General features: G+C 39.6%; 52 protein-coding genes, 2 tRNA genes and 1 riboswitch (2 of these 55 cut by a window edge). Of the genes, 38 read left to right on the top strand and 16 right to left on the bottom strand.

The features are described from left to right. Positions 1-1,091, bottom strand: partial view of a PAS domain-containing sensor histidine kinase gene (locus DYU05_RS09505; RefSeq protein WP_117382706.1) — the 5' portion only. 394 nt of this gene lie to the left of the window's left edge; 1,091 of the gene's 1,485 nt are visible here — the first part of the coding sequence; the start codon lies at positions 1,089-1,091; its stop codon lies beyond the left edge, outside the window. Positions 1,092-1,532: 441 nt separating this feature from the next. Continuing rightward, a riboswitch (SAM riboswitch) is annotated at positions 1,533-1,647 on the top strand. Between the two features lie 160 nt (positions 1,648-1,807). Here DYU05_RS09505 and DYU05_RS09500 point away from each other — a divergent pair. Both DYU05_RS09500 and DYU05_RS21105 read left to right on the top strand, forming a co-directional pair. Then, positions 1,808-2,443: a peroxiredoxin gene (locus tag DYU05_RS09500; protein WP_117383006.1), complete on the top strand. Its 636-nt coding sequence runs from the start codon at positions 1,808-1,810 to the stop codon at positions 2,441-2,443. Positions 2,444-2,457: 14 nt separating this feature from the next. Continuing rightward, positions 2,458-2,528, top strand: a tRNA-Cys gene (locus tag DYU05_RS21105). Positions 2,529-2,589: 61 nt separating this feature from the next. On the opposite strand, the gene DYU05_RS09495 is transcribed toward DYU05_RS21105, so the two are convergent. Beyond that, the gene (locus DYU05_RS09495) at positions 2,590-3,201 is read right to left on the bottom strand and encodes a class I SAM-dependent methyltransferase (protein WP_117382705.1); all 612 of its coding nucleotides are present in this window, start codon (positions 3,199-3,201) and stop codon (positions 2,590-2,592) included. Between the two features lie 146 nt (positions 3,202-3,347). Here DYU05_RS09495 and DYU05_RS09490 point away from each other — a divergent pair, with 146 nt between their 5' ends. Then, positions 3,348-5,519, top strand: coding sequence for a carbohydrate binding family 9 domain-containing protein (locus DYU05_RS09490; RefSeq protein ID WP_205771824.1), 2,172 nt, complete (start codon positions 3,348-3,350; stop codon positions 5,517-5,519). Positions 5,520-5,637: 118 nt separating this feature from the next. Here the strand turns inward: DYU05_RS09490 and DYU05_RS09485 are convergent, their stop codons facing one another. Both DYU05_RS09485 and DYU05_RS09480 read right to left on the bottom strand, forming a co-directional pair. Beyond that, positions 5,638-5,838 carry a cupin domain-containing protein gene (locus DYU05_RS09485; protein WP_117382703.1) on the bottom strand — a complete coding sequence of 67 codons (201 nt, stop codon included), beginning with the start codon at positions 5,836-5,838 and terminating at the stop codon, positions 5,638-5,640. Positions 5,839-5,854: 16 nt separating this feature from the next. Beyond that, complete coding sequence (locus tag DYU05_RS09480) at positions 5,855-6,817, bottom strand: hypothetical protein (RefSeq protein ID WP_117382702.1); 963 nt, start codon at positions 6,815-6,817, stop codon at positions 5,855-5,857. 140 nt (positions 6,818-6,957) lie between these two features. Here DYU05_RS09480 and DYU05_RS09475 point away from each other — a divergent pair. Then, positions 6,958-7,028: transfer RNA gene (locus DYU05_RS09475), tRNA-Gln, on the top strand. 68 nt (positions 7,029-7,096) lie between these two features. Here DYU05_RS09475 and DYU05_RS09470 read toward each other — a convergent pair. Continuing rightward, the gene (locus tag DYU05_RS09470) at positions 7,097-8,074 is read right to left on the bottom strand and encodes a GlxA family transcriptional regulator (protein WP_117382701.1); all 978 of its coding nucleotides are present in this window, start codon (positions 8,072-8,074) and stop codon (positions 7,097-7,099) included. A 135-nt stretch (positions 8,075-8,209) separates the two neighbouring features. Here DYU05_RS09470 and DYU05_RS09465 point away from each other — a divergent pair, with 135 nt between their 5' ends. From DYU05_RS09465 to DYU05_RS09320, 30 genes are all read left to right on the top strand, one after another. After that, positions 8,210-8,629: an SRPBCC family protein gene (locus DYU05_RS09465; protein ID WP_117383005.1), complete on the top strand. Its 420-nt coding sequence runs from the start codon at positions 8,210-8,212 to the stop codon at positions 8,627-8,629. Positions 8,630-8,985: 356 nt separating this feature from the next. Continuing rightward, positions 8,986-9,999 (top strand): hypothetical protein, encoded by a 1,014-nt coding sequence (locus tag DYU05_RS09460; protein ID WP_117382700.1) that lies wholly within the window; start codon positions 8,986-8,988, stop codon positions 9,997-9,999. Between the two features lie 198 nt (positions 10,000-10,197). Further along, the gene (locus tag DYU05_RS09455) at positions 10,198-10,983 is read left to right on the top strand and encodes a polysaccharide biosynthesis/export family protein (RefSeq protein ID WP_117382699.1); all 786 of its coding nucleotides are present in this window, start codon (positions 10,198-10,200) and stop codon (positions 10,981-10,983) included. 18 nt (positions 10,984-11,001) lie between these two features. After that, positions 11,002-13,410, top strand: coding sequence for a GumC family protein (locus tag DYU05_RS09450; protein ID WP_117382698.1), 2,409 nt, complete (start codon positions 11,002-11,004; stop codon positions 13,408-13,410). 66 nt (positions 13,411-13,476) lie between these two features. Further along, positions 13,477-14,352, top strand: a complete 876-nt coding sequence (locus tag DYU05_RS09445) for an ABC transporter permease (protein WP_117382697.1) — start codon at positions 13,477-13,479, stop codon at positions 14,350-14,352. An 18-nt stretch (positions 14,353-14,370) separates the two neighbouring features. After that, on the top strand, positions 14,371-15,681 hold the full coding sequence (locus DYU05_RS09440) for an ABC transporter ATP-binding protein (RefSeq protein WP_117382696.1): 1,311 nt from the start codon (positions 14,371-14,373) through the stop codon (positions 15,679-15,681). Positions 15,682-15,718: 37 nt separating this feature from the next. Next, positions 15,719-16,654: a glycosyltransferase family 2 protein gene (locus tag DYU05_RS09435; protein ID WP_165852037.1), complete on the top strand. Its 936-nt coding sequence runs from the start codon at positions 15,719-15,721 to the stop codon at positions 16,652-16,654. After that, positions 16,638-17,252 carry an acyltransferase gene (locus tag DYU05_RS09430; protein ID WP_117382694.1) on the top strand — a complete coding sequence of 205 codons (615 nt, stop codon included), beginning with the start codon at positions 16,638-16,640 and terminating at the stop codon, positions 17,250-17,252. The genes DYU05_RS09435 and DYU05_RS09430 overlap by 17 nt, the downstream gene beginning before the upstream one ends. 21 nt (positions 17,253-17,273) lie before the next feature. Beyond that, on the top strand, positions 17,274-18,254 hold the full coding sequence (locus DYU05_RS09425; protein ID WP_117382693.1) for a glycosyl transferase: 981 nt from the start codon (positions 17,274-17,276) through the stop codon (positions 18,252-18,254). Between the two features lie 3 nt (positions 18,255-18,257). Next, a complete protein-coding gene (locus tag DYU05_RS09420; RefSeq protein WP_117382692.1) occupies positions 18,258-19,109 on the top strand; it encodes a DUF5672 family protein in 852 nt (283 codons plus the stop codon). Further along, positions 19,106-20,290 carry a glycosyltransferase family protein gene (locus DYU05_RS09415; protein WP_133300208.1) on the top strand — a complete coding sequence of 395 codons (1,185 nt, stop codon included), beginning with the start codon at positions 19,106-19,108 and terminating at the stop codon, positions 20,288-20,290. Before DYU05_RS09420 ends, DYU05_RS09415 begins: the two co-directional genes overlap by 4 nt. A 25-nt stretch (positions 20,291-20,315) precedes the next feature. After that, a complete protein-coding gene (locus tag DYU05_RS09410; protein ID WP_117382690.1) occupies positions 20,316-21,380 on the top strand; it encodes an NAD-dependent epimerase/dehydratase family protein in 1,065 nt (354 codons plus the stop codon). 9 nt (positions 21,381-21,389) lie between these two features. Beyond that, entirely contained in the window at positions 21,390-22,505 is a 1,116-nt protein-coding gene (locus DYU05_RS09405; RefSeq protein ID WP_133300207.1) for a glycosyltransferase family protein, read from the top strand. 103 nt (positions 22,506-22,608) lie between these two features. Beyond that, positions 22,609-23,043, top strand: a complete 435-nt coding sequence (locus DYU05_RS21325; RefSeq protein ID WP_235853979.1) for an acyltransferase — start codon at positions 22,609-22,611, stop codon at positions 23,041-23,043. Between the two features lie 346 nt (positions 23,044-23,389). After that, complete coding sequence (locus DYU05_RS09395) at positions 23,390-24,520, top strand: glycosyltransferase family protein (protein ID WP_117382687.1); 1,131 nt, start codon at positions 23,390-23,392, stop codon at positions 24,518-24,520. A gap of 3 nt (positions 24,521-24,523) precedes the next feature. Next, entirely contained in the window at positions 24,524-25,666 is a 1,143-nt protein-coding gene (locus DYU05_RS09390) for a glycosyltransferase family protein (protein WP_117382686.1), read from the top strand. Between the two features lie 78 nt (positions 25,667-25,744). Further along, positions 25,745-27,466, top strand: a complete 1,722-nt coding sequence (locus tag DYU05_RS09385; RefSeq protein WP_117382685.1) for an HAD-IIIC family phosphatase — start codon at positions 25,745-25,747, stop codon at positions 27,464-27,466. A 3-nt stretch (positions 27,467-27,469) separates the two neighbouring features. After that, entirely contained in the window at positions 27,470-27,712 is a 243-nt protein-coding gene (locus DYU05_RS09380; protein WP_117382684.1) for an acyl carrier protein, read from the top strand. After that, positions 27,705-28,106 carry a hotdog family protein gene (locus DYU05_RS09375; protein ID WP_117382683.1) on the top strand — a complete coding sequence of 134 codons (402 nt, stop codon included), beginning with the start codon at positions 27,705-27,707 and terminating at the stop codon, positions 28,104-28,106. The genes DYU05_RS09380 and DYU05_RS09375 overlap by 8 nt, the downstream gene beginning before the upstream one ends. Continuing rightward, on the top strand, positions 28,103-28,825 hold the full coding sequence (locus tag DYU05_RS09370; protein WP_117382682.1) for an SDR family NAD(P)-dependent oxidoreductase: 723 nt from the start codon (positions 28,103-28,105) through the stop codon (positions 28,823-28,825). Before DYU05_RS09375 ends, DYU05_RS09370 begins: the two co-directional genes overlap by 4 nt. Further along, the gene (locus DYU05_RS09365) at positions 28,822-29,904 is read left to right on the top strand and encodes an acyltransferase family protein (RefSeq protein ID WP_117382681.1); all 1,083 of its coding nucleotides are present in this window, start codon (positions 28,822-28,824) and stop codon (positions 29,902-29,904) included. Before DYU05_RS09370 ends, DYU05_RS09365 begins: the two co-directional genes overlap by 4 nt. Before the next feature lie 68 nt (positions 29,905-29,972). Continuing rightward, complete coding sequence (locus tag DYU05_RS09360) at positions 29,973-31,214, top strand: glycosyltransferase family 4 protein (protein ID WP_117382680.1); 1,242 nt, start codon at positions 29,973-29,975, stop codon at positions 31,212-31,214. 303 nt (positions 31,215-31,517) lie between these two features. After that, positions 31,518-32,618, top strand: a complete 1,101-nt coding sequence (locus tag DYU05_RS09355) for a hypothetical protein (RefSeq protein ID WP_205771823.1) — start codon at positions 31,518-31,520, stop codon at positions 32,616-32,618. Positions 32,619-32,620: 2 nt separating this feature from the next. Next, positions 32,621-33,718, top strand: coding sequence for a glycosyltransferase family 9 protein (locus DYU05_RS09350; protein WP_117382679.1), 1,098 nt, complete (start codon positions 32,621-32,623; stop codon positions 33,716-33,718). Then, on the top strand, positions 33,715-34,968 hold the full coding sequence (locus tag DYU05_RS09345; protein ID WP_117382678.1) for a glycosyltransferase: 1,254 nt from the start codon (positions 33,715-33,717) through the stop codon (positions 34,966-34,968). Before DYU05_RS09350 ends, DYU05_RS09345 begins: the two co-directional genes overlap by 4 nt. Before the next feature lie 32 nt (positions 34,969-35,000). Beyond that, entirely contained in the window at positions 35,001-35,582 is a 582-nt protein-coding gene (locus DYU05_RS09340; protein WP_117382677.1) for an LbetaH domain-containing protein, read from the top strand. Positions 35,583-35,626: 44 nt separating this feature from the next. After that, a complete protein-coding gene (locus DYU05_RS09335; RefSeq protein WP_235853978.1) occupies positions 35,627-37,237 on the top strand; it encodes a GMC oxidoreductase in 1,611 nt (536 codons plus the stop codon). Continuing rightward, entirely contained in the window at positions 37,234-38,073 is an 840-nt protein-coding gene (locus DYU05_RS09330; protein WP_117382675.1) for an aldo/keto reductase, read from the top strand. The genes DYU05_RS09335 and DYU05_RS09330 overlap by 4 nt, the downstream gene beginning before the upstream one ends. Positions 38,074-38,079: 6 nt before the next feature. After that, a complete protein-coding gene (locus tag DYU05_RS09325) occupies positions 38,080-38,904 on the top strand; it encodes a glycosyltransferase family 2 protein (RefSeq protein WP_117382674.1) in 825 nt (274 codons plus the stop codon). A 168-nt stretch (positions 38,905-39,072) separates the two neighbouring features. After that, on the top strand, positions 39,073-40,326 hold the full coding sequence (locus tag DYU05_RS09320) for a WcaI family glycosyltransferase (protein ID WP_117382673.1): 1,254 nt from the start codon (positions 39,073-39,075) through the stop codon (positions 40,324-40,326). Positions 40,327-40,329: 3 nt separating this feature from the next. Here the strand turns inward: DYU05_RS09320 and DYU05_RS09315 are convergent, their stop codons facing one another. Then, positions 40,330-41,436 (bottom strand): endonuclease/exonuclease/phosphatase family protein, encoded by a 1,107-nt coding sequence (locus tag DYU05_RS09315; RefSeq protein ID WP_117382672.1) that lies wholly within the window; start codon positions 41,434-41,436, stop codon positions 40,330-40,332. A gap of 141 nt (positions 41,437-41,577) precedes the next feature. On the opposite strand from DYU05_RS09315, the gene DYU05_RS09310 reads away from it, so the two are divergent. The 4 genes from DYU05_RS09310 (at position 41,578) to DYU05_RS09295 (ending at position 45,591) form a co-directional block, all read left to right on the top strand. Further along, positions 41,578-42,246: a CatB-related O-acetyltransferase gene (locus tag DYU05_RS09310; RefSeq protein ID WP_117382671.1), complete on the top strand. Its 669-nt coding sequence runs from the start codon at positions 41,578-41,580 to the stop codon at positions 42,244-42,246. Positions 42,247-42,693: 447 nt separating this feature from the next. Then, on the top strand, positions 42,694-43,551 hold the full coding sequence (locus DYU05_RS09305) for an O-antigen ligase family protein (RefSeq protein WP_133300206.1): 858 nt from the start codon (positions 42,694-42,696) through the stop codon (positions 43,549-43,551). Then, positions 43,538-44,407 (top strand): glycosyltransferase family 2 protein, encoded by an 870-nt coding sequence (locus DYU05_RS09300; protein ID WP_117383003.1) that lies wholly within the window; start codon positions 43,538-43,540, stop codon positions 44,405-44,407. The genes DYU05_RS09305 and DYU05_RS09300 overlap by 14 nt, the downstream gene beginning before the upstream one ends. Positions 44,408-44,463: 56 nt before the next feature. Next, on the top strand, positions 44,464-45,591 hold the full coding sequence (locus tag DYU05_RS09295) for a glycosyltransferase (protein ID WP_133300205.1): 1,128 nt from the start codon (positions 44,464-44,466) through the stop codon (positions 45,589-45,591). Here the strand turns inward: DYU05_RS09295 and DYU05_RS09290 are convergent, their stop codons facing one another. The 10 genes from DYU05_RS09290 to DYU05_RS09245 form a co-directional block, all read right to left on the bottom strand. Then, a complete protein-coding gene (locus tag DYU05_RS09290) occupies positions 45,592-46,992 on the bottom strand; it encodes an undecaprenyl-phosphate glucose phosphotransferase (protein ID WP_117382668.1) in 1,401 nt (466 codons plus the stop codon). Positions 46,993-47,296: 304 nt separating this feature from the next. After that, positions 47,297-48,709, bottom strand: a complete 1,413-nt coding sequence (locus tag DYU05_RS09285) for an undecaprenyl-phosphate glucose phosphotransferase (protein ID WP_117382667.1) — start codon at positions 48,707-48,709, stop codon at positions 47,297-47,299. Positions 48,710-48,903: 194 nt separating this feature from the next. Further along, positions 48,904-50,022: a GDP-mannose 4,6-dehydratase gene (gmd, locus tag DYU05_RS09280; protein ID WP_117382666.1), complete on the bottom strand. Its 1,119-nt coding sequence runs from the start codon at positions 50,020-50,022 to the stop codon at positions 48,904-48,906. Between the two features lie 76 nt (positions 50,023-50,098). Next, a complete protein-coding gene (locus tag DYU05_RS09275) occupies positions 50,099-51,166 on the bottom strand; it encodes an NAD-dependent epimerase/dehydratase family protein (protein WP_117382665.1) in 1,068 nt (355 codons plus the stop codon). 11 nt (positions 51,167-51,177) lie between these two features. Next, on the bottom strand, positions 51,178-51,927 hold the full coding sequence (locus DYU05_RS09270) for a WecB/TagA/CpsF family glycosyltransferase (protein ID WP_117382664.1): 750 nt from the start codon (positions 51,925-51,927) through the stop codon (positions 51,178-51,180). A 139-nt stretch (positions 51,928-52,066) separates the two neighbouring features. Then, positions 52,067-53,854 carry a right-handed parallel beta-helix repeat-containing protein gene (locus DYU05_RS09265; RefSeq protein ID WP_165852036.1) on the bottom strand — a complete coding sequence of 596 codons (1,788 nt, stop codon included), beginning with the start codon at positions 53,852-53,854 and terminating at the stop codon, positions 52,067-52,069. Positions 53,855-53,879: 25 nt separating this feature from the next. Continuing rightward, positions 53,880-55,052 (bottom strand): glycosyltransferase family 4 protein, encoded by a 1,173-nt coding sequence (locus DYU05_RS09260; protein ID WP_117382662.1) that lies wholly within the window; start codon positions 55,050-55,052, stop codon positions 53,880-53,882. A 58-nt stretch (positions 55,053-55,110) separates the two neighbouring features. Next, positions 55,111-56,352 (bottom strand): polysaccharide pyruvyl transferase family protein, encoded by a 1,242-nt coding sequence (locus tag DYU05_RS09255; protein ID WP_117382661.1) that lies wholly within the window; start codon positions 56,350-56,352, stop codon positions 55,111-55,113. Then, a complete protein-coding gene (locus tag DYU05_RS09250; RefSeq protein ID WP_117382660.1) occupies positions 56,352-57,536 on the bottom strand; it encodes a glycosyltransferase in 1,185 nt (394 codons plus the stop codon). Before DYU05_RS09250 ends, DYU05_RS09255 begins: the two co-directional genes overlap by 1 nt. 10 nt (positions 57,537-57,546) lie before the next feature. After that, positions 57,547-57,671, bottom strand: the final stretch of a protein-coding gene (locus tag DYU05_RS09245; RefSeq protein WP_117382659.1) for a hypothetical protein. The gene runs 1,009 nt beyond the window's last position; only the last 125 of its 1,134 coding nucleotides appear in the window; its start codon lies beyond the right edge, outside the window; the stop codon is at positions 57,547-57,549.

The following is a 57,671-nucleotide window of genomic DNA, read 5'->3' as shown; positions in this document are numbered from 1 at the left end:
TCCAGCGCAGCTACCACGTTATTAAAAATACTTTGAAAAGATAAGTTCTTACGCTCTTTGCCTATTTCTGATTGTATTTTCACAATCTCATCCAGATGACCCATAGTGGCCGTCAGGCTGTGGCTGATGGTTTTTATGTGAGAAAAAATCTCTTCCTTATCTGCTTCGGCTGTGCTTTCTTCAAAAAGGTTAACCATGAATTTGAGATTGCCTGCATGCGAACGAAGGTTGTGCGAAACAATGTAGGCGAAGTTTTGCAAACGTTTGTTTTGATCGTCCAGTAGGTTGATAGACGATTGCATACTTAAGCCTCGTCGTTTAATGATATCAATGTCCTGGAAAATGCCACGCACCTTGACGCATTTGCCGTCGTCGTCAATTATCGGCTCACCTTTAGCCCTAACCCAAATAACATTGTTTTTGGCCGTACGGAACAGCATCTCCTGGTCGTATGGTTTGCAGAGTTTTATAGCATCGTCAATCGCCTTGGTAATTACAGGCTGGTACTGTGGTTCAAAAAAGCTGATTGCCTCGTCAAAGGTCATATTAACATCGCCGTATAGCTGATATATCTCAAATATCTCAGGCGACATATACAGGCCCATTGTTGGTATATCTATTTCCCAGCCGCCAATTCTGGCAATGCGGCTGGTTTCAGCGTACAAGAACTCTGCTTTTTTGGCTTTTAGTTCGGTAAGTTTGTGATGATCAATATTGCTGAGTACTCCGTATATAAACCTGCCGTCGTCGCCATCGTACTTTAAAGCGGTACTTTCAAACCACTGGTAGCCTTTATGCCTGGTAAGCAAACGGACCTGTGCAACAGGCGCAGGCCCCGGCCCCGAATAATGGATAGCCTTTATAAAGGCAGCCTTGTCCCCGTGGTAAAGAAGGTTGTCGTAAAAGTTTTTGTAGGAGCACTCGATGTCGCCGGGCTTGTAGCCAAGTAAAGCGTAAAACCCGGCAGACCACTGCGCCTTTTGCGTAACCTGGTCATACTGCCAGATACCGGTATTTACGTTATTTATTAAACGGGCAAGTCGTGCAGCACTTTCTTCAGAAAAATTATCTGTTACCGAATTGCTCATCATTTAACCCGTTTCTTCTCTTTTAGTAAATACCTTATTAAACATACAGGTACAATTTTAGTACCCATACAACGCTATTGTTTAATAATTATCGATATCTGTAATTTATTTAACTTTTGGTAGATAATATTTCTTTGCTAATGTATAAATTATTTCGCAGCATTATTTCATATTTAACATTATACCGATAGTTATATTAAAAGTATTAAATTACTTACTGTTTTATACGTCGTAACATCTAAAAGGGTTGTGACATCAACAAACGGGGATGATATGGACCTCAACAAAACGAGTTAAATGTTATCCATTATTTCACCAAGTGTTGTAAAAATTATTTTTTATTTGTTTGTCAGTCACTTAGATTAAAAAAGTAAAAAAAATTATAAAGTCTATAGGAATTATAGATTTTATATCTACATTTGTGTCGTTATCGTTCTTTAAATATACTTATCCAGAAAGACAGAGGGAAAGGCCCTATGATGTCTTAGCAACCTGTACCGGCTTTAAGCCAGTGTAAGGTGCTAATTCCTGCTCCGCACTAAACGGGGACAGATAAGCTGATTTAACAGAAAACAGAACGTTTGTAAAAGCGTCCTTTTGGCTTGTATTTAGCGCCTTTCATCAACACTCTTCCTGGATGATTTTATTGGTTAAACGTTTGCAATTTGCATAGCTTTATTGCAGCAAACCGATACTTAAAACTTAATAAAATTAAAAACATGAGCTTACGCATTGGCGACGACGCCCCAAATTTTAAAGCAAAAACATCAAACGGAGAAATTGATTTCTACGAATACCTGGGCGACAGCTGGGGTGTGCTATTCTCGCACCCGGCGGATTATACACCTGTTTGCACTACCGAACTTGGTAAAACAGCATCGTTAAAAGATGAGTTTGACAAACGTAATGTAAAGGTGATTGCACTGAGTACTGACAATGTGGAATCGCACAAAGGATGGATAAACGATATCAACGAAACACAGGGCGTAGAGGTTACCTTTCCGATAATAGGAGACGAGAGCAGGGAAATATCCCAAGCGTATGATATGATACATCCTAACGCTTCTCTTACCGCAACAGTACGCTCGTTGTTTGTAATAGGGCCGGATAAAAAGATTAAACTGATCATCAGCTACCCGGCATCAACAGGACGTAACTTCCAGGAGATTTTAAGGGTGATAGATTCGTTGCAGTTAACTGCTTACCACAGTGTGGCAACTCCCGCAGATTGGAAGGACGGTGAAGATGTAGTAGTGCTGCCATCCATCAAAACAGAAGATATACCGGCTAAGTTCCCTAAGGGGCATAAGGTGATAAAACCTTACCTCAGGACAACTCCGCAGCCTAACAAATAAGGGCTGAAAGATAAAGTCGTGTGGCCGAGAGGATAGGTGAGGGTCTGCAAAACCTTATACGGTAGTTCGAATCTACCCACGACGTCTGATTTAAAGTGTTCTATAGTTTTCAGGAGCGACCGGCGGAAGAGCCGGTCGCTTTTTTATTAGAGTTTTTGCACGCACCAGGTAGTCATGCAGCGGAGATTTTGCACGTTGGTTGTTTTTATAGGCTCAAATAATTCACCGTTTAAGTCACGGGTATAGTTCAGCAATATCTGCTGGTTTACCAGGAACCGTTCTGAACCATCAGGAAGGAGGTAACGGTTGTTGCCCAAGGGCATAACTTTGCCCTCTATACCAATGTCTGATGCCAGTCGAGCAAAAAAGTAACCACCCGGTTTCAGCACCCGCCACATGGAGGTGACCATCGCATCAAAGTGTTCAATGGTTTCGGCAAAATGCAGTACCGCGCTGCTGATGACCAAGTCGAAAGATGCATCAGCAAAGGGCAGGTCTTCCGCAGGTGTCACTATAAAGTTTGTAGATGGCAGATTAGGTGCAAGCACCGCAGCCATATCGCGCACCTGTGCCACCGCATCGGGGTTAGGGTCCACTCCGAATACGTTATAACCATTCTGCAGGAAATAGATCAGATTACGGCCACCGCCGCAACCTGCATCTAATATGGTTTGGCAGTTGCTAAAGGTGCCTTTTAACAGCTGATCGAACAGGTAAATATCGATATTACCAAACTGTTGCTGTAGGGTGTCTTGCATGCGCTAAATATAGGAATAACAAGATTGCAGGTTGCACAATAGGCTTTAAACTTCGTGCTCATTTTTAAAAAGAAAGCTTATTTCCTTAAAATTATCGATATACTTGTTACCGAGTACCCCAATCATCCAAATACCAATAAGCCCCTGTGTCTACACTTAAATTTACGTTGCTGCTTGGCTGCTGCTGTCTGCTTGCATTGACCTCTTACGCACAGAAAAAAAATATCAATTATCGGTACCAGATACACCGCAGTGCATCTAAAATTAAGATAGATGGCCTGCTGGATGAAGCCGGCTGGCAAGCTGCTGATACGACCACCGACTTTGCTATGGTATTGCCAATGGATACCAGTCGGACTAATGTACGCACCACCGTGCGGATGACCTATGACGATGATAACCTTTATATATCTGCGGTTTGTTATCAGCCTACATCGGGGTATATGGTGGAGTCGCTGAAGCGTGACTTCAACTTTGGTAAAAACGATAATTTCATCTTTTTTCTTGACCCCTTTGACGCACGTACAGATGGTTTTAGCTTTGGCGCCAATGCAGCCGGTGCACAATGGGATGGTACCATGTATGAGGGCAGCAAGGTAGACCTGAGCTGGGACAACAAATGGTATTCTGTAGTGAAGAACTACCCGGACCGCTACGTTTTTGAAGCGGCTATTCCTTTTAAGACCATCAGATACAAAAAGGGCATTCGCGAGTGGGGGGTAAACTTCAGTCGTAACGATCTGAAGACAACCGAAAAGTCGGCATGGGCACCGGTGCCGAGGCAGTTCCCAACGGCTTCGCTGGCTTATACCGGCACTATTGTTTGGGACGAAGCGCCTCCGGTGGCCAATAGCAATATCTCGGTAATACCTTACGCACTTGCCGGTGTAACAAAAGATTACACCAACCACACCGGTACCGATTGGCGTAAAGATGTTGGCGGCGACGTGAAGATCGGACTTACCTCTTCGCTTAATCTCGACCTGACGGTTAACCCGGACTTCTCCCAGGTGGATGTAGACCAGCAGGTGATCAATCTTAACCGTTACGAGTTGTTCTTCCCGGAGAAGCGACAGTTCTTCCTGGAGAACGGCGACCTGTTTGCCAATTTTGGTTATGCGGATATCCGCCCGTTCTTTTCGCGCCGGATAGGGCTCAACGCACCTATACGTGCCGGCGGCCGTATGACGGGTAAGATTAATAAGAACTGGCGCGTAGGAGTAATGGATGTGCAAACCGGCCAATCCGGCGCGGGTAACCTGCCGGCGCAAAACTTTGGAATTGTTACCCTGCAGCGGCGCGTTTTCTCCCGCTCTAACATCGGGATTATGTTTGTTAATAAGGATGGTACAGGCAGCGCGCCCAACCCGGGCAACACTTCGCCTGCTTATAACCGCAACCTGGGTGTAGAGTATAACCTAGCCTCATCAAATAACTTGTGGACAGGTAAGCTGCTTGGGTTAAAGTCGTTCACACCCGGCGTGAAAGGCCATGATTATGTGCAGGCCGCGCACCTGCAATACCTAAGCAAATACTGGACGTTATACCTGCAACAGCAGTATGTAGGCCGTAATTACAATGCCGAGGTTGGCTACGTACCCCGCAACGGTTACAATAAGCTTAACCCATTGCTGCTGCATAACTTTTTTCCAAAAAGTGGTGCAGTGCTTTCGCATGGGGTGCAACTGTCTTCCAACTATTTTTTTGACGAACACTATAAACGTACCGATAATGAAAGCATCCTGAGCTATATAGTTACTTTCCGAAATCGTAGTGTGCTCACCTTTTCGGGCCTGGATACTTACGTAAAGCTGCTGCGGCCGTTCGACCCTACGAACACCGGCAAACCGATGCTGCCTGTTGGTTTTGAGAACCACTGGAACACCGGAGACGTGCAGTATGCATCTAAACCGCAAAGCCTGTTCACATATTTGGGTGAAGTATCTTACGGCGGTTATTATGATGATGGTACGCGCCTGGCGCTGATAGGGCAGATAGGTTACCGATTCCAGCCATTTGTAAACTTGTCGCTTAACCTGGCCTTTAATGATCTGCATCTGCCGCAGCCTTACGGACGTAATAAATTCTGGCTGATCGGTCCTCGCGCGGATGTCACCTTTACTAATACGCTGTACTTTACCACCTATGTACAGTATAACGAGCAGGCTAACAATATGAACATAAACACCCGCCTGCAATGGCGCTACAAGCCTGCATCGGACTTCTTTATTGTATATGGCGACAACTCTATCCCTTCACCATTTATGGCCAAAAACCGCCAATTGGTAATAAAGTGGACGTATTGGTGGAATATATAGGTTTTTAGAGGTTGGATATAAAAGATCAGAGGTTAGAAAAGAACACTAGTTGAACTTTAATAAAGTGGTTGAAAATTGACGACAGCCAATTTTCAACCGCTCTCAGCTAAATTCATTTTTATTGAGCAGCGTAGTACTGCTCGTCAGTTACGGGTTCCAACCAGTTTACAATACCTTTTTCAGTGTTGATGCCGATTGCGGTATGGATCATTTCTGCGTCTGGCGATGCGCCGTGCCAGTGTTTAATACCGGGCAATACGTTAATAGCACTGCCAGCTTCAACTTTTGGATCGCCTTGCCTTTCTTCTGGTAGTGACATACGCCAACCCTGGCTGTTACTTTTTCTTCGTTCCGTTTACGTTAACAATAATAAAGCAAGGGTGGGGTATGCCCAGCGTTGTGCCGGGTTTAACATCCAGGTAAGCTTTCAAATAGCCATCCACTATGCCCTTCATGGCTTTATTTGAGGATTTAAGAAATTCCGGGAAGATATAATTCACAGACCGCAGGTAGTGCAGGGTACCCTTTTCGTCAATACGGACGCTAAAGGCGTACTTGAAGTCATCATACGCGTTCTTTATCCTGATGTTATACTCGGGCAGCATGTAGTCTTGTATCAGGCCTTCCTGTTCCTCATCATCTTTTATATTGTTAACCCGCTCAATAGTGAGGTTTTTACTTTTACTGGTGAGCACCGCAATGTCACGTGCTGCAAATGCTTTATCGGTATCGCGCAGGGCAAGCTCGGTTTTGTGTTTTATAAATAACGTATCTGCACGGGTTGGCCGTTTAGCATGTGAAGTATCAGTATGCAACACGTTCTTGATGTAATCGTTGGCGTACATGGTCATGTACACTACAGATTTATCGCGCATCAGCTCCTTGCCTTCAACCTTCATCACCTGAAAAACAATGCTATCCTTGCTCAGCTTACGTAACCTCACCCATGCCCAGGCAATGTTAAATAACGAGTCGTGATCAAACATCACCGGCGCGTTTACAAACCGGCTGCGCCTGGGGTGGTAAATATTTACCGTATCGTCTGAGACGAAGGAGAATTTCCACTCCGGCTCAAGCTGGTATCCGTCATCATTAAAGGAAACACCGTTCTGAAAATTACGGCGCACCTCGGTGTACTTAATTCCCCAAACCGGTTTAAAAGTTGGCTTAACAGATTCGTCGGTCTCTATGCTGGTGTATATCTTGTTTCCTTTTTTCTTATCGCCGCCGCAGGAATTAAGAACAAGGCATATTGCTGCAACAGCAATAAAATTGTACAGGAAGTTAGTGTATCTCATACAAGGGCTAATATAGTGCTTTAAACATTAAACAGCACGATTTGTTGCCTGCAGCGGCAATTGCCATAATACGGCGATTTGAAAATTACTTCGCAGGATTTTAACAAAAGCTTTATATTTGCAGCCCAATACCGAAACTCTCCCTTGTGGTGTAACGGTAGCACACCAGACTCTGACTCTGTTTGTAGTGGTTCGAATCCATTCAAGGGAACAAATGCCGATACAAGGCAAAAAGCTGCTCGAGAGAGCGGCTTTTTTTATGCCTGATAGTTGAGCTGATTACACCTCATAAGCAGTTCTTGCAAATTTGTTTTTGTATTCGATGGGAGTAAGCCCCGTAATTTTTTTGAAGGTGTCTCTAAATGCACGTACATCTGAATAGCCCACCTCAAGCATTATTTCTGTAACGTTTTTTCTTGATGCTTCAAACAGGGCTTTAGAAGCTTCGATACGTACTCGCTGTAAATACTCGGTGGTGGTATTATTGGTAGCCTCTTTAAATCTTCTTTCAAATGTTCTGCGGCTGGAATGGATCAGGTCTGCCAAAGTTCCCGTTAGTATCTTGTCACTATACTGCTTCTCTATGTAGTCCTGCACTTTTCTAATATCATCATCACCATGGTTTTTTTGACCCTTGAAAATGGCGAACTGAGATTGCCCGGCCCTCCCGATATCCAGTGCAAAGTACTTGGAAACGGTTACGGCTATTTCTCTGCCTGCAAACTTTTCTACCAGGTATAGTATCAAGTTCCACAAGCTGCTTGCACCACCGCTGCTGTAAATATTACCATGCTGCGTAATTATAGCGCCGTCTTCCACTTCCACGTCGGGGTACCGCTTTCTAAACTCATCAATGTGGGCCCAGTGCGTAGAGCATTTCTTGCCGTTCAGCAAACCGGTTTCGGCCAGCAGGAAGGCACCCAAACATAAGCTTGCTACGCTGCAGCCCTTGTCATGTAACTTTTTAAAGTAGGGTAGCGCTTCTGCATTGGCTTTAACACCCTGGGCAGTATCGCCAAAGGCAGGAGGTATAATCAGCAGGTCTGTTTCGGTAACATCTTTAACCAATCTGTTGGTCTTTATTATATATTCCCCATTGTTGGCTGGCACGTATTCACTTAAGCCTACATATTCAACAGTGAAAACAGGTTTTTTGCCGGAAGCAATTAAGATATCATTTGCTGTATGAAAGGTCCTGAAGGGCGGTGTAATAGCTTCTATAACCCCATATTCTGGTACAAAAACGGATATTAGCATAGCGATTGATAGGTATGTCGTTCGAATTTATAAAATTTGTCGCAACTTCCCCCGAATGTTGGCAGATTCACAACAGCGGTAGTTTAATCTACCGTTGTAATTTTGATCATAACAAAACCTAAAAAACAACTGGCAATGGCACAAGCAACAAAAATTACAGTAGAAGCAACAGCAAACGCACCTGTAGAAAAAGTTTGGAAACTTTGGAACAACCCGGCAGACATTATGATATGGAACACGGCCGACCCCAGCTGGCACACACCAAGCAGCGAGAACGACCTTAGGGTTGGCGGCAAGTTTAAGAACCGGATGGAGGCTAAAGACGGCAACTTTGGCTTCGACTTTGAAGGTGTATATGACAGCGTGGTTTTAAATAAAGAGATTACCTACACCATGGCTGATGGCCGGCAGGCAACCACCCTGTTTACTGAAGAAGACGGTAAAACACACCTAACAACCACATTTGATCCTGAAACGCAAAATGGCCCTGAGTTTCAGAAACAGGGCTGGCAGTCCATCTTAAACAGCTTTATTAAATACGCGGAAACCCACTAACAAACCTGCAGGCGTTTGTTGGATAAATCAGAAGATTGGCTGCCCGAAAAGGCGGCCTATTTTGTTTATTAAAAACCGGCAGTTTACACCTGTAGTTTATAGTATTACCTGCAAATTTATTTTAAAATAGCCTGTTAAAAACGTGTGGTTTTTGAAGGTCGCCGAATAAAAATAATCCCTAAAACAGCCTTTTTGATGTTGTTTTAGGCTTTTTTTATGGGTTTTCAGGTTAGCATAAAACGGGTGTTCAAAATGCACCGGCACAAAAAAAGCTGAACACTTTTGAACACTTCGGCGGTTATGCGGTAAGTGTTTTTATAGTTATATTGCACGGAAATCAACAGCAGCAATAAGCTATGGGCGAACCTGCCACGGTACAACAATATCCTGACCTTGTTAACTCGCCGCTACCGGTATTCTTTTTGCAACTGGGCAGCAATACCAGCCTTTTTTTTGACAAGGTTATAAAGCAGGCCGCGCTTTTCAACGGTAAAGAAAACGTTTTTGTACTGACTGACACCCATTTAGACCAGTATAAAGGCTACAACTGCATAGATGTAACCCCATATGTCACCCGCGAGCGCGAGTTTGATAAAGTATACCGGCACCATTCCACCAACCCCTATTTTTTTGAGAAGACTTGTTTCGACAGGTGGTTCATTATTAATGATCTGATAAATGATCTTGGTATCGACAAGTTTGTTTACGCCGATTGTGATGTGCTGATCCTCGAGGACTTGAAGCCGGTTTATGATCGGTTTATCAAAGACAAGTTTGACGGATCGACCATGTTTTTCCAGCGTGACAAGGAGAGCGTTACCTCCGGTCATACCTCATTCTGGAACAGCAAACTTATTGCAGACTTTTGCAGCTTTGTTGTGAGAAAGTATACAGACGAGCCGGCTTTTAATAAGTTGCTGGAGGATACACTCTCCGGTAAATTCCTGGATAACACGAATGTATCGGATATGATACTATTGGATGTGTTCCGCACGGAAACGAGACCCAATGTACTTAACCTGTTGTCGCTGGAAGATGAGGGCATTAGCATTGATTTTAACATCAACGTTGCTTACAATGGCTGGCATAACTGGTACCTGTGCAATAAGGTGACGGGTATCAAAAAGATGTTCAGGAAGGCGGATGGCTTATACGGTCAGATAGCGGGAGAAGGTACCAAACGTACGTTCAGCAAATTTTATACTTTGCACTTCCAGGGTTACATAACCAAGCCGCACATTCCACTGCATGTTACTGCAAAGAGCTATAACGAACGTGTTGCTAATAGGTTATCTGCTAATTCTCATTATATTAGCCGTAGATTAAAGTTGTTTAAAAATAAGGTGCGGCGTTCGTTGCTGAACCGTTAAGCATCATTTGCAATGCCTTGCATGCCCCCGGTAAGTGTTATTGTAAGGATTAAATAAGATGTGTTTCTCCGCTGATTTTCAGAATTAGAATACAGCGCGTAAATAAGTTAAACTATATTGCAACATAATTTTTTAAATTTGCAACAAGGCCATTGGTCGGATCTGTCCAACTAAATAGCTGAGTGTGTCATCATCCCTATGAAAAAAACTTCCTTAACCTTCCTGGTGCTTCTGTCAGCTTTTGCAGTTCTTTCTTCATTAAACTCTTGTATTAGTTCCCGTAAGCTGGCGTATTTTAACAATATCAAAGCAGACAGCGTCTCGCAAATAGACGTTCAAAAGTTGGAAACAAAAATTAACGCCAATGATATTCTCCAGATAAATATTTCAACGCCAGATATAACAACCACAGGATTTTTGAATTCTGCAGTAGCTATTAGCAGCAGCGGTGGCCAGGGCGGAGTAAACGGATATTTGGTAGATCAATCTGGCGCCATTAAATTACCATTGCTGGGCACTATTAATGCGGCCGGGCTTACCAAAGGCCAGCTATCAGATTCTATAACAAAAGCCTTGCTTGTCAGGAAGATAGCAGTTAACCCCATAGTTAACGTTAGAATATTGAATTATAAAATTACTGTTTTAGGGGAAGTAAACCACCCTGGTGTTGTTCCGGTTCCTAACGAACACATCACGCTGCCGGAAGCCTTAGGTTCTGCAGGGGACCTTACCGCATTTGGCAAGCGCGACAATGTTTTGCTGATAAGAGAGCAGGATGGGAAAAGAATAACAAAAAGGTTTAGCTTAAACAATAGCCAGATGTTTGATAAGGATATTTACAACCTGCAAAATCAGGACATTTTATATGTTGAGCCAAATAACGCCAGAGCGGCATCGTCTGACAGGAGCACGCAGCTAATTCCATATGCTTTCAGTGCAATATCATTGCTCCTGGTTATTTACCTTAATATCATTAGAAAATAGACCTAATAATTTCTGTGAATGAAGAACACCTCTACCAATGCAACTAATCCTTTTGAAGGAACAACCTCTCAAAATGCGATAAGTGCGATTGCTTTCAGATACCTCCCTTTTTGGCCGATCTTTGTTTTTACGATTGTAGTATCGCTCTTAATCAGTTATATCTACATACATTATCAAACACCTATTTACGAGGCAAATTCCACCATTTTGCTGAAGGATTACAGAACAGGTGGCGGCGATGGTGCTAACGTTCTTGAAGCGCTGGGTGTATCAGCATCGGTAAAAACTGTAGAGAATGAAATAGAGATGCTCAAATCGCGAACATTGACAGAGCAGGTTGTAAAAGATCTGGGGTTATACACGCAGGTTTACAGCAAAGGTACCCTGAGGGATGTATTAATTTATCCAAATCCTGTTAAATTTATAGCTCTTAATCCCAACGAGCTTCAAAATTCACCCAATCTCCCTATTTCGTTCGAATATCTTCCTACAAAGAACTATATAACTATATCAGGCAAAAAATACGTGCTCGGCTCACCTGTACGTACCCCCTATGGCGATTTCATCATCAATCCGGTTAAGACCTTGTCAAATGTCTCAGAACAAGGGTACAAAGGGGAATTTTACTTGCAAATAAGGACCGTAAAGGATGCAGCTAAAAGTATTCTTGGAGCTTTAACTGTAGCACAAGGTGCCAGGCAATCATCATTGATAAGCTTAAAGCTGGCAGACCAGGTGCCTATTCGTGCAGAAGATATTTTAAACGATTTAGTCACTGTTTATAACAAAGCCGGCATAGACGAAAAAGTACTTTCGGCAACCAACACGTTAAATTTCATAAACTCTCGCTTAGCGCTCGTCCAGCATGAGTTATCGGGCGTAGAAACAGAAATGCAGGATTACCGCACCACGCAAGGTATAGTGGATTTATCAGCCGAGGGGCGTACGTACCTGGCCAACGCACAGAGGAATGACGACCAGTTGGCACAGTTACAAATACAACTGGATGTACTTAACCAGGTTGAGAAGTATATTGTTGGTAAACGGAACCAATCGGGCACCGTACCATCAACATTAGGTATAAACGACCCTATTCTTACACAGCTACTTGACAGGCTTTATACTGCTGAACTAGAGTTATCTAACTTAAAGCAAACGGCCGGGGAAAATTCACCGCCAGTAGCCGCTGTTCAGGAGCGTATTAACCAGATTAAGCCTAGTTTACTGGAGAATTTAAACGCGTTAAAGCAAAACCTTCTTGCAACGCAGAGAAGGATAAGGTCTGAAAGTGGGGTAAATACATCTCAATTAAAAACGGTACCATCTAAAGAGCGCAAGTTTTTAGAAATAAGCCGACAGCAAGCCATTAAGAACAACATTTATACCTTGCTTCTTACAAAGCGGGAAGAGGTTGAACTATCACGTGCAGCTGCAGTTGCGGATAGCCGGATTGTAAATTTCGCTGAAAGCAGGGGAGCGCCTATAAAGCCTGTTCCGCTTAATATTTATCTGTTTGGTTTGGCAGTAGGGGTAATTATAGGGATTTCTTTTGTGCTGATTAGAGAGCAATATAATCGCGAAGTGCTATTCCGGTCAGAAATTGAAAAGAAAACAAAAGCTACCGTACTTGCCGAATTGGTACATGACACAACCGGCGAAGCAGTTGTAATAAAGGATGGCAGCCGAACAGTAATCGCCGAGCAGTTTAGGGCCTTACGTACAGCACTCAGCTTTATTGGTATACAAGGCGACAAAAAAACTATCCTGGTCACCTCATCTATATCCGGGGAAGGTAAAAGCTTTACAGCTGTAAACCTTGCAGTAAGTTTGGCACTTACAGGTAAAAAGGTTGCCATTATGGAGTTTGACCTTCGTAAGCCAAAAATCAGCAAAATGATGGACATCAAGCAGGAGCCGGGCATTAGTAACTACATGGCCGGGCTTGCAACCTATCAGGACATAAACTTATCTTTAGAGAGTTATGGCATACCGGGCTTACACATTTTACCGGCGGGTACCATACCGCCAAACCCAACAGAATTGATGCTGAATGGTAAGCTTGATGAATTGATTGCAAAGCTGAAAGAGGAATTTGATTATATTTTAATTGACTCTCCACCTATTGGTTTGGTAACAGATGCAAAGATTCTAAACAAGTATGTAGATGTTTGTCTTTATATGGTAAGGCATAAATACACTCCTAAGTATTACCTTAACTTAATCGACCATATATACAGCAACAATGAGTTAAAGAACGTGAATATCATTTTTAACGGTCTCAAGTTGCGGGGTATGCTGGGCAGCTATACTGTTGGTTATGGTTATGGTTACGGTTTTGGCTATGGCTATGGCTACGGCTATACCGACGAGGGAAAAGACGAAAAAAATGATTCTAAAGGGGTAAAAGGCCTCTTTAAAAAGCGTTAATTAAAGTACTATATCAAAGCGTTTAAAACGACATCTTCATCGGAGGAGTTTGTTAATTTAGAGTTTATGGAGGCAGAGCGATCAGATCAGGAATGGGATTTAGAAATTAAACCTCATGACACGGTTTTCAACCTTCACTTAAAGGATGTTTGGAACTATCGCGATTTATTGTGGCTGTTAGTAAGGCGCGATTTTGTGTCATTTTATAAGCAAACTGTACTTGGGCCACTTTGGTTCTTTATTCAGCCCATATTCACAACAATAGTATTTACGTTTATTTTTGGCCAAACCCGCTTTACTGAAGGTGTACATGTACCACAGCCACTGTTTTTTATGGCGGGTAGTATAGGTTGGAATTACTTTGCAGATTGCCTTACAAAAACATCGACGGTTTTTAAAGATAACTCTGCCATTTTCGGTAAAGTGTACTTTCCAAGATTAATAATGCCGTTAAGCATTGTGGTATCTAACCTGGTGAAATTTGGTGTGCAATTCTTACTTTTTATAGGATTATTTCTCTGGTACTATGTTAGGTTTCAATTCTTCGGTTCAAACGAACCGGTATCACCAAACGTCTGCTTAATACTTTTCCCTGTGTTAATTGCAGCCATGGCATTGCTGGGTTTAGGAGCGGGGTTAATTATTACCGCCATGACAACCAAGTACCGCGATCTGGCCTTTGTAGTTACATTTGGTATGCAGCTTATGATGTATGCAACACCAGTTATTTATCCACTTCATACATTTTTGGGTAAATACCACGGCATTATTGCTTTGAACCCCATGAGCGGCCTCATAGAAACTTTCAGGTATGGCTTCACTGGAGCCGGTGCATTTTACCCTGGTGTTTTTGTATATAGCTTAATATCAACCTTAATAATATTCTTTCTTGGTTTAATAGTTTTCAATAAAGTTGAAAAGGATTTTGTTGATACCGTTTAACTGGATTTAAAGAGATACATGGGTAACATTGCCATTAAAGTTGAACAATTATCGAAAGCTTACCAGTTAGGCGATTTTGGAACCGGTACGCTAAGCCGCGACATCGAGCGCAAATGGGCATTAATTAGGGGTAAAGAAGATCCTTTCCTGAAGATCGGAGAAACTAACGATCGTTCCAAAGCCGGAACAAGCGACGTTGTTTGGAGTTTGAAAGATCTGAACTTTGAAATTGAACAGGGTGAAGCCATAGGAGTCATTGGCCGAAATGGTGCCGGAAAAAGTACTTTATTGAAAGTTCTGAGCCGTGTTACGGTACCCACAGTTGGTTCTGTTAAAATAAAAGGCCGCGTCGCAAGTTTGCTTGAAGTTGGCACAGGCTTCCATCCGGAACTGACAGGTAAGGAGAATATATTTTTAAATGGAGCCATACTGGGTATGCGCAAACACGAAATCAAGAAGCACTTTGATGCTATTGTAGATTTCGCGGGAGTAGAACGGTATATAGATACACCTGTAAAGAGGTATTCGAGCGGAATGTATGTAAGGCTTGCTTTCGCTGTAGCCGCGCACCTAGAAAGTGAGATATTGATTGTAGATGAAGTGCTGGCCGTTGGAGACGCGGAGTTTCAAAAGAAGTGCCTTGGCAAGATGGGAGAAGTAAGCAAAGGAGAAGGACGTACAGTGTTGTTTGTAAGCCATAATATGGCTGCAATAAGCAATTTATGTACAAAGTCTATTTTACTGAAACATGGTCAGCTTCAAACTATTGATTATACATCCAGAGTTATTGATAACTATATACGGACTGGCGAGAATAATGATGGACAAATTAATTCAGAAGACATAATTGTTAAACAGGCATCGACAAAAGCTGGTTTTCATACTTTAAGGCTCCTTTCGAGATCCAAAGGTATTACGGCGGACTTTGCTATAAATGAAGACATTATTGTAGAGATAGAGTATGACGTTTATCAGGACGGTGCTACTATACAGCCAAGCATTCACTTACTGGATACATTGGATACCTGTATATTTGCCACCTTTAGCGCTCCGTCTGCGTCAGCAACGATAGACACCTACTATAAAAAGCCGTTGGAAAAAGGGAGATACAAATCAACCTGCATCATCCCGGGTAATTATCTAAATGACAAGAGTTACAAAATAAATGCCTTCCTGGTACCCGAAGACATTTCGGATATGGCTGTTGCAGAGAACGTACTGGCGTTTACAGTTGTTGAAACAGGTGAAATGCGCAAAGAATATACCGGCGATTGGTGGGGCGTAGTGCGCCCTAAACTGTCGTGGAGTACGCAGCCGGTCAAAACATAACCTTGTTAAACTCAGTTGATAAATAAATACGTTTAAATTGCCACCATTACTTACCATTGCTATACCAACGTACAATAGGGCACAACTGCTAACGCAGTGCCTTAACGCGCTATTGTCGCAATGTGATGATGATATAAGGGATAATGTTGAATTTTTAATTTCAGATAATTGCTCCTCAGACAATACTGCCGAAGTGGTAAATGGCTTTTTAGCCGGTGATATTTCAATTGCTTATCACAGGAATTCGGAAAATTTAGGTGCCGACAGGAATATTGCTAATTGTTTTATCAAGGCTGCAGGCAAATATGTTTGGGTGTTTTCTGATGATGATTTTTTATTACAGGGATACCTGAAGTTTATTGTACAAGCGCTTTACCAGGAGGAATGGGGAACTATTTACCTTAATAATTTTTGGTATACAGACAATTATCCGGCGCAGACATTACTCCCCAATTGCGTAAATTTAAGAAAGATTAATAACCCGTTGGATTACATCAGCGAAGTGAGTTATTGGACTACTTTCATTACAGGAAATATAATAAACAGATCACTTTTTATTGATGTAGAGTACATAAAAGAGTTTTACCAAAGTAACCTGGTACAACTCAGTTGGACGCTGCCTGCGGTGTTTAAAGGCAAACCTAATGGCATTATAACTGACCAGGTATTGGCATGCAGGGCTGATAATACAGGGGGCTATAAATTATTAAAGGTATTTGGTAAAAACTTTAATAACGTAATGATGCAACTTATTGCGGCCGGGTTGATTGATAAGCGTGCAAAAAGAATTATCAACCGAAATTTACTCAGTAACTTTTTTCCAATGTTTTTAAATAAGCCAACTGATAAATTTGAAAGTGAAAATACTTTTAAAGTTATGATACCTGTGTTCTGGAGCTATAGGTCATTTTGGGTGAAAATCTTTCCGGTACTATTTAGAAACAGATACTTTAGAAATGTCAGCGTTCAATAAAATTATCGGTAGATTTTTTTTTAAGATAACCAGTTCTGGTTCTTACATCGGAAGTGTAGCGGATGCACGCGAGGAGGAGCTTTATGCAGCCTTAAAATTCAGAGGAGAGGAATGTACACTGCCCTTGCAGGCAATCATTAAAAATCCGCAGTATATATCTATAGGGAAAAAGTTTTCAGCACTTTACAACCTCAGATTAGAAGCCTGGGATAAATATGCGGATCAAAATTTCACTCCTCAGTTAACAATTGGTGAGTGGGTTAGCATGGGTACCGATGTACACATTGGCTGTATAAATAAGGTTAGCATAGGCAATTATGTGTTATTTGGTAGCCGGATTTACATAAGTGACCATTCACACGGCGCAGTAAGCGGCGATGAATTGCACCATCCGCCAATAAATCGTTCATTAATATCTAAAGGGCCGGTTATTATAGAAGATAATGTATGGATAGGTGAAGGCGTTTGCGTTATGCCCAACGTGCGTATTGGCAGAAATGCAATAGTAGGTGCTAACGCTGTCGTAACCAAGGATGTTCCTCCAAATGCAGTTGTTGCGGGTGTACCAGCCAGGGTAATAAAGGTGTTAGAGGTTTAAGCATAGTGTTGTTAAACAATCATGAGAACTGCGTTCACTATATGTGCTAATAATTACCTTGCTGCAGCGAAGGTTTTACGAGATAGCTTTAACAGGCACCATCCTGAAATACCCTTTTTCATAATATTGGCAGATGAGAGAACGGCACTCATAACATATGACGCTTTCGCTAAAGAAAATATCATATTCGCACGTGACATACTGGAATTAGAATTAGATGAGCTCAGCCAGAAGTTTAGCATAGCCGAGTTATGCACTACACTAAAGCCATTTGTATTCCAGTACTTTTTTAGATCAAATGATCAGGTTGTGTATATTGATCCTGACATTAAAGTGTACAGTCCGCTTATTGATTGTTGGGAGGCTCTAAACAAGTACACATTTGTGCTTACCCCACACTTAATGAGCCCGGTAGATGATGGTTGTGTGCCAAGCGACTTTTATACCTTACGCACCGGGATCTTCAATCTTGGTTTCATTGGCCTCTCCAAAGGCGAAGAGTTGCCGAAATTTTTAACGTGGTGGGGCGAGCGCCTTTTAGTGTATGGTTATTCGGATTGGGACAATGGTATGTTTTACGACCAAATATGGGCCAATTACATACCTGTAATGTTTAATAATTACCTGATTTTGAAACATCCGGGCTACAACGTTGCTAACTGGAACTGGCACGAGCGTTTACTGGAGAAATGCGAGAATGGCTGGCAGGTTAATAAAGATTATCCATTAGTATTCTTTCATTTTAGCAGTTACAGGTATAATAACCCAAAGGTGTTATGTGCTTACAATACTCGATATAATAGGGTTAACAGACCTGATATTGCTGCGGTTATTGACGATTATTATATAAGTTTGAAAGCTGCCGGGGCAGACACGGTAATGAATTTGCCTGTTTATTTTAACGAGCAATATCAAAAACATAAGTTGAAAGTCTTAGCCCGGCGGCCGTTAAAAGAGAAGATAAAAAATAGGCTTAACAAGATAATCAACAGCATCTTTTAAGGCATGTTAAAGGAAAAGCAAATGTGTGTGGTTATCCCGGTGCACAATCCGGTGCCAACTGAAAACGAGATTATCTCGCTCTTGGCTTGCAAGGCACATTTGAACGATTATGACTGTTACTTGCTTTATCCTGAAGGGATGAATATCAGCAAATACATTGTATTGCATCCCGGACTTCAGTTGATGCTGGTTAATAAAGATTGGTTATCTTCAATTGAAAAGTACAACAAAATGAAGGTGAGCACAGCCTTTTATCAACTATTTAGTAGTTATAGTTATATGCTTACTTACGAGTTAGATGCTTATATTTTCAGTAACGACGTTGAAAAATACAATGCTTTTAAATACGACTACATAGGTGCGCCTTTTTTTGAAGGCTATTGGAAAGCGCAACCAGGGGCAAAGTTTATAAAAGGGTGTAACTCCGGGTTTTCTGTCAGGAACATAAGTGCATGTATTAATGCTTTGAAGTATATATCAGAAACGTACAAACCACATTGGCTTCTATATAAAACGTTTTTAATGCCTTCTTCCCGTATCAAAAAGATGCTCAATGGTTTAACACGCGAGAGATACGACGTATTTGTTACCGGTAAATTTGCTTTCAACTTTGCCAATTTTCATTTGAACGAAGATTTGATTTGGTCTGAGATCGTTCCTCAAATTGTACCCCAGTTTAGAGTGGCTGAATCTCTTGCCGCGTTGGCCTTCAGTTTTGAGTATAACCTGGAAGATTCGTTGAAATTAAATGGCGGCAAGCTTCCCCTTGGATGTCATGCATGGGCCAAGAATATTGATTTTTGGGGAAAGTATATTCCGGCATCTCAACAGGTCGGTCAAGGGGGGCAGAGATGAAGTTTGACTTCTATCTTTCTGAAATGTCCGTTTCTGATAAGCACGGTGGTGGGCTTACTCTCCAGAGAGTGTTGGGCAACGACTTGAACGATATAAAGCAGTTTATACATCTTAAAAAATTTGCTATTGATCTTCCCGTAAAGGAGGAACTCGCCAGTCGTAGTGTTAATTTTTTATCAATAACTGAAAGTAATAGGGTTAGACAGTTAATAGGGCGGTCTTACGCCCAAAAAGCTTCTAACTCAATGCCGGTGATTAAGGCACATGCTCGTTGGGCTGCTGGTAAGATTAGAAGGTTGTTTAAAAACCAAAACGCAATTACCGCTCTTGTTTGCCCACAAGGGGCTAATAGTATTGTTACGCTGGAAGAGTTAAAAAAGATAACGGAAGTAAAATACATTAGCTGGATGATGGATGATCATCTTGTGAGCTATGATGATGGTGAGTGGCATTATCCGCCAAATATTGAAGAGCAATTTTTCAGGCATCTTAGAGAGGCTGAACATGTTTTTGTGATAAGTTCTGCAATGCAGGAGTTTTATAAAAGCCGTTTCGGGGTAGATTCAACCGTGTTGTTTGGCCCTGCACAAAATAAAGAGGTGCGCTTTAGTTATTTTTCCAATTTGAATAATAAATTAAAGATTGGTTACTTTGGTGCAGTAGGTGCATGGCAATTAGATGCTTTGGAATCAGTTGCATCAGCTATAGATAGCTCGAATGTCATTCTTGATATATATTCCGGTATAGAGCAGCTACCAGACCGTCTGCGGATTGAAGGTGTTAACCTAAAGGCTAGCATAGCTGCAGAAGATGTGTCGTCGGTGATGGAAAAATATGATGGTGTGCTATTACCAATTAGCTTCAAAAAACAGATGCGCAATATGTCACAATTGAACATTGCAACCAAGATGAGCGAATATTTGGCTAGTGGTGTTCCTATTTTAGCAGTCGGCCCACCGTACGCTGCAATGATAGGCTACCTTGAAGATAATAATGCAGCTTTTACCGTAACCTCGCAAAGCCCGAATGATATAAGGGAGGGATTACAAGCGCTTCGCAATCTTGAAGGCGTTCAGGAAATACTTCAAAACGCCGGAAGGTTGGTTGTTACTCAAGTAGGGGAGGCAACTATGCGATTGGTTTGGCAGTCCGTTGTTAATAACGGACATGATTTTAAATGATAAGTAATTCTATACTTGTATAAATATGGCTAACAAAGCTAAAAGATTATTAGTTACAGGCTCTTCTGGTTTAATAGGATCAGAGGTTTGTTATTACTTTGCTGGTCTTGGATGGGAGATACACGGGTTGGATAATAACCAACGAGCCGTTTTTTTTGGTCCTCAGGGTGATACCCGATGGAATCAAAATCGTATCCAAACCGATTTAGGCGTTAAGTTTATTCATCATGAATTAGATGTGCGCGACCGCAGTGGTGTATTAAACCTACTAAAAGCAATTCGGCCCGATGCTATTGTTCATACAGCCGCACAGCCTTCTCATGACCGGGCTGCGGCTATACCCTTTGATGATTTTGATACCAATGCTGTAGGCACATTAAATCTGTTGGAAGCTGTTCGTCAGGCGTGCCCGGAATCACCGTTTGCACATATGTCTACTAACAAGGTTTATGGAGACCGCCCTAATAGCATTGAACTGATCGAAAAAGAAACACGATGGGATTACGCAGACCCGGCTTTTGCGAATGGTATAACTGAAGACTTTCCAATTGACCAAAGTAAACATTCTATTTTTGGTGCATCAAAAGTAGCAGCAGATGTTATGGTGCAGGAATATGGGCGATATTTTGGTATCCCTACCTGTTGTTTGCGGGGCGGGTGCTTAACGGGACCTAACCACTCTGGTGTAGAACTGCACGGTTTTTTAAGTTACCTTGTAAAATGTAATATAGAAAACCGGGAGTACAAGATATTTGGCTACAAAGGCAAACAGGTAAGAGACAATATCCACTCTTTTGATGTGGCTACATTTATAGATGCTTTTATAAACTCCCCACGTACGGCCGAGGTTTACAATATTGGTGGAGGCCGCGCTAATTCTTGCTCAATATGGGAGGCGTTCAAGATAGCTGAAAAATTTACTGGTAAAGAACAGGTTTATTCTTATGTGGATGAGAACAGAATTGGCGATCACATGTGCTACATATCTAATCTTGATAAAATGAGATCACATTATCCAACCTGGAATATTACAATTTCCCTAGAAGAAACAATCAGGCAGATAGTAGAAGCACAATCCAGCCGACATTAATCTAAGTTTGTGAAACTACTTACCTATCAACCATTTTCTTTATACTCTAACGGAGGTGGCAATCGCATCCTTCGTAGGCTATTTAAAGGTCACGAAAGTGAAATAGTGTCATTGGTAGTAGAAGAGACCGCTATAAATCCCAAAAGAGGCGATATAACAGAAATTTTGGTTTATGCCAGTCCGGTTGTTCGGAAGTGGGCTAGATGGAAAGTCAGAAAATGGTTCACTATTTTAAGGCACAGGTGGTTTAAAAAATCCACAATCCAAAAGATACAAGTTGCCGCCACATCAATAGACTATGATGTATTACACGTAGTTGATCATGGGCCATTTAGTGACGCACTTTGCAATGATAAATTCTGCGGTGACAAACCATTGTGGGTTTCTTTTCACGATCATTACTCAACAACATTTGGCAGCTACACAAATAGTAAAATCTTGTGGGAGAGAGCCGCAAGGCGATTGGTTATTTCTGATGAATTAGGGCTCGAATATGCCAGATTATTTGGGAACGCTACTTATGAACTTATAACTGATGGAGTAACTAGAGGTGAGTTAAGCAATCCGCAAAACGATAGTGTAAAACCAATAACCGTTTATTTTGCCGGCCTGTTACATATTGACTATATACCACTTTTTAAAGTATTGGCCGATGCATTGGATATTCTTGTTGAACAGGGCTACAGTTTTGAACTTGTTTTACGTGGCACACAGCATGTTCCTTTCTTAGATAGGCGACCTTTTACTATTTGTTATCGGGACGTGTCGTTAAACGATAAGGAGTTGAAAGAGGAACTTGACAGTAGTTCAATTTTATATTTGCCCATTAAATTTACCCGACCAGACTTTTACAAATACAGTCTCTCTACTAAAATGGTTGGCTATTTGGGCAGCTCCGGGGCAATATTATATCATGGGCCACTAGATAGTGCCGCATGTAATTTGCTCACACGTGCAAATGCTGCCGTCAGCTGTGGAGAACTTAATGCAACTGTATTATCGAAGGATATTGTTAAATTAATTGCCGAAAAAGCACAAATCTCGGCGAACGCCAAAGTGCTTGCTATACAAAGGTTTGATATGGAAGAAATCCAAAGGAGATTTTGGCAAGAAGGTAATTTATAAAACCATGAGACGTTTCATCTCAGAGTTAAGAATCTTTATATGCAATCGCTGGATCGCGCGAATACCCAGCCATACTATTCGTCAGCTCTACTATCGTAGAATTATGAAGTACAATATTGGGCACAATGCTGCTATCTTAATGGATTGCAGTTTTGACCGTACGGAGTCATTTTCTATCGGTGATAATTCAGTTGTAAATGGCAAGTGCAGATTAGACAATAAAAGTAGTATCACAATCGGTTCTAACGTTTCTATTTCGCAGGAGGTAATGATTCTTTCCGCCGACCACGATCCCTACTCTCCTAACTTTGAAGGACGGGAAAAACCTGTGATTATTGAAGATTACGTGTGGATAGGTTCCAGGGCCATTATTATGCCCGGTGTAACTCTAGGTAAAGGCTCCGTGGTTTCAGCTGGTGCAGTAGTCACCAAAAATGTATCTCCTTATGAAATTGTAGGAGGGGTGCCTGCTAAATTGATTAAAATGCGAAATCCTGATTTAAGTTACCAGCTTTCTTACCGTCGGCTATTACAATAATTTAAATATGGTATTTCCTTACTTCCTTGTTCTTCATAATTCTATAGCTTGATGAGATACATTTGGCGCAAAAAAACCTTTTAAGAGGTATAAAAAAACTAATAGGCGTAAGCAAAAAAGGTAGGGGAAGTTTGTAGTGGAACGGCTGATTGCATTTAGAGCAATACAAAAATGGTTTTTGCATTTAAGTTAACAGTAAGAAGGTTAGGTTGATCATAGCATGTTATTAAGGCTGCTTTTGATCAAAAATGCAAAAACAATATTTAATCTACAGTTATTTGTTTGCAACAATGCTGTTATATATAATTTGATAAACGGATGTTAGCCTGAATATAAATGGGTGATAATGGATGATAACAATAGTTTAAGTATTGTATTAATATGTAGTTCGCTAGAACCCGGCAAGGATGGGGTTGGCGATTATAGCCGCCGCTTAGCGGCAGAACTGTTTAAACTAGGTCATGAATGCGCAGTGCTGTCCCTAAATGATCGTGACGTAACAGATACGATTGTTGAACATCAATTTGCTGATGGCGTAAATGTCCCCGTACTACGCTTGTCCTCGTCAATGGAAATTAAAGGCCGGATACAACAAGCAGAGACATGGATTAAACAGCTAAATCCACAATGGCTAAGCTTGCAATATGTTCCCTTTGGATATCATCCAAAAGGATTAAAAGTTGGCTTATCGAAGTCTTTGTTAAAGTTAAGTAATGGCCGCAAATGGCACATTATGTTTCATGAGCTTTGGGTGGGTATAGCCAAAGAGGAGTCTAAGAAGCTTCAGTACTGGGGAGAGGTACAACGCCTTCTAATAAGATCATTAATCACCAGGTTACGGCCTGCTGTAATTCAAACAAATACAAAGCTGTATCAACAGTTAATTAATAAGTTAGGCTTTCACGCTGATATTTTGCCTTTATTCGGTAATATTCCGGTCAAACACCTTTCAGAAGAACAAAATATTAACCGGGCACAAGGCATCAGGTTTGTTGTTTTTGGTGCGATACATGACAGGGCACCTATCGCTACTTTTGCCAGGGAGGCTGCTCTTTATCAGAAAACAAGAAGCATACCGGTATCTTTAACTATGCTTGGACGAAAGAACGACGAGCAGCAACGCTGGGCTGAAGAATGGCGAAGTGCCGGCCTCGCGGTAAAGGTCCTTGGCGAACAGAATGCAGAGGTAATATCGGCTGAATTGAGCAAGGCGAACTTTGGTATATCTGCAACAGCTTTGGCGGTAATCGAAAAGAGTGGATCTTTCGCCGCAATGCGGGAGCACGGGCTACCGGTAATATCGGTATCTAAACCATGGACTCCAAAAGGATTTACTGAGATAATTGTTCCTGATAGTGTAGTTAAGTACTTGGAGGGGAACTTTGAAAGCTGCATTAGTAAAATTAATAACGTTCCTTATAGTAGCAATATATCAGTAGTGGCGTCACAATTCATCTCGGAGCTAAAAAGAGGATAATAAATGCAGAAAAAAAAGATATGCCTTTTTACCGCTCACTCACCCATTGTTGGTGGCGGAGGTGCTATTCTTAGGAGTTTGGTAGCTAACCTCCGCGAGTTTGAGATTAATTGGTATTACATTGGTAATGCTACGGCGGCAGGTTACGAAAAGGGCTACCTTGGTAATGCAGTTATGGGTGGACCGCTCCTCGCAGATATCACCCAAACAGCCAGGATGCTGGGAATGGGCGATGTGCCCAGAGTAGACGCTATTGTTAAGAAGCTCTTGTCAATAGAATGTGATGTGTACTGGGTCGTCTCTCACAATGAGGGGTTACGTATAGCCCAGGATCTTGCAGATCACAACAAGACAGTTCATTTAACTGTACATGATGACTGGGCTGGGGCGCTTTGCGCAAGATCTGTACGTTACCGTTTTATGGTTGCTTCTGCACGGCAACTCACTATTAAGGTTCTGCAAAGCGTAAAAACTGTAGATGTGATAAGTGCCGGCATGCAGTATTACTACTTCAAATTATCTGGATGCAAAGCAGCTGTTTGCCACAGATATTTACCTGTAAACTCAATAGAAGTTGTCAAAAAAAATCCTTTAAGCAAGACTATAATTGTTGGGCACATTGGGTCCATTTATGCCAGCAAACATCTATTTGAGTTTTTAGAATTGCTACAGGAGTACTGTCATAAAAAAGGGAAAGATTTTGTTTTGCAGTTGTGGGGTTGCCACTTACAATGTAAAGATGTCCCTCAGCGCTTTAGAAATAATATCCAATTACATGCTACCCTCCCTGAGCAAGAAATAGTGCCACTGCTGGCTAAATGCGATTTCGTTTATAGCATGTACCCATTAAATAAAGGCTTACACCTTTTTTCAAAAACAAGCTTGCCAACCAAGTTAAGCAGCTATCTTCAATCGGGCCGGCCAATATTCGGGCATGGTCCGGCAGATAGTACGCTTGCGGGCTTTTTATCAAACACCGGACTGGGAGGAATCTGGAGTTCTAACAACAAACAAGAGGGACTAAAGCTACTTGACAGTATTACAGGCTTAAACATTACAAAGGACACCCTGGAAGACGCTCGGCAAAAGTATTTTGGGGAGACAAACTTAGCTGTCATGAGGAAAGCCCTTGGGGCCAACGAATAAGCACAGCACCGCAGGCTTCACCAAGCGACTAAATTTTTATATTTTAGCAAATATTTAAGAGTAGGGCAGTAAAGAATAATGAAAGTTTTTTCTCAATTAAAAAAGAATTTAAAGAACGATTTTTCTCAACTGCCAACAATAAAAATTGCTTTACTAGGAGATAGCGCCACCCAGTTTCTTAATCAAGCGCTTCGCGGCACCGGGTACGATCGCGGTTACAACCTTGATGTATTTGAAGCCGATTTCAACCAAATAGAGCAACAGATATTTGATCCATCATCAGAACTGTACAAATTTACACCTGACGTAATTGTCATTTTCAACTCCACACACAAACTTCTCTCTAAATACAATAAACTAGATCAAGGGGAACAACATAAACTGGCAGAATTGCAGATAGAGTTGATTTCAAATTTATTTAATAGGGTTAAAAAGTATTCAAACGCCAAAGTTATTTACTTTAATTTTCCCGAAATAAATGATTCCGTATTCGGGAGCTTTGCTAATAAAACCATTTCATCCTTTCTTTATCAGCTGCGTAAACTTAACTATGAATTGATGAGCTATGCTGCGCAGGCGACAAACTTTTATTTGCTTGATATTGCAAGTATTCAGAATCAGCTTGGTAAAAGTACAATGTTTCAGCCTGCGGTTTACGTCAACTCAGAGATGGTTTTAAGCATCGATGTATTGCCAATTGTGGCCGCACGTATTGTGGATATAATTGGAGCTATCTACGGTAAGTTTAAAAAATGCCTCATCCTTGATTTGGATAATACCATGTGGGGCGGCGTGATTGGAGATGATGGGCTGGAAAATATTCAACTGGGTAGCCTTGGTATCGGCAAAGCCTTTGTAGAGTTTCAGCATTGGATTAAAAAGCTAAAGAATCGTGGGATAATTATTGCGGTTTGCAGCAAGAATACCGAGTCTGTAGCTAAAGAACCTTTCCAAAAACATCCGGACATGGTTCTTCGCATGGAGGATGTAGCGTTGTTTGTTGCTAACTGGGAATCTAAAGTAGACAATATCCGCACTATACAAAAGGTATTAAACATCGGATTTGATTCAATGGTGTTTTTGGATGATAATCCTTATGAACGGAACGTGGTTCGCGAGAGCATTGCGGAGCTTACCATACCTGAACTGCCGGTTGATCCTGCCGAATATCTGGAGTATTTGTACACCTTAAATTTATTTGAAACGGCGTCGTTTTCCAACGAAGATACCGAGCGCACAAAGCTTTATCAGGTAGAAGCCAAGCGTACCAATCTTCAGGCGAGCTTTTCCAGCGAAGGAGAGTTTCTGCAAAGCCTGGACATGATCTCTATTGTAGAGCCTTTCAACAAGTTTAACACCCCAAGAGTAGCTCAACTATCTCAACGTTCTAACCAGTTTAACTTAAGAACGGTTAGATATACGGATGAAGATATAGCCCGTATAGCCAATAACAATAATTACTACACACTGTCATTTACCTTAAAGGACAAGTTTGGCGATAATGGATTGATTGCAGTAGTTATCTTAGCAGCCGAAAGCCAGTCTACAATGTTTATCGAGTCCTGGTTTATGAGCTGTAGGGTACTAAAACGTGGTATGGAAAACTTTACGTTGAATGCAATAATTGATGTTGCTAAGCTGAATGGTTTTTTACAAATCAAAGCGGAATACCTGCCAACTGTGAAAAATGAACTGGTGAAAGACCATTACGTTAATCTAGGCTTTGAGGAAAAGTGTGGTTATTGGTATTTGGATGTAGAAAACTATCAAACAAAAAGCTGCTTTATAACAAAGAAATAGATAATGGAAAAAAGCGAGATGTTGAAAAAGGTAAACGATATTTTTATCGATACCCTGGATAATGAAGATATAATGTTAACCTACGAAACTACAGCAAAGGATGTAGACGATTGGGATTCTTTAAACCATATACAGTTAGTAGTAGCAATAGAGCGTTATTTCAAGATAAGGTTTACCTCCCAGGAGATACAAAGCTGGAATAACGTTGGTGAAATGCTTGATTGCATATCAGCCAAGAATGTATAATTTCAAAGTAGGTGATGAGTTTGAGGTAGGTTTCTATATCTCAGAGGATATCTACAATGGTTTTGTGAAGCTTTTTAAAGACGAAAACCTTCTACATACCAATGAACAGTTTGCTGTTGAACATGGGTTTGCTGGTAGAGTGATGCAGGGCAACATACTAAATGGTTTTATTTCCTACTTTGTCGGCGAATGTCTGCCTGATAAAAAGGTACTTATACATTCACAAACTATAAAGTATAAATATCCTGTATATCTTGACGACAATTTAACTTTCAAGTCAGTTGTTGCAGAGATACATAGCTCCGTGAAAGTAGCTGTATTTAAATTCAAGTTCATCAATCAAGATCTTAAAGCAGTAGCTACAGGACAAATTCAAATAGGGCTGTTAAAATGATCGTATTAATTATAGGCGGTTCATCAGGCTTAGGACAAGCAATTACCAGGCGATTGGCGCAGGAAGTTGGTTGGACGGTATACTTTACTTACAATAGGTCTAAAGACAAAGCTGATGACCTCCTAAATGAGTTTCTAAATACAATATCTATATATTGCGATTTCGGCAGTAAGGAAAGTGTTGCGGCGCTAAAGCAAAAAGTAGATGAAATAGCTCCGGACGTTCTCATTAACAATGCTTATGCAGGAAGCTTTTTAACCACTCATTTTCATAAAATAAACCCTAAAAGCTTTTTGGAGGAGTTTGTATTGAACATTGTTCCAACAGTGGAGCTTACGCAAGCTGCCATTAGCAGTTTTCGTAAACGAAAACGCGGAAAGATAATTACTATTTTAACTGCAGCACTGCATAATGTTCCGCCGGCAGGTGCAGCAATGTACGTGGCCAATAAGGCATATTTACAGCAATTATCCAAGCTTTGGGCTTCAGAAAATGCTAAATTCAATATTACCTCTAATACTGTTTCGCCCTCTTTTATGCAAACACAGTTTACTAGTGGTATTGATGAGAGGGTTGTACAACAGATCAGAGAAAGTCATCCAAATGGCGCATTATTAAAAGTGGAAGAAGTTGCCGAAGCGGTTCATTTTCTTGCAACCTGTTCCACTCAGATTAATGGAATTGATATGCTAATTAATGGAGCCAACAGCATACGATGATGGAAATTAAGAATGCATCACGAGTTATAAGCGGAGGGCCAAGCATTTTGCTCGATAGCCTTAGGATATTAGCAGCTTTAGTCGTTTTGTTTATTCACATTCTTGATAGGTGGTTTATTGTTTTGTCCCATCCAGAGTACGAACCTGGTGAGTTGTCGCACGCGGCCGTGGTGGTCTTCTTTGTTCTGTCCGGTTTCGTAATAGCGCATACTACCATTAGTAAAAACAGAGGTGGACGCCAGTATGCACAGGCACGTTTAAGCAGATTGTTCTCTATGGTGGTGCCTTCACTTGTAATTACGGCATTAATCCAGATAGCTGTTACTATACTCGATCCAAACTTGATGCGCGATTATTCGAGAGGGCCAGATTGGATCAGATACATCGCATCCGGGCTGTTTATTAATGAAATATGGCTTTTTTCGGCTGCGCCGCCTATCAACGAACCACTATGGTCCTTAAGCTTTGAATTTTGGTATTATGTCATTTTTGGATTATGGTTTTTTCGATCAAGAAGTAGATTCTCTTACATCTTGCCAATAATAGCGCTATTAATCGCCGGCCCCAAAATTTTGTTAATGATGCCTATTTGGCTGGCAGGATATGCCGCCTACATATTACCAAGGCCTTCAGTGAACAAGCACACTGCTTGGTGGCTGGTATCAATATTGTTTTTTGTTGCTTTTTTGGCCTTAAGGCATATACCGTCGTTTCCATATATAATAGGGTATAAACCGTTGTATTTCGCAAATCAGTTTGTTACAGACTGGATTATAGGTATGTTGGTTGCTGCGGCGTTGTGGATGCTACCGACCACTCAACAGCAAAGTACAGAATCTAAATCAGTAAAAATGATGCGTAAAGCAGCTGATCTAACATTTCCTCTTTACATTTTACACTTTCCGTTAATGGTTTTGTGGCGCGCAATTTTTGGCTACAAAGCGGAAGATGCTCTTCAGATGTGGGAAGTTATTTTGTCGGTATTGTTGGCTTCTACTTTATTAGGATTGCTGTTGGAGAAACAACGGCCATTTTGGTCGCGACTTTTCAAACGTTTACTCAGAGTTGAAGCCAGCTAGTACCACGGAGGCACGCAACAAGTAAATAGGTAAGATGATGCATTACATACATCGCTAAAAAATATTTAATGAGAATAATCCTTACACATCCTACCGGAAACGAATTCGTTAGAGCGCTTGCATATGCGTTGTTTAAGGAGGGCTTGTTGGAGAAGTTTGTAACTACTGTAGCCACAGATAGTTCGTCAGTATTATTCAATGTACTACCTAAAAGTATTAAAAACGATTTACTTAGAAGGAGCTATCCAATACCTCAGGAGAAGATCTTGACATATCCCTTTAGGGAATTGAGTCGGATCTTACTTCCACGGATTGGGGGAAAAAGATTCATTGAACACGAAAAAGGCTGGGCAAGTGTTGATAATGTTTACAGGAACTTAGATAGGAACGTAGCGCAGCGGCTTAATAATACAAATAGTGGTGACATGCCCGATGCGGTATATGCGTACGAAGACGGAGCAATACAAACCTTCAATCAGGCAAGTGCATTGAATATTGAACGGCTTTATGATTTACCGATTGGGTATTGGCGGGCTGCAAGGGTGTTACTTGGTCATGAAAGGGAGCGGTGGCCAGATTGGGCCGAAACACTCACGGGATTAAAAGATTCAGACGAAAAACTAAACCGTAAGGACGACGAGCTAAAATTAGCAACAAGTATATTTGTAGCCAGTAACTTTACGGCCAGCACGTTAAATTATTACAATGGCAAGTTGCCTAAGGTAAATGTAATTCCTTATGCATTTCCGCCTGTGGCAGAGGCGAAGCAATATGAAAATGTTTCTGCTTCCAGGCCGCTCAAACTTCTTTTTGTAGGCGGGTTGTCTCAACGCAAAGGAGTTGCCGATTTATTTGCAGCGGCCGAACATTTTGGGTCTAAAATAGAGCTCACAGTTGTCGGATCAAAAGTGGTAGATACCTGCACCCCTTTAAATGAAGCACTAAAAAAGCACAAGTGGATACCTAGTTTACCGCACGCCGAAATTTTGACGTTGATGAGGGGGCACGACGTATTGATTTTTCCTTCCTTGTTTGAGGGTTTTGGATTGGTTATCACCGAGGCCATGGCCCAGGGAACGCCTGTAATCACAACTGACCGCACGGCAGGTCCTGATATTATTAGTAATCACGAAAATGGATGGCTCATACAAGCGGCATCAACTGATGCACTTAAAGAGTCTATAGAAGCTATTCTGTTGAACCCAGGTATGATTAAGAACGTGGGGATGGCTGCGAGGGAAACCGCTAAAAATAGAACATGGGAAAACTACGGACGTGAGTTGGTGAATGCTATTATCAATAATAAATAAGTACTTTTAGGTTTTATGACTGAATCTGAAAATGATATATACCCCGGAAGTAACACAAACTTCTTAGCTAAGAGTTCTGCTTTTACACTAAATGAGGGGTTAAACAAGGAAACGGCTGTTGCAACTTTAAAAAAAGGAATATGGATATATTTTATTCTTTTAATAGTAGAAGGTGCATTGCGTAAATGGGTTTTACCCGGCTTGGCAACTCCTTTGCTTGTTGTGCGAGACCCCGTTGCTATATGGTTGTTAATATTCGCCTGGAGAAACAATTACTTACCTGTAAGCATTTACTTTTATTTGATGGTATTTGTTGGCTTTTGTGCGTTGTTCACCACGTTGCTGTTAGGGCACAGGAATTTATCTGTAGCTGCTTATGGGTGCCGGATTTTATTACTTCATTTTCCGCTTATATTCTTAATTGGGAAAGTGTTTGATAAAGAAGATGTAATACAAATAGGGCGAATTGTGCTCTGGATTGCACTTCCAATGTTTTTACTTATCGTTCTGCAATTTTATAGCCCTCAGTCGGCTTATGTGAATAAAGGAATTGGTGCTGATTCGTTAGGTGGAGGATTTAGCGGGGCATTGGGTTATTACCGGCCGCCAGGAACATTTTCGTTCACTACAGGTAATACCCAGTTTTGGTCATTGGTGGGTGTTTTTGTAATGTACTTCTGGCTGAACATGGAGCAGGTTAACCGCTTTTTGCTAATTGCTGCCACCATTGCCTTTATTGCAGCTATTCCATTGTCAATCAGTAGAGGATTATTAATTCAAACAGTATTATCGGGGTTTTTCATGCTTGCCTCTATTGCCAGAACTCCACGATTGTTAGGTCGCATGTTTATTGCCGTTCTGGGATTGATAATTATTGTAGCCTTACTAAGTAATCTGGAATTCTTCAAGAATGCCATAGATGTACTTACCAGTCGCTTTGATGACGCTAAGGGTAGTGAAGGAACTTTGGATAACACTATTTCGAACAGGATTGGAGCAAGCATTTTCGAGCCGTTCCTCAACCCTGACCTGCCGTTTTTTGGTTTTGGCGTGGGTATGGGCACTAATGCCGGAGCTAAACTGCTAATTGGCAGATCGGACACCTTTTTGATATCAGAAGGAGAATGGGGTCGTTTAATTGGCGAAATGGGCACAGTTTTGGGGCTTACTGCTATAGGAGTGCGGATGAGTGTAAGTTTAAAGATGCTTTATCAAGCTTATAAAAGATTAAAGTTCAACAATCTACTGCCTTGGATTATTGTTAGCGTGAGTTTTCAGGCTGTAGCTCAGGGCCAGTGGGCGCAGCCTACAGCTTTAGGGTTTGGTGTGATTATGGGGGGGCTTACGATAGCTGCTATGAGAGAGAGGGTATCAACTGAAAACGAATCAGAAATAACAGCATAAATATGCTTGTTCCTTCTAAAAGGATTTTAATTTACCGCTTGGGAAGCTTGGGCGACACGATTATCGCACTGCCCGTTTTTCACCTAGTAAGGCACTGCTACCCTGATGCATACATAACCCTGCTTACCAATAAACCTGTTAAAAGTAAAGCCGCACCTCTTGAAAGTGTATTGGGAACTGGATATTTTTTTAATCGTACACTACCTTATTCAGTTGGTACCAGAAGTGTCAGAACACTTTTTGGTTTAATTAAGCAAATTCGGGAACTTGAAATAGATACAGTGATTTACCTGGTGGGCGTAAGAGGTGCAGACAACCTCGCCAAAGCTAAGGCAACTGTATTGAGAGACCGGCTGTTTTTTAAAGCTGCAGGTGTGAAACGTATTGTCGGGTTGCCAAATACAATTGCTGATTACCTGACAGTTCAGGACGTAAACACAGGCATGTTAGAGTGGGAGGCAAAACGGCTTGCACGCAGGGTAAATACATTAGGAACTATCGATCTTAATGATGATAGAAATTGGGATTTGAAATTTAGCGTAGCCGAGATAAATGCTGCAAAAGCAGCAGTATTAAACATTCATAGCGATAAGCCGGTTATTGTAATAAGTACTGGTACAAAAAGCCCGGTTAATGACTGGGGTGAAAGTAACTGGCAGGCGCTTGTTAGCCGCCTGAAAAGCATCCTTACAAATTGGCAACTTATAATGATAGGTGGGCCCGATGAATTTGATCAGGCGCAACGCTACGTTACAGATTGGGGACCGAGATCAATAAATTTGTGCGGCAAAGTATCGCCACGATTATCCGGCTTAGTACTCAAGAGCGCGCAAGTTTTTGTTGGCCATGATAGCGGACCAATGCATTTGGCCGCTTGTGTAGGCACACCATGCGTAGGTATATTCTCAGCAAGGCATTTACCCGGTCAGTGGTTTCCTCGTGGCCGAAACAACAGAATAATTTACCATAAAACTGATTGTGCTGGCTGCTTACTGGATGTTTGTATCGTGCAAAAGAAAAAATGCATCTTGTCAATAACAGTTAACGAGGTAGAAGCAGCTATTTTAGAGCTTTTAGATAATCTAAATTTGGGCAAATGAAGCTACTTCACATCATCGGGAGTATGGACCCAGCTCAGGGCGGACCTTGCCAGGGTATCAGAAATACTAATCCTGGATTAATGGAGCATGGAATCAGCAGAGAAGTAGTGAGTCTTGACGGTCCCGAAAGCTCTTTCCTGGGAATGGATGATTTTCCTATTCACGCGTTGGGTCCTGCAGTGGGACCGTGGCAATATTCAGATAAATTGAGGCCATGGCTGCTAAACAACATGGGCCGGTTCGACAATATAATCATTAATGGTTTGTGGCTTTATTCGAGTTACGCCGGCTGGAGTGTTTGGCGAACACTACAAAAGCAAAACAAGAAAGCAGAAGGACAGCATCATTTACCTAAGCTGTACGTTATGCCGCATGGTATGCTTGACCCCTATTTTCAAAACGCACCAGATAGAAAGTTGAAAGCTTTGCGTAATTGGTTTTATTGGAAGTTGGTAGAAAGCAGGGTGGTAAATGATGCCGATGGGTTGTTGTTCACTTGCCAGATGGAACTTGAATTAGCAAGGCAAACCTTTTCTCCGTATCGCCCAAAACAAGAGATAAATGTAGGTTACGGCATAGTAGAGCCACCTCAGTACAATCCTAATATGAAGTTTGCTTTTCTGAACACATGTAAAAAACTGAAGGAGCAACCTTTTATACTTTTTTTGAGCCGGATACACAGGAAAAAGGGAGTTGATCTTTTAGTTAATGCATACTTACGATTACTTGAAGCTGCTAACGATACTGGTAAAAGTTTACCAGCTTTAGTGATTGCCGGACCAGGTCTGAATACAGCTTACGGAAAAGGTATATTGAAGGCGGTAAACAATAGTGACTTATTAAAAGAACACGTGTACTTTCCCGGAATGCTGAAGGGTGATGCTAAATGGGGAGCACTTTATACATGCGAAGCTTTTGTTTTGCCGAGTCACCAGGAAAATTTTGGTATTGCTGTTGTAGAAGCCCTCGCGTGCGCAAAGCCTGTTCTTATTACAAATGAAATAAACATTTGGAAAGAAATTGAAGAGGGCGCTGGTGGAATTGTAGTGAATGATGATCAGGAAGACATTAACTCCCAATTTAAAATTTGGATTGAAACTACTGAAAATGATAAAGAAAACATGAGACTAAACGCCCGTGAAGTTTACAAAAAGTGTTTTACTGTAGAAAGATCGGTGAAGGAATTGGTTAAAATATTAGGTAACAATGAGCTCGGAATCGCAGCAGTTCACTCTAAAGAAAAAGCGTAAATTTGAACGGTAGTATTCAAAATTGCATATAGATGTTTATTTCTCATGACCAAAATAGTGACGACGCTTATATACGCCCGTCCTTTTCTGTGAGTAATAAATTGAAGAGGGTACTTTGGAGTGCGGTGTGGCTGTTACTTTGCAGGTGGACCCCCAATGCTTTGCACAAGTGGCGTGTTGCTGTTTTGAGATTATTTGGAGCAGAGATTGGAAAAACAAACTTTATATATCCAAATTGCAAAATTTGGGCGCCATGGCTGCTTAAAACTGAGGATGTAGTTACTATAGCTTCAGGAGTAGAAATCTACAACCCGGGTGGATTATACCTGGGGCACCATTCAATTTTATCTCAGGACTGTTACATATGTGGCGCAACTCATGATTACAATAGCGCGGATTTCACCTATCTTAAAAAGAAGATTAATATAGAACCCTATGTATGGATATGCGCGAAGGCAATTGTTCTGCCAGGGGTAACATGTTATGAAGGTTCTGTATTAGGGGCTGCGGCTGTTGCATCGAAAGATCTCGAACCGTGGACAGTATATACCGGTAATCCTGCTCAGGCAATTAAAGTGCGTAGTAACGTATTAAATATAACCCCTGTAAAATGATTTTGTTAAGTCACAAAGACCTACGGGATAGGTACGATCTATGCGTGATAGGTAGTGGACCAGGAGGCATAATTTTAACACTCGAGTACGCTAAACTCAACCCGGATAAGACCGTTTTATTAGTAGAATACGGCAGTTTAAAAAGCGAAGAAAAAAATGCTCTTGATGATTCAATTGTAATTGAAAATATAACTAATCATCACACTCCATATGAGACAACCAACAAAATGTTTGGTGGTACCACACAAACGTGGGGAGGACGTTGTGTAAACTATAATCCTATAGACTTTCAACAACGCGATATTGTAGGTGAAAACTGCACGTGGGACTTGGCTTTTTATCATGATGCGCTACAGTACTCAGAAATTTCCGCCAAATATTTTGAATGTGGTGAACCAGTATTTAACATAAACAGTAACATAAATCTGAAGCATAGCAGAATTGCTGAAAACTTTACCAAAGGTATTGTAACAGACTCGGAGGTTGAACGATGGAGCATGCCAACCCGGTTTGGAGAAAGATATAGAGATGATATTAAGCTAGACCATAATATTCACCTTTTAAGCAGCTTTGAAGCGAGAGTGTTTGCGAAACCAAATACGTCCAGTATGGTAGAAACCCTTGAAATAAGACAGGTCTTTACAGGTGAGCTGGTGACAATTAAAGCTGGTGATTATGTTATTGCTGCCGGGGCGCAAGAGTCTACCCGAGTTTTGCTAAGAAATGTTCAGTTATTTTCTAATTTAGGTTTTACACCACCATCTCTGGGAAGATATTATCAGGGCCATTTGTCAGGAAAAATTGCTTCGGTTAAATTCTATGGTAACCCAAAAAAAACAGACTTTGGCTTTATTGTAGATAAAGACGGTGTTTACTTGCGAAGGCGATTTCAGTTTACCGGCGAAACATTGCAAAAACATAATTTATTAAACACGGCTATTTGGTTGGACAATCCATTATACTACGATCCATCACATGGTAGTGGGGCAATGTCATTCATGTATTTAGCAATGATAACACCTGTATTGGGGAAAAAACTTGCACCGCCGGCGATTGCTCAATCAGTTACTAAGGGTAAAGTTTTTGGGGTTACTAAGCATATTGCAAATGTATTAAGGCAGTTTCCTTCTTCTTTGTTAACTCCTGCTTCTATTTTCTACAAAAGGTACTTTTCAAAACGCAAGTTGCCTGGTGTTTTCTTATATAGCCCGGATAATGAATATGCATTACATTTTCATGCGGAACAGCAGCCGGTCTTTAGCAACCTCATGGAATTAGCAGGTGATGGAGAAACAATGTTGATCAAGTATTCTTTAAGCGACGATGATATAAATTCTGTCATAAAGGTCCACGAAATTCTTGATGAATATCTACGGGAAAATAAATGTGGCGAGCTTATTTATTGGTTTAAGCAAGATGAATTAAAAGATGCTATACGATTAATGTCGAAAGATGGAATACATCAATCAGGCACAACAAGAATAGCTTCGTCGGCACAAAAAGGTGTGGTAAATGAAGATTTAAGACTTTGGGGCACAAGCAATGTTTATGTATGCAGCAGCTCGGTATTCCCTACATCCAGCCAAGCCAATCCAACCTTTTTCCTGGGCGTGGTTGCCGCTCGTTTGGCAAACTTTTTAACGGAAAAAGCATGAGAAAGGTCGAGTTATGTAATGGAATAATCTCTTCCAAGCTTGGCTTCGGCTGTGCTTCTATCCTTGGGGCTATAGATTCTTCAACGGCTCGTCGTGCTGTGCATGGCGCGCTAGCCCATGAAATTAATTATTTTGATCTTGCAAGATCGTACGGGTACGGAGAAGCTGAATCTTTCTTAGGGAATATCCTAAAAGATAGGAGAAAGGATGTAGTTATTGCCAGCAAGTTTGGTATCAAAGCAAATTGGAAAGCAAAGCTATTGAAGCCTATTAAGCCTGTAGTACGGTTGTTAAAAAGTAAAACTGCTGATAAAAAGATCGTTGCCGATAAAGGCGCTCCTGTTAGTACAATAGCTGACCGTTTTCATAATCGGGTGGAGATCACTGCTAAAGAGATGGTTGATAGTCTGGAGCAAAGCTTAAGAAACTTGAAAACAGATTATCTGGACTATTTTTTTGTACACGAACCTGTTTGTGCTATTTATGACATAGATGAAGTATTACGGGCTGCTGAAGCTTTAAAGCAGTCAGGTAAAATCCGGGCTTTTGGTTTAGCTTTTAACTTGCTTGATAAACAGATACACGAGCGCTATTTACATCACTTTGACTTGCTTCAATTTAATAAACCGTTAGACGATACGGCATATCAATCTACTTTATCAGAACGGCAAAACAAACCAAACGTTTTATTTTCAATACTACGAGGATTAAAAAACGACGAAATAACACAAGATGTTTTTGGGAGGCTAATGGAGGATTTTCCACAAAGTGTTTTACTTTGCTCTATGTTTAATGAAAAGCATATAGAACAGAATGCAACCTTTTTTAATATTTAACCTACTATGGTATCAGTACTTATCCTCACAAAGAATGAAGAACAGGATTTACCGGGTTGTTTGGAGTCGGTGAAATGGTGCGATGATATACATGTTTATGATTCATTTAGTGAAGATCGCACTGTTCAACTAGCAGCATCTGCGGGTGCACATGTAACGCAGCGAACGTTTGATAACTGGGCTGCTCATCAAAATTGGGGCTTGAAGAACATTACGTTTAAACACAAGTGGGTGCTATACATTGATGCTGACGAACGAGTATCCACAACTTTAAAAGAAGCCATTTTGCAAGTGCCTGAAGATACCAACATAGTGGCATTTGAAATACAGCGAAGAGACTTTGCATGGAACGGCAAATGGCTTAAACATGCGCAAGTATCACCTTTTTATTTGCGTTTGTTCCGGCCGGAAAAGATGAGATACGAGAGACTGGTAAATCCTTTATCTATTCCGGATGGTAATGTTGGCAGAATAAAGGGGTATTTAGATCATTATCCATTTAGCAAGGGAATTAAATTTTGGTTTAGCAGGCATTTAAATTACGCTGACAAAGAAGCAGAAATGCGAATCCAGCAATTGACCACTGGTCAAAATTTTTCTATATCGAAAGCTTTATTTGGTGATGACTTTACTGAACGCAGATATCATCAAAAAGGCCTTTTCTATAAATTACCTGGCAGACCTGTTGTTAGATGGTTGTATATGATCATGATAAAAAGGGCATTTATGGATGGTGCTGTTGGATTTACATATACTACTATGCTGTCCATTTATGAGTATTTTATTGTATTAAAAACACGTGAACTCCTAAGGGGGCGTGATAACGGTTAGATTAAAGCTTCTTGTAATTATTTGCACATAGCTAAAACTACCTTGTTTAATAAGATTGATTTATCACATGGTAACGCATTGTCGCGTGCGATATACTTCATAAAATTTTTATCTTTAAAGGTTTTATAGCCAACGAGCATACTTGCTAAGCCAGAGGCGCAGTTTTAGATGGATAAAAAAAGGATATTATTAATTAGCCATAACTTTGCTCCCGAACCTATAGGTATTGGAAAGTACAACGGTGAAATGATTAACTGGCTCGTTGGGAAAGGACACGATTGTACTGTAATCACCACTTTTCCTTATTACCCGTACTGGAAAGTTCAGGAACCATATACAAACAGGTGGTATAAAAAAGAAACTTTCTATAACGAGAAAAGCGGAGGCTCTCTTACTATCTACCGATGCCCATCTTATATCCCGAGCGACCCTACTGGTAAACAACGCGCTCTCCAGGATTTTTCATTTTGGGTTGCAAAGTTTTTCATCGTTTTTAAAATTATTTTTACAAAAGCAAGATTTGATCTTATTGTTACTATAGCTCCGCCATTTCATTTGGCATATTTAGGGCTAATGTTGCGGTCAGTAACTGGCGGTAAGCTTCTTTATCACATACAAGATATGCAGATTGAAGCTGCCCGGGATTTAAAGCTTTTTTCTAAAAAGCGAATATTGGCCGGCTTGTTTAAAGTAGAATACAACATTCTTAAGCGGGCGGATTTTGTGAGCAGTATATCGACCGGCATGATAAAGAAAATTCGAGCAAAGGTTGATCGCGAAATAATATTTTTCCCCAATTGGGTAGATACTGATTACTTTTTTCCTTTAGATAATAGGGATAAGCTAAAAGTTAAGTGGGGGTATAAGGCAGATGATATTATATATCTTTATTCAGGCGCTGTTGGTGTAAAACAACGTCTCGAGCGCATTCTTGTTGCCGCTCAAGAACTTATAGATCATGATCACGTCAAGTTTATAATATGTTCATCAGGCCCCTACAAGGATCAGCTTCAGGAACAGGCTTCAAGAATGGGGCTCAGGAACATATCTTTTCTACAAGTTCAGAAAAAAGAAATATTTAACGAGTTTTTAAATATGGCAGATATTCATCTGGTACTCCAAATATCAGATGCAGGTGATCTAGTAATGCCTTCTAAACTTACAACCATATTAGCTGTAGGAGGTGCAAGCATCGTTACAGCCTCCGAAGGCACATCTTTACACGAGATGGTTACAGCGTACGACTTCGGCTATGTCGTTAAATCTCAAGACAAGGACATGCAAGATATTCTTGTTAAACAAATTTTGGACATAAAACTTGATGGCGAGTTGCAGAGAAAACGTGAAAATGCAAGAAAATACGCCCTCGAATATTTAAACGTAGATAATGTGATGGGGAAGTTTGTTGACAATTTTTTGTGATAATTATTTCAATTTTACGTCACTTACCAGCGCTTTGTGGTCCGATACCTTCTTGTCAATTTCCGAATAATTTAGCACCTCAAATTGCTGGGTTAGAAAAATATAATCAATGTGTAGGGGATAAGAGCTGTAGTAGGTGGTTTCAAATCCGGCCCCTTTTTCATCAAATGCGTTTTTTAACCCATCACCCAACTCGTTCACAGCATAAGAATTAGGTGTGTCATTAAAGTCTCCTGTAATGACGTAAGGATAAGGGCATTTTTCTATATGTCGTTTTATCTTAGCGACTTGAAAACTTCTATTTAAAAAGGCACTTTCCAGTTTGTTCACAATGAAAGACGATTTTTCGACATCAACTTTTCCGTCCAGCATGCGTCCTTTTTCTTTGGTTTTAATTGTTACAGCGGCTAAATGGATGCAGTATACCCGAAATATTTTTTGGCCGAGCTTGAGGTCTGCAAATATTGCTTTAGTGTTTAAGTATTTTCCTGTATCTACAACTCCTGAATTGATTATAGGATATTTAGAGAATATGACATTTCCCGTCGTGTCATAGGGTGTTATTTTTTTGAATTCCTTAAAATAATAATTTTTTAAGCCTTGTGGGCCCACAAGCTGCTGGCTAATTGAATCCTTGTTAGCTTTACGCTTTGAAAATTCAACCATGTTTAATACGTCAGGTTGGACATTTTTAATGATATCGAAAACTTCATTCTCGATCGGGAGATCAGCAAATTTGTCAATTCCTCTAAATTCACGCACGTTAAAGTGCATGATGCGGATAACATCAGGTGCAGCTTTAGAGCCAATGTTTGTTTTTGAGTTAAACCCGATTTGTGAGCTGATGAATTGGAATCCTATAAGAATACATAACACAGGAATTAACATTAACAATGGTTTGCGGAACGCCCAATAAACGATAAATGATGCGTTAGCAATAATCAAGATATTCATACCAAACCCAAGTAAAGCCACAAATGTTGAGTCTCTGGGATCTGTTGATGGTGCAAAGTAACTTATGATTAACGCAATAGAGACGATCAGATTTAGTGCAAGTACAACCTTGTCAATAAGAAGAAACCGTTTCGTTTTATTTTTATTAGATTTCATACAATGCTACAGATATTAATTTCACTCGAAGATAGCATATCAGTAAGTTTTTACTGCCGCTTTTTCAATTGTTCGCAGAAAATCGCTCAAATATTTTAGTATTACCTTTAGCTCATTGTAAAAATCTTATTTTTACTGAAAATGAGAGACTGGATTAAACGTAATTATTTCAGACTTAAGTATCATCCAATTGCTGTAAAGATTGGCCGAGCTGTAACTTTGGATATGAAAAACAAGTTTGAAGGCAATAATTTTGTTGGAGACAAAGCCTTTGTTGCGAGCTCAAACGTTGGTTTCGGTACTTATATATCTGGTGGTAGTACAATCAAAAGCGCAAAAATAGGTAAATATTGTTCTATAGGAAGTTACGTGCAAACCGGTTTGGGTACTCATCCATCTAAAAAGTTTGTGTCTACACACCCCGCATTTTTTTCAACCAGGATGCAAGCTGGTTTCTCGTTCGTAACAGAAAACAGGTTTGAGGAACACATTTATGCTGACGGTAAATACATTGTAACTATTGGGAATGATGTGTGGGTTGGAAACAATGTATTAATAATGGATGGCGTTACAATCGGAGACGGCGCCATTATCGCTGCAGGAGCTATTGTGACTAAAGATGTTGCACCATACTCCATACACGGCGGAGTACCCGCCAAATTTTTACGTTGCCGTTTCGATGAGCAACACATATCTAAGCTTTTAAAACTTAAATGGTGGGATTGGAGCGCTGAAAAAATAAAACGTTATAGTCACTTATTTGATAACGTGGAAGCTTTTTTAACACAGATTCCAGCGAATCATTTATAATCTAATTACTGCTAAATTGCAATAAAGTTAATCCTAATGCGAAATAAGACTTTTAATCTCAATTATTTTATTACTCTACTTTTCCTGCTAATCTCCGCAAACGCAAACATTATATCATCAAGTATGATAGGGTGGGTTGCCGTAATAGGCGTTTTACTTGTAGTGGCTGTTAATCGTAAGGAATTTACTAAGAAATCAATTATTTCGTTTTTGATCTTTGCTGCCGCGTTCATTGTATTTGTTTGCTTTAGGTTCTTAGTTGTGAATGATTTAGAAACAGATTTTCTTTTAAGCGACTTTTTATTCCTCTTGAAATATGTTTTATTAAGTTTCCTTATTTGCGTTGTTTTAAAAGAAAAGCTGTTAGCAAACATCGTAAAAGTGATGACCCACTTGACATTACTGTCATTTGTTTTCTATGCTTTGCAACTTATATCTGGAGAGGCCATGTTTAAAGCATTCTCCGCCCTTAACTTTCCAACTGGTAATACAATACCAGGGTATTCTAATATTCTGTTCTTTACGTTCACTCAAGGGTTTCATGACTTTAGCAACTCGGGGTTTGTTTGGGAACCTGGGGCATTCGGGTGCTTTTTGGTTATCACATTAATGTTTCACTTCTTTCTTAATAAGTTTAGGTTCGACAAGGTAGCCATCATTTTAATAATAGCAAACATCACCACCTTTTCAACTACAAACTATCTCGGACTAATAGTTTTGTTTTTTATGGCTTATCGTTTTAGATCGCCGAAGGTTAATATCTATGTATTGCTCCTTGTCCCGGCTCTAATACTTGCTTTTGTGTTCATCCCTTTTCTTGGAGACAAAATTGTTGATACTTACAAAGAGGACATGCGCGATCTAAATCGATTAAAAGTATTGGAGAAGTATTACCATCATAACAGAATGGAAATACCGCTTAATCGGTTTTCCAGTATGGTTTACATTTATGATCAGTTCGGCGCTAAACTTATTACAGGCGTTAGTAACAGGTATAATGAGGTACTTAATAAATCTTATACTGTTAATATATCCAATGGCGTATTTGATTTTCTTGCAAAGTTTGGTCTTATAGGTTTGCTTTATCTATTGATCAGGTATGTTCGGTTTTGTAAGCCATATGTTTTAAGATGGGAGAATATAGGCTACTGTATTTTGATTCTTTTGGTGTTAAGTTTTGGTGAACCCATTTTGTTTTTGCCGATAGTTATGATGCTGTTATTTATCCAGCCAAAGCAAAGGTCGTTAAATGGTCCTCTGAATGACGAGGAGAATGAATCCGAGTATGCTTATGGAAGGATTTGATTTTAATTGTGCAGTTCTTATAAGTTGCCACAACAGGAAGAAAAAAACTCTGGGCTTTTTAGATAGCTTACATAAAGAGATAACATTTTCTGCTGACAGCTGGGATGTTTATTTGCTTGATGACGGATCAACCGACGGGACCAGTGATGCTGTAAAAGCAATTTATCCTGAAGTCAGGATCATCAACGGTACCGGCAATTTATTCTGGGCTGGCGGAATGCGGGTGTTATGGAAACATGCGTTGGATCAAAAAAAGTATGATCTTTTCTTATTGTGTAATGACGACGTAATCCTGATAGAAGGATCTCTAAAGCGTTTAATAGCTAGTTACCAATTAGCTGGTCCTGAAAGCATCTTAATAGGCTCAACATTAAGTTCTATCACTAAAAAGATTACGTACGGCGGCCATCTGCTAAATCGGCTCAATCACGCTGGTTATTACCTTGTTAAACCTGATGAACAAGTTTTGAAACCGTGTCACCTGGGTAATGCTAATGTTTTTTTGGTTGGTGCAGCTGTGGTTCGTAAAGTTGGGATATTTGATGGAGCATATACTCACTATCTTGCAGACTACGATTATACTCTTACAGCTTTTAAGGCAGGAATTAAAGTTCTATTAGCTCCTGGCTATTATGGCTTTTGTGAAGATGACCATGGTCCCAATTGGCTGTCAGGTAAGCACAGCCTAAGGCAACGCGTTAATTACTTATATAGCGTTAAAGGCCTGGCTTATCACGAGTATTTATTTTACATCAAAAAGCATTTCCCGGCTGATTATAGTGGGGCAATAATTAAATTATGGATGAAAACACTTTTTCCTTTCATCTGGGATAATTTTAAGAAAGTTGACAATTGAAGGTTGTAATCATAAATAACGATTTTAGGGTATATTGGAAAAGCAGACTTATATACTTGCGTAATTCATTGGAAGATCGGGGCATTGAACTTTATGCTATAGAACTTTTTGGCAAAGGATCTCCTTATACGTTTGATGAGGCAGAAAGCAATAATGAATGGTGGTGGTGTTTGTTTCCTCAGCAGAGCGCACCGGAGTTAAATAAAAGATATATAAAGAACGCTGTCTTTGATCGTCTCGACATTTTGCAAGCAGATGTTGTAATTGGTCCCTCGATTGTTTTTTATGCTGGTGCGCTGGGTATTGCATGGGCTAAAAAGGCACTTAAAAGGTTTATTATGTTTGATGATGCGAAACCGTCGCAAGTAAAACGTAATTTTTTAGTGCAGTATGTAAAAAACGTGATGATAGGGGAGGCAGATGCGCTGTGGCTACCCTCGGCCAGTTACAATAGAGACTTCGAGAAGTTTCAAAAAAAAGGCTTAATGCTCTTTTATGGATTTGCTACTATAAACAATGAGGTTTTTAATGGTATTCCCGTCGAAAAGAGATTAGGTAACACAATAATTTGTGTGGCTCGCCTGGTACCAATAAAAAATTTGACTGGACTTCTTACGGCCTGGCAAATTGTTGAGGGAGAAAATACAGGTTATCAGTTGTTGATTGTAGGTGACGGACCTGAACGGGAAAATCTTTCACAAAAAATAAAGGATTTGCAGCTGCAAACTGTACAATTGAAAAAGGCTATACCTAACACCCAACTTCCGCAATATCTACAAAGTGCAAGTGCATTTGTATTGCCTAGTTTTTCTGAAACGTGGGGGTTAGTTGTTAATGAAGCGATGGCTGCCGGCCTACCAGTTTTATTAAGTAAGACTATAAATGCGACTGAAGATTTACTACAGGAAGGGATAAATGGATACAGTTTTAATGCTTTTGATATTCAGGATATTGCTCGTAGCATATTAAAGTTTGTAACAGCCGAACAAAGTTTGAAAGTAAGTATGAGCAGAAAATCTTTAGAAATTATTGACACGATGAGTTACTCTAACATGGAGTATAATTTAATTGATGCGTTAAACAAAATTATGTCTAAAGAAAGAAAGCCTTCAGGTGTGATTGGCTCTCTGATGATGAAGTTTTGGCATGGGCGATATAATACCACCGGTTGGGATAAATTATAGCTAAAAAGCCTTTTCATCACCGCGAATACTGTTCCAAACAGTTAGGAAAATTATTTTAAGATCTAAAAGGAACGACCAGTTTTCTAAGTACCACACATCTGCTTCAACTCTCTTAAGCATCATCTCGGTAGATAATGTCTCGCCCCTAAGACCTTTTACCTGGGCCCATCCGGTAATACCTGGCTTAAGAAAATGTCTTACCATAAATCTGTCAATTAGCTTTGAATATTGTATGGTATGGCTCAACATATGTGGCCTTGGACCAACTGTTGACATGTTCCCAATTAAAACATTAAAAAATTGTGGTAACTCATCAATACTAGTTCGTCGCATAAATGCCCCAATTCTGGTAACTCGTTTATCATTTCTCACAGCTTGCTTGCTGTCGCTATCGCTATTTATCAGCATACTCCTAAACTTATAACACCAAAAAGGATTATTGTCCCTTCCAGAACGTAGTTGTTTAAACAATACCGGACCTTTGGAGCCGAGCTTTATCAAGATCGCCAAGATGGGGTAAATCCAACTGAAAACGAATATTATTATAAACAGCGAAAAACAGATATCAAAAAGTCTTTTGCAAAATCTATTAAGCAAGTTCTCGAGAGGTTCTGTTCGTACGGATATGACAGGGATATTTCCAAAACTCTGAACTAATACAGGCTTTATACCGTAATCATAATACTCTGGCACTATTCTAAACCGTATTAGATTCTTTTCTGCTTCTCCTAAAAGCTTTTCAATTTTTTTTGACTCCAATACCGGCAGTGCACAAAATATTTCTGCTACGTTATGTTTTAAGGAGTATGCAATACACTCATTTATTGATCCTAAATAAAGATCGTTAGCTTCAGTATCATAATAGTTATCATCAAAAAAGCCCATTAATTTATACCCTCTATCTGGATTCCCTATGAAAAAATTATACAGATCATTGCTGATGCGACCGCTACCAATTATAACAACTTTTCTAGAATCGAATAATGATGCACGATTACTCTTGCGAATGCCAAGGAACACCAATTTCCATGAACATAATAAAACTCCAAACAGTACCGAAGACACAACTAAGTACATATTAGTAATACGGTATGCCTTTACCCCTATCACTAAAGCTATAATAGCGATGAGCGCAACGAATATTAAGTAAGTTTTAGCGATATTTCTAAATGTATTTACCGAGTCTTTGTTTAATACCTCGCTGTATAATCTTGTAAGGTTTGCAGACAAAAGCCAGGTTAAATTAAATACTAAAACAATTGGAAGTGCATGTTGGCTGGGGGGCCAAATTTCAAATTTATGTACTTCGATATAGTAGGCCAACACCATGCCGATATTTAGGACTACGTAATCGACAATAAGATTTACAGTTTTAATAAATGCTGAGTAGCGATGCACCATTTAGACGTAATTAACTAAAATCTTTTTATAAACAGCAACATACACCTAATTATTAGCGGAACTACTATTGGTGATGCTGGTTATACATCCATTTTGTTAGTTGCGGAACGAATCTATGTTATTAAGAACTTACAACACGTAATTCTTAAAGATTGTTAAACACTTAAATGAAAAGGCATGTATCGGCTTTCGTTGCGCTAAATTATACTTTTTTTGTGTTTTTAGCAATCCGGTCTTATTTAAGATAACCGATAATGTGATTTACCGTAGTATAATTTGGAGTGGAGTTACTAAATACAGCGAATCAAAATGCGTTTTTATCACCAACGATGGTTTTCCAAAAAGTTAAAAAGATGATTTTTAAGTCCAGCAGTAAACTCCAATTTTCAATGTACCAAATGTCATAGTTTACACGTGCCTTCATTAAAGATGGATCGCTTGTTTCCCCCCTAAAACCATTTACTTGTGCCCATCCGGTAATACCCGGTTTTACCAAATGACGAACAAGATAATTGTCTATTAGTTCCTTTGATTCCAGGTTCAAGGGGGTGGGGTGCGGGCGAGGACCAACTACAGACATGTCACCAAAAAAAACATTGAAAAATTGTGGAAATTCATCCAGGTTTGACTTCCTTAAAAATCCACCTATTTTGGTTATCCGAGGATCATTTTTTTTGGCCTGCTGATATTTTCCACTAACCTCGTCAACATCTCTGGAGCGCACATACATTGAACGAAACTTGTAGCATTTAATTTTTCTGTTTTTCTTTCCCCAACGCTCCTGAACAAAAAATATTGGACCCTTAGAAGTAAGTTTAATTGCCAAGGCTATTAACGGGAACAACCAAGAGCATACCAGGATCAATACTAAAAAACTAAATACAATATCGAAAAGACGTTTGATTACTCTTAAATGAAGTTCGTCTAAAGGCTCATGCCTTAGAGTTATCATGGGAAAGCCGTTAAATATACTCACATTATATTGCGAGTTTATTAACTCGTGGTATGCTGGTATTATCCGTAATTTAATAGTGTTCCTTCCAACTACACTAGCTATATGTTTTATTTTATTGTGCGCGCTATTCGGAAGAGCCACTACAACTTCATCAAACTCAGGGGTTCCTGAAGCAAGGTACTCATCTATTTTACTTGTAGGACCCAAGTACTGGCCGTTAAGATGACTTTTCTTCTCATCATCGAGAAATCCGATAATTTCATAACCGAGATGATCGTTTTTAGTGATTATATCAGAAAACTGCATACCCGTTCTTCCACCTCCAACTATGAGTATTCGTTTTCTATTAACACCTTTTTTATGTAAGTATAAAAGAGTCTTTTTATATAAAAGTTTTTCCAGCGGTACCAGTATACCTAACAATATAATATAAAAGAGTAAAAAACGTTTAGTATTATAAGTTTGATGTGAGGTGAAAAAGAATAAAATGACCAGGCAAAACTGAACAAAAATGCTGTTGGCAATTTTGTATAAAGTTGCGGTATATGATTTTGAATTAAAGTCGTCAGAAGATTTTGTGGAACGTGAAGAAAAATACCATCCAATAACAAGCAAAGGCAGCATCCATATGTTTATCATTATAAAATCTCTATGATAAACCCTGTTTAATATGTAAAATGAGAGCACAAAACTGATAGTCAGTAGAATGACTTCGTTGATAAAACGGAAGAAATTAAACCGATATTTATATCTTAACTCCATGTTTAGTACCTAGCTGTGTTGAGTAATAAAATGTCCTATTTGATACTAAGGTTTAGACCTATATCTTAATATTAAATACACAAATTGGCGTTCATTTTATATTAATTCGCTTTCACCTAAGTTAATAAGTGCGGAACGCACTATTTCATCATGTCCATAAACATAAGCTTCGTCTAGCTTTGACATTTACTGGATTATTCGAATTGATTTTTTATCTGGTATCCTGAATCCTTTAATAATTTCTCTCTCTGGAATAACTCTACGTCTGCAGCAACCATTTCTTTTACCAAAGCTTGCAAATCATATTTAGGTTTCCAGCCCAATTTTTCATTTGATTTGGTCGGATCTCCTATTAATAATTCCACTTCTGTTGGTCTGAAGTATTTTGAGTCAACAGAGACTACTTCAGCGCCTGCCTGTAGTTGAAATTCAGGCTTAGAACATTTGACTACATACCCTTTTTCGTTTTCACCTGTGCCTTTAAATTCAACTTCAATGCCTACTTCCGCAAATGCAAGGCGTACAAACTCGCGTACTGTTGTGGTAACGCCAGTTGCGATCACAAAATCTTCCGCGATATCTTGCTGCAAGATAAGATACATAGCTTCAACGTAATCTTTTGCATGCCCCCAATCTCGTTGCGCATCTAAGTTACCCAAGTATAATTTATCCTGCAGCTTCATGGCTATCTTAGCAACTGCACGGGTAATTTTCCTGGTAACAAAGGTTTCACCTCGCAAAGGGCTTTCGTGATTAAACAAAATTCCATTGCAGGCGAACATATTATATGCTTCCCGATAATTGACAGTTATCCAATACGCATAAAGCTTAGCTACTGCGTAAGGTGAACGTGGGTAAAATGGTGTAGTTTCAGACTGTGGAACAGCCTGCACCAAGCCGTAAAGTTCAGAGGTAGAAGCTTGATATATTTTAGTCTTCTTAGTTAAATTAAGCAAACGTACAGCCTCTAATATTCGTAACGTGCCAATTCCATCTGCATTAGCGGTATACTCAGGTGTGTCAAAGCTAACTTTAACGTGAGACATTGCACCGAGATTGTAAATTTCATCAGGCTGTACCTGTTGTATGATACGTATAAGATTTGTTGAATCAGAAAGATCGCCGTAATGTAGAACAAACCGTTGATCTTCATCATGCGGATCGTGATAGATATGATCTATCCTATCCGTATTAAATAGGGAACTACGGCGTTTTATGCCATGTACCTCATAGCCTTTAGATAATAATAGATCAGCTAAATAAGCACCATCCTGTCCGGTGATGCCAGTAACTAGGGCGATTTTTTTTGACATGTTAGAACAAGTGTTATAATTGTAGGAGTTGAGTTAATTAAACTATTTCGAAGTTGCCATTTATAATATTGAACAGTTAATGTGCCATTCTTAATAACATGCTATCATGAATTTGGGCAAGCGTAGCTGTTAAATCGTAGGTCCAGTACCACGAAGGGTAGTGATTAATAAACTTAGATAAATCACTAACGTACCAAATATGATCTCCTATTCTATTTGTTTCAGAGTAGCTGTAGTCCATTTTATTACCAGAAATTTCCTCGCAAATTTTTATTGCTTCCAGCATAGAACAGTTCGCGTACCTTCCACCACCAGCATTGTAAACTTCACCAGCTCTAGGATTTTGATAGAAGTGCCAAAACATGTTAACCAAATCAAAGCTATGAATGTTATCCCTAACCTGTTTACCTTTGTAGCCAAAAATAGTGTAATGATTACCAGTGATAGCGCACTTCATTAAATAAGACAAAAAACCGTGCAATTGTGCTCCCGAATGATTTGGACCAGTTAAACATCCTCCTCTGAAAACTCCAGTTTTCATACCAAAATACCTGCCATATTCTTGAACCAATACGTCTGCGGCTACTTTAGAAGCACCAAAAAGTGAGTGTTTTGTATGATCAATACTTAAGTTTTCGTCAATTCCATTCTTGTAATATATATGATCTTCTGCAATTTCCCAGCGAGTTTCCGTTTCTATTAAAGGTAAGTAGTTAGGATTGTCGCCGTAAACTTTGTTTGTCGATGTAAATATGAACACGGCTTCAGGGCAATTTTGCCTAGTAAGTTCTAGCATATTCAATGTCCCATTAGCATTTACTGAAAAATCTGTAAATGGCTCTCTAGCAGCCCAGTCGTGACTAGGCTGAGCAGCTGTATGTACTACTAACTTAATATCTGATTTATACTCCTCGAAAATTGGGCTTAATTCATCGATGTTCCTAATATCTGCACTGTAATGTCTATAATTTGAGTGCGTGTCTGCTAAGCGGCTTCTATTCCATTCCGTACTACTTTCAGCACCAAAAAAATATTGACGTAAGTTATTGTCTATCCCGACTACCAAATCAAATTTGTCAGCAAAAAATGAGACCGACTCACTTCCTATTAAGCCAGCAGAGCCTGTAATTAATACAATGTTCATATTACTTGTATTTAGTTAATTATATTTAATTTTTTTCCTAAGAAAAGCGCTACAAATTTCGAGTTTGTAAATAAATAGCGTTTCCAAAGCCGTTGTGGTTCACTTATCAGACGAAATAGCCATTCAAGTCCGTTGTCTTGCATCCAAGATGGAGCTTGTTTTAATGTGCCTGCATGAAAATCAAAGGCTGCACCAACTGCCATCATTGCAGCGTTTACTTTGCCCAGGTGCTCTGACACCCAAATCTCTTGTCTGGGGCAGCCTCTTCCTACTAAAACAATATTTGCACCTGATTTATTAATTTTCTCTATATCTTGTAAATCTTCTTCGGAAGTAGCATTCCTAAACCGGTCTGGATGAATTCCTGCTATTTTTATATTGGGAAACCAAGTATTTATGTTTTTCTCAAATGCATCTAAGGTAGTTTGTTTGCTTCCATAAAGATAAACTGAAAGTTGTTCTTTATTAGCTTTCTTTAACACCTCTAACGTTAAAGTAGGTCCATAAACCCTGTCTGATAATTGAGCTTTATGAAAACTATTCATCGCCCATTTTACTGGTTGACCATCAGGAACAATTAACTCCAGTTTGTTAACTTTATCTCTTAATTCTGGATTGTTATAGCATTCTATAAGGCCGTGAACCGCCAACGCTGACACTCCAAATGACTGGTTTGCTTTTGCCTTAGCGATTATGTGAGTTGATGCGTCTTCATAGTTAGTAACTGAGTATTTCACACCAAAAATATCAACTTTTTGCATAAGGGTAAATGTGTGCAATAAAGTTATCATTTTTTTTACTCGTTTTATAAAAAAAATGTAATTTATATAGTATAGCACATATTAACTTAATTCCATTGATTGAGCAATAGGTAGATTGTATTTGTTGGTTTATTTAAAGTTATTTAAAACTGTCACGTTGCCACAGCAATTTAGTTGAGTCTGTTTTGTTAAACCTCATTTTTTGATTTTGTATATTGAAGATAATGTTGCTATCCACCATTATATCAGAAGAGCCTTCGTCAAAAAAAACGCCATTATTAAAACTGCCGACAGCAAACTTCGATCTTCTGATATTATAAATTTTGTTCCCTTTGATAACGGTGCTTGTTTGTTTACCAAGTGTATAAATTCCACCACCATCTGCGAGTACCCTCATAACATCATGAATTTTATTATGAACAATTTTATTTGCATACGTGTAACTTTTTCCGAAACCCCATACCCAACCACTACTTATTCCGGAATAACCGCCATTATAGATTTCGTTATTTGAAATTTTTGAGTTATTTACATTCATGATGCCAATTCCTACTGACGAAGGATGTATTTTACCAATATCATGTACCTGGCAGTACTCTATTGTGTTACCTGTACTTGACGGCGGTATACCCTGACCAACAGCTCCTGTTTGGTAGTAACCTAAAACTATGCCCCCGCCGCCTAAATCGTAAAAAGCTGAGTTTTTAATATTGATGGTGTCGCTATACTTGTCAGCATTTATGGCATAAGCGCCCAGATGTGCAAAGCTGCAGTTACTGAATTGAATGCCTTTTGAGTTGATAATTTTTATTGCCTGACCGCAATTATAAGCGGCCTGGTTGCCTGTGTAACCAGATTTGAGATCCAACGCTAACCTACTAGATTTAGATGAATTCCTAACAAAGCCGCTATCTATATTGAAGCCTCGGGGCGACATTGTATACATGAAGTTTAAGTTGTAAAACGATAAATTCTTCACTTTTTCTGCATCGCCTTTGTCACTGGCAATTACAATTAATTCGTCAACCGTTGGGTAGGTGAAAGAAATAGCATTTGGATTTTGCTTGTTCGATGATCTAAATAATAGCAGCTTATTAATTTTGTCATAACACCAGTTATCAATCTTCAAATCCTTCGATGAATTCTTGACGTAATATCTGTTGATATTCGAAAATAATCCTACCGGGAAATGAGCAGGAGATTTCAAATAGACGGACCTTGTTGCTTTATCGATATTGGAAACCGTATGCCATGAACAATCCCAACTCTGATATAATATTACTTCAATATTATTAATATCGCTTTTATTTAAGTAATCTAAATCGTTTGACTGATAAGCAAAGCTGCAAAATGGCAGTAAATCTTTTGTTTTTAAATTCTGGGACTCTCCGAAATTATTACGTACTGTAATATTGATAATATTTTTGTATTGATCAATTGGACCTGCAGTAAAAAGCATGGGCGAGGAACTTTGATCTACTCGTCGGCCGTTTGCGAAAAGTTGATTTACATTGGGTGTTGACGGTGGTAGCGTTACTTTCCAGATGTTACGCGTGTTGTCAATTTTAATCCACTTCGAGGTTATTTGCTTACCTCCGGATATAATAACGTTTTCATTCTTGTACGCAGCATAAACTATGGCACAAACATCAGTGCCTCCGTCAGCATCAGAAAATATTATGGGCTTATCGATTTGATATACACCTTCTCTTAAATAAATCGTTATTTTGCTGTACGATGCTTTCGACCTTAGTGTTCTTACTACTTCCTTAGCTTTGTGAATAGTGCGGAAAGGGGAGGTGATACTTCCGCTATTTAGGTCGCTACCTTTAGGAGAAACAAAAATGTAAAATTCCTTGGGGTTTTGAAAAGAAGAAAATACAAGTAAAGTAAAAATCGTGATGTAAAGTGGGTGAAACTTACCCATAAAACTCACCAAATTGTACACGTATTTATAATATCTTTTTTGCATTTTTAATTAAAAGTTTATTATAAATGTCTTGCAAAAAACGTGTGTTTTTTTCTTCGGTGTAATAATCATCAAACGTGGCGCGCGCTTTATTTCGCATCATATTTTTGCCCTCTAAACTTAGTGATTGCCAATAAACTAATTGGGTTAATAGTGAGTCGCTGTTATTAGCATCGAAAAACAAGCCGTTTTGGTGTGCGGTGATCATTGACTCCATTGATCCTAGTTTACTCACAATAGGAACAGTACCTGTTGCAAAGGCCTCAAGCAGTGTCATGGGCATCCCTTCAAACCATATTGAAGGAAATAATAACGCAGAACAAGTTGTCATTTCCTTTAACACATCCTTGGAATTTAAAACTCCCAGATAGGTAATGTTTGTATGTTTATTACAATAGTCAAGTACTTTCGACTTCAGAGGTCCGTCCCCGGCAATCTTCAATTCAAGGTTTGTTTTGGCAAAAGTTTCTAGAAGCAAGTTAACTCCTTTCTCATCTGACAGTCTGCCGATGAATAAAAAACTTTCGCTCCGGACTTCTAAATGGGCTTCGGGCTCTCTTAAAAAGTTTGGCTTTACAATTAATTTTTCGTTGTCAATATTAACCTTAGAGTTGGAATATAGGGATTTTACAAAATCTGTAAGTACTATTACCTTATCTATTTTTTTCCACGTGCCTGCTACATTGTGAACATAATATGTGAAAGCAGTCCAAAACGTTTGTATATATGAGTTGCGGTAAACTTTATACTTTACTGCTGCCCAAGGAAAACCACCTTTTAAACTTTCTGTAAATAGTTTATTGTTATGGAGTAAATAGGTTGACGGGCATAATATACGATAATTGTGAATAGTATAAACTAATGGCACCCCTAATCTTTTAATAGTATTAATAACAGCAGGGCCCAATGCATAGTGAAAGTTATGAAGATGAACTATATCCGGTTTAAATTCCTTTATTTTTTTTTTTACTGTTGAAAGCGAAAAAGGGTTGTAGATAGATAATAAGAATTGAATTGCACCTAACAGACCCGGCTTATTCTTAAAAATCAGACGCTCAACAGTGCACGTGTTTTTCAGCATGTTAAACTCTTGTTCAACAACTAAATCTTCACCTCCTTTTTGTAAATAGTGGGTGTGGATTAATAATACTTTCATTAACTATTTAGATAAGGCATAAATCAAACCTCTCTTCACAAATTTGAAATAAATCTATTTAAACTAATATGTAATCATCTACAACAGCGTCAATTTTGTTATAGGTATTTGTACTTGTTTTTATAAACAAATCCACTGTTTCTTCGTAGTTGTTGTTTATTCGATCTACTAAAACCTGCAATTCGTCATAATGAAAGCTGTTGCCATTTACAACAAAGTCTGGAAGCCCTAGTAAATTGAACGTCCCAATAGTTTTTGGTTGATAGGAAACACCAATGGTAGGAATTCCCTGGCTTACACCAAGTATGCAAGAATGCATGCGTGAACCAATAATCAAATCAAAGTTTTTGTAGTACTCTATAATCTCTTTAATTGTCAACTCAGTTTTAAGGACAACCTCTACAGGAGATGCGCACCGAGATGCTATTTCCTTGGATATAATATAGTCATTACTGTCTGATACAGTTACATGGGGCAGTATAATAACCTCCACGCCTAAGTTTAGCTGTAAGTAGTCTATAATTTTTACAAAATTGCTTTTATAGTTTTCAATTGTTTTCGCATATTTTTCTTTAACAGCAAGTTCAACTCCCCATGACCAATCAAGAACAGTAATTAATACCTTCATCAATTTGGTCGGCTTAGGCCGGAAAGTTTCGTCCGACAAATAAAAAGCTATATCCGGGATAACTTTCATTCTAGATTCGTTTACACCGTTTTCAAGCAGGTACTTGTACGACTCTTTATCCCGAAGCATGATTAAGTCTGTTCTGTTCAAAAGCTTGCACACAAGCTTCCTCTCATATTCGCGGTAAAACGGGCCTATAGTTTGAGGGAAGAGCACAACCTTTTTTCCTAATAGCTTTGGAAGATAGATGTTATAGATATGAACAAGCATTGTTCTGCTTATAAACGCCTTATTACCGGAAAATAGATAATTGCCCCCGGCGGCAGCCACAAGTTCTGCGCCGGCCACTATTTTAAAAGGGTTTTTATCAGATAATAAGCTCAGCAAAAACTTTTTATTGATCTTGTAAATGCCAAGTAGTACAAAAAATTTAAGATAATCCCATATCGGAGTTATCAGGGCTGTGAGTGCGTTGGATCTGGTTGGAACATGTATAAGTTCCCTGCCGCCCCTCCAATTAGTAAATTTGGGGAACTCATGGTAATATTTGGATTGACAAACAATTTCTGCATCGGGATAGCTCTTGTTTAAAAACTTAATTACCCCCTCTATAATAGCCCTATCGCCGATATTTTGTGGACTGTAAATATTTGATATTACAACTTTTTTCATTAGCCAATGATGTTTTTAAATGTTTGTTTGAAGTTATCTATTCTTCCGTTCCAAATATCGGGGTTGTTTTTGTTTTGGTTTGCTTTTATTGTTCTATTACTTTCAATCATTTCTTTAAGCAACGCACTTAGCTTTACAAAATCGCTGCTTTTATAAGTTGTACCCAGTTTATTGGCAAGCACCCGGTGCCCCACTACCCCGTGGTTAGTAGTTATAACTGGAATGTTTGAAGCGGCAGCACGCGTTAAAACGCCACTGGTAAACTGAAAATCCAACGAATATGGAAGAAGTATACAGTCGCTACCGTCATAGTAATAAGGTAAATCCATTTCGTCTATAAAACGATTAACCTGTATGACGTTTTCACCCAATCGTCCAATTAATGTTGTAGCTTCCTGTAAAATCTCATCCTCAATTTTACCTACAATTAGAAATTTAGATCGCGTTAGAATATCCTTATCATAATCCAAAGCTTTAAGGATATCCAACAATCCTTTTCTTTTATTTTGTTTTCCGATTGTAAGGAAAACAAAATCATCTACAGGCAAATTCATAACTAAACGACTTTGCTCACGTGAGTTTTGGCCAAACGTTCCTTCCCAGGGTTCAGGTAAAAAGTCGACATCACAGAAATTAAATATCTCCGGTTTGTTCATGGCCCTTTCGTCCATTATCAAGAGCAGGTCGGGCTTTTTACAAATATGTTTAAGCAATATTTTTTGTAGCTTATTCTTTACTTTTTCCTTGGCGCTTGCTGGTGCCGCTATCATGAAATTTATACGGTACCGGAGGTAAACAAACCTACAAGCCATTTCGGATTTAAGCCAATTAATATATAAGTATAAAGAAAAGTAGTAATCATCAATAGCAGTAAAGAACACAGTTACATTCCTTTGCGCAGCAATAAGTTTATGTTGCTCAACAATTGCTTTTGCTATAGATTTAAATTCGTTTGGTTTGATTGATCGTATCCAGGCATCCTTAATGTCAACAGTTTCAATAATTATCAATTTAGGATACTTCTGGTTTATTAGTTCATCGAAATGCTTATCACGATAATTTACCCTGGTAAACAAATATATTGCCTCAGCTGACGGATGTAACGACTCTATAAAATAGTAGGTTAGCTGGAGGCGGCTACCTTTAAGTATTGGATCTATAAGAAAGTATACTTTATTTTGCATTGGTATTGCCTTACCCTTTAGTTTTTTCTACCACAAACACTGTATTGTTTTTTTTCTCGTTATAAATTACTCCTATGGCAAGCCAAATAAACATGTAGTGTGTTGAAAATGCAGCGAAGTTATCTATACTTAATA

The sequence above is a fragment of the Mucilaginibacter terrenus genome (assembly GCF_003432065.1).
Taxonomy (GTDB): Bacteria; Bacteroidota; Bacteroidia; order Sphingobacteriales; family Sphingobacteriaceae; genus Mucilaginibacter; species Mucilaginibacter terrenus.
The sequence above is the reverse complement of the archived record's forward strand: the minus strand, read 5'-3'. Positions and strand labels throughout refer to the sequence as shown.

Bases quoted from the DNA above. Each gene is read 5' to 3' on its own strand.
- DYU05_RS09500 (WP_117383006.1), top strand. From the start codon at position 1,808: ATGAGCTTACGCATTGGCGACGACGCCCCAAATTTTAAAGCAAAAACA.
- DYU05_RS09495 (WP_117382705.1), bottom strand. From the start codon at position 3,201: ATGCAAGACACCCTACAGCAACAGTTTGGTAATATCGATATTTACCTG.
- DYU05_RS09485 (WP_117382703.1), bottom strand. From the start codon at position 5,838: ATGTCACTACCAGAAGAAAGGCAAGGCGATCCAAAAGTTGAAGCTGGC.
- DYU05_RS09480 (WP_117382702.1), bottom strand. From the start codon at position 6,817: ATGAGATACACTAACTTCCTGTACAATTTTATTGCTGTTGCAGCAATA.
- DYU05_RS09470 (WP_117382701.1), bottom strand. From the start codon at position 8,074: ATGCTAATATCCGTTTTTGTACCAGAATATGGGGTTATAGAAGCTATT.
- DYU05_RS09465 (WP_117383005.1), top strand. From the start codon at position 8,210: ATGGCACAAGCAACAAAAATTACAGTAGAAGCAACAGCAAACGCACCT.
- DYU05_RS09460 (WP_117382700.1), top strand. From the start codon at position 8,986: ATGGGCGAACCTGCCACGGTACAACAATATCCTGACCTTGTTAACTCG.
- DYU05_RS09455 (WP_117382699.1), top strand. From the start codon at position 10,198: ATGAAAAAAACTTCCTTAACCTTCCTGGTGCTTCTGTCAGCTTTTGCA.
- DYU05_RS09450 (WP_117382698.1), top strand. From the start codon at position 11,002: ATGAAGAACACCTCTACCAATGCAACTAATCCTTTTGAAGGAACAACC.
- DYU05_RS09445 (WP_117382697.1), top strand. From the start codon at position 13,477: ATGGAGGCAGAGCGATCAGATCAGGAATGGGATTTAGAAATTAAACCT.
- DYU05_RS09440 (WP_117382696.1), top strand. From the start codon at position 14,371: ATGGGTAACATTGCCATTAAAGTTGAACAATTATCGAAAGCTTACCAG.
- DYU05_RS09430 (WP_117382694.1), top strand. From the start codon at position 16,638: ATGTCAGCGTTCAATAAAATTATCGGTAGATTTTTTTTTAAGATAACC.
- DYU05_RS09425 (WP_117382693.1), top strand. From the start codon at position 17,274: ATGAGAACTGCGTTCACTATATGTGCTAATAATTACCTTGCTGCAGCG.
- DYU05_RS09420 (WP_117382692.1), top strand. From the start codon at position 18,258: ATGTTAAAGGAAAAGCAAATGTGTGTGGTTATCCCGGTGCACAATCCG.
- DYU05_RS09415 (WP_133300208.1), top strand. From the start codon at position 19,106: ATGAAGTTTGACTTCTATCTTTCTGAAATGTCCGTTTCTGATAAGCAC.
- DYU05_RS09410 (WP_117382690.1), top strand. From the start codon at position 20,316: ATGGCTAACAAAGCTAAAAGATTATTAGTTACAGGCTCTTCTGGTTTA.
- DYU05_RS21325 (WP_235853979.1), top strand. From the start codon at position 22,609: ATGAAGTACAATATTGGGCACAATGCTGCTATCTTAATGGATTGCAGT.
- DYU05_RS09395 (WP_117382687.1), top strand. From the start codon at position 23,390: ATGGATGATAACAATAGTTTAAGTATTGTATTAATATGTAGTTCGCTA.
- DYU05_RS09390 (WP_117382686.1), top strand. From the start codon at position 24,524: ATGCAGAAAAAAAAGATATGCCTTTTTACCGCTCACTCACCCATTGTT.
- DYU05_RS09385 (WP_117382685.1), top strand. From the start codon at position 25,745: ATGAAAGTTTTTTCTCAATTAAAAAAGAATTTAAAGAACGATTTTTCT.
- DYU05_RS09380 (WP_117382684.1), top strand. From the start codon at position 27,470: ATGGAAAAAAGCGAGATGTTGAAAAAGGTAAACGATATTTTTATCGAT.
- DYU05_RS09375 (WP_117382683.1), top strand. From the start codon at position 27,705: ATGTATAATTTCAAAGTAGGTGATGAGTTTGAGGTAGGTTTCTATATC.
- DYU05_RS09370 (WP_117382682.1), top strand. From the start codon at position 28,103: ATGATCGTATTAATTATAGGCGGTTCATCAGGCTTAGGACAAGCAATT.
- DYU05_RS09365 (WP_117382681.1), top strand. From the start codon at position 28,822: ATGATGGAAATTAAGAATGCATCACGAGTTATAAGCGGAGGGCCAAGC.
- DYU05_RS09360 (WP_117382680.1), top strand. From the start codon at position 29,973: ATGAGAATAATCCTTACACATCCTACCGGAAACGAATTCGTTAGAGCG.
- DYU05_RS09355 (WP_205771823.1), top strand. From the start codon at position 31,518: ATGGTATTTGTTGGCTTTTGTGCGTTGTTCACCACGTTGCTGTTAGGG.
- DYU05_RS09350 (WP_117382679.1), top strand. From the start codon at position 32,621: ATGCTTGTTCCTTCTAAAAGGATTTTAATTTACCGCTTGGGAAGCTTG.
- DYU05_RS09345 (WP_117382678.1), top strand. From the start codon at position 33,715: ATGAAGCTACTTCACATCATCGGGAGTATGGACCCAGCTCAGGGCGGA.
- DYU05_RS09340 (WP_117382677.1), top strand. From the start codon at position 35,001: ATGTTTATTTCTCATGACCAAAATAGTGACGACGCTTATATACGCCCG.
- DYU05_RS09330 (WP_117382675.1), top strand. From the start codon at position 37,234: ATGAGAAAGGTCGAGTTATGTAATGGAATAATCTCTTCCAAGCTTGGC.
- DYU05_RS09325 (WP_117382674.1), top strand. From the start codon at position 38,080: ATGGTATCAGTACTTATCCTCACAAAGAATGAAGAACAGGATTTACCG.
- DYU05_RS09320 (WP_117382673.1), top strand. From the start codon at position 39,073: ATGGATAAAAAAAGGATATTATTAATTAGCCATAACTTTGCTCCCGAA.
- DYU05_RS09315 (WP_117382672.1), bottom strand. From the start codon at position 41,436: ATGAAATCTAATAAAAATAAAACGAAACGGTTTCTTCTTATTGACAAG.
- DYU05_RS09310 (WP_117382671.1), top strand. From the start codon at position 41,578: ATGAGAGACTGGATTAAACGTAATTATTTCAGACTTAAGTATCATCCA.
- DYU05_RS09305 (WP_133300206.1), top strand. From the start codon at position 42,694: ATGTTTAAAGCATTCTCCGCCCTTAACTTTCCAACTGGTAATACAATA.
- DYU05_RS09300 (WP_117383003.1), top strand. From the start codon at position 43,538: ATGGAAGGATTTGATTTTAATTGTGCAGTTCTTATAAGTTGCCACAAC.
- DYU05_RS09290 (WP_117382668.1), bottom strand. From the start codon at position 46,992: ATGGTGCATCGCTACTCAGCATTTATTAAAACTGTAAATCTTATTGTC.
- DYU05_RS09285 (WP_117382667.1), bottom strand. From the start codon at position 48,709: ATGGAGTTAAGATATAAATATCGGTTTAATTTCTTCCGTTTTATCAAC.
- gmd (WP_117382666.1), bottom strand. From the start codon at position 50,022: ATGTCAAAAAAAATCGCCCTAGTTACTGGCATCACCGGACAGGATGGT.
- DYU05_RS09275 (WP_117382665.1), bottom strand. From the start codon at position 51,166: ATGAACATTGTATTAATTACAGGCTCTGCTGGCTTAATAGGAAGTGAG.
- DYU05_RS09270 (WP_117382664.1), bottom strand. From the start codon at position 51,927: ATGCAAAAAGTTGATATTTTTGGTGTGAAATACTCAGTTACTAACTAT.
- DYU05_RS09265 (WP_165852036.1), bottom strand. From the start codon at position 53,854: ATGGGTAAGTTTCACCCACTTTACATCACGATTTTTACTTTACTTGTA.
- DYU05_RS09260 (WP_117382662.1), bottom strand. From the start codon at position 55,052: ATGAAAGTATTATTAATCCACACCCACTATTTACAAAAAGGAGGTGAA.
- DYU05_RS09255 (WP_117382661.1), bottom strand. From the start codon at position 56,352: ATGAAAAAAGTTGTAATATCAAATATTTACAGTCCACAAAATATCGGC.
- DYU05_RS09250 (WP_117382660.1), bottom strand. From the start codon at position 57,536: ATGCAAAATAAAGTATACTTTCTTATAGATCCAATACTTAAAGGTAGC.